We start from the raw sequence: 57671 nt of genomic DNA, 5'->3' as shown, positions 1-57671 counted from the left end.
ACGGGGGTCATCGTTCCACAGATAATTGGATTTAAGGTCACTGCGATCGCTGTTGTACCAATCATTTGCAGCAAGTGTCAGACGCTGGCGCAGCACGACACTCTCATTTTGTTGCTTGTCGTCTTTCCACTTTTGTAATAAATTCCACCCCAATACCAAAGCATCGTGAGCTGGTTCTATGTAGGGCTCCCCATTGATTTCTTTTCCACTGACAATCAATCGAGCATCGGTAAAACGTTGAATAATTTGCTCAACTCGCTTGTTATCTTCAGCATTGGGATACTCAAATTCGCGCAAAGGTACCCGTCTGCGAGCCAAAGCACCGCCATCGACAGTCACCATTCGCAACATGACCTTACGAATGGTGTAGTCGTAATTTAAGTCCATTTTTACTAAACTTTCATACTCTTGGGTAGCTCTACGGGTCAGGGAGCCTGCAACTCCTCCCAAATCCTGATAATCTTCTTCTGTCAAAGCTCGATTGTCGCCCCGACGGTTCAAATATTTTAAATAAAGTTCGCTCAGAGTAAAAGAAAGGAGCGGAAGTGCTCCTGGCATTTGTACAACTTCATTAATAAATTGCTCTACTAATTGTGGGGGTTCAAAATAAAGCACTTTTTCTGCTGCTGGTTTTTCGATCGTTTCTCGAAGCTCGTTTTGAGTCATGAGTGGGATCGTGAACCGAGCATCCATCCAACGTCCGGGAAAAGCAGAGGTTAAAAATTGTGGTTCAAAGTCCAAACGCAGCGTTATAACAATGTGAAACTGCGGTTGGGTCAGTGCTTGTTCGAGTTCTCTCAAAAAATGCGATCGCTCCTTATCGTTCTGACACATAGTGACCAATTCTTCCAATTGGTCGAGCACAAGCAGTAGTTTCTTTTGAGGATTGGTATTGCACCACGTATTTACAGCAGCAAGCAGTGACAATTGCCGATCTTTGGTGGTTGAAATCTGTTTTTGTACTTGAGAAAGTGCAGTTATTGGGCGACTACCGGGGCGAATTGGGTCGAGAATATGCCACGAATGAGTCGTAGATTGACGCAAACGAGGAAATAATCCGGCTTTCACAAGGCTGGATTTACCAGATCCTGAGGCTCCCAATACTACCGTTAATTGACGAGCGCCAACAACCTGGCTCAATTGTTGAGTCAATTGCTTTCTGCCAAAAAACAACTCACTGTGAGCTTCATCAAAAGATTCTAGCCCTCGGTAAGGATTATTTTTGAAATCTAATTTAGGAGCAGATGGTAAGTTCAATTTCTGACCGGGAACTAGAAAAATGTATTCCCCTTTGTCATGTTTTGCTAAGTGATATAAACCAGGAGTTTGGCGGCTGTGGAGTTTTTGAGTTGTTGTCTCCAATTTCTCCCGCAGATAAAAGTAGAGTTCTGTTGCTGTAATGACCCCATCGCCTGTGGGTCTACCATCCTGAACTGGTAAAGAAAGATCGGCATCACCTCGTAACGCTTGAAACAGTGCTGCTGCAAAAGGAGAGTGATGTTCTATCGTTCCACGAGAGGTAACAAAATCTAAAGCTTTCTGATCTTGAGCCGCAGATGCTAAGACTTGCCAAGCTCGGTCTTGAATGAAGCGATCGTAACGTTCTTGGTAGACAACTGGCAAACGCATGGCATTTCTGTGACTTGACCAACGAAACGCTCCCGCAAAGCAGCAATCGAGAATAACTAACAAATGTCTGCAAGGGAGAGCAAGCAGAGCATCGTGTAACTTCTGCATTTCCAGGTAGGTATTGATATTACCGGATCGAGCTCGAGCTGGTATAAGATAGCCAGCTGGACCTTCTTTATTTTCCAATGCATCCAAAGCAAGACCGTGTCCGGCAAAGTAAAATACAATTCTGTCATTCTCATTGAGAGCGATCGTTTCTTCAGGAAACACTATCTCCCGTGCGTGAAAAGCAGCAAGTAGTTTGTCGAGTCCTTCTAAAGAAGCATCTTGGTTTAAAAGCAACCGCACCCTATATTTGTAATCTTCTAGAATCCTAGCAAGTTCGCGAGCATCAGGGACAGCCGTTTCTAAAGGCGGTATACCATTTGAATAATCGTTAATCCCGATAATAACGGCAAAATTACGCTGAAACTCGTGCTTGGACATAATTAGAAGTTATGAAGAACTGCTTAAACTATTTATTTACCTGTATATTTAGATAGTGTTAGGTAAAGGTAACTTATGCATAAATATCACTCTGTTATATAAAAATTATGCAAAATTGTGTCTTTACACGAGTTTGATAATTAGGAGTTACGAACGTACAAATTAACCATCATAAAAATAAAAAAGATGCAACATTCTCTGGTGGTAAAGAGTCAAAATGTAGCGATCGCGTGCGTTGTTCGAGTTGCGCTATAACTTTCTTTGAACCACAAGTGTAAAGATTATTTGCGTCTTCGTTTCAAAATTCCATTTTGGTTCTCAATGGCGCATTAGAATCTCATTTGCATAAAAAAGCTTAACAAACTTCAACCATCGGAAACAGTATTTCATCCTTAGGTGCAATTTTATTTTTGCTTTATGTTTCGGTAGATTGAGAAACGTATCCTACTTGCGATCGTTACATTAGCTGTAGCGGTCACGCTAGTGTTCAGTTGAGAAGCTCTAGCACTCATATGGTCTGTCCTTACCCATCTAATTTCGTAGCTTAATAACTTAATTTATAGTGAACAATTTATCTTCTCCTACTTTAGAAGCACTGGAACCTCTTCCTGGCTCGGTACGAGCACCCAAAACCGATGCGAGCGCAAAAATTTCTAAACAAGCCATAAGAACCAGCCTGAAGGCATCCACCATAGATGGCATCTTAGCCAGTATTTTTACTAACATTACTAGTGGTGTTTTGCTGGTAAACTTTCTACTTGAATTAGGGGCAACACCAGTGGAAATTGGTTTGCTGTCTTCAATTCCCATGCTCGTCAACTTTTTACAACCATTAGGAGCATTTATTGCAGACCGTACCAAGAGCCGTCATTGGTATGTGCTAGCCATTTTTGGTCCATCCAGACTGTTATGGCTGACTCTATTGTTAGGGATCGCGTGGGTGGGTTCTTCCAACAACCATCAACATCAGTTGGTTACCTGGACATTAAGTATAATTTTTATCGCTAACGTTTTAGGAGCTTTAGGTTCTTCAGCCTGGTTTAGCTGGATGGCTGCTTTAGTTCCCCAACAATTAAGGGGCAGATATTTTGGTTTTCGCAATAGTACGGCAAGCCTAACAAACCTCTTGTGCGTACCACTGCTTGGATTTGGCATATCCAATTGGCCTGGTGGCACAATTCAAGGTTTTGGTGTGATGTTGTTGTGTGGAGTCGTCGTTGGAATAGCAAGTTTAGTGTGTCAGTTTTGGATGCAAGATGTCAATCCACAAGTCACTCATACTAGAACTTTGCCCGAGCAACAGAAAAACCAACCTAAAAAGGCAAGTATCTTTAAAGATATCAACTTTATCAAATTATTATTGTACTTGGGTTTGTGGACGTTTGCAGTCAACCTGAGCACACCGTTCTTTAATCTTTATATGATGAGAGATTTAGCTTTGGATTTAAGTACGGTTACGCTTTACACCAGTTTAGCAGCTGGCGCAAACTTAATCTTGTTGGTACTGTGGGGGAAGCTAGCTGACAGAATGGGGAATCGTCCGCTTCTACTATTAGTTGGTATTTTGATGGCAGTGACACCAATATTTTGGTTGTTTGCTGGTGCTGATTCAGTTTCTGTATGGATATTGTTACCAACAATCCATTTGCTAACTGGTGGTTCCATAGCAGCAATTGAGTTGTGCAGCAGCAATATTCAAATGTCAGTCGCTCCTTTAGATCGTCCTTCTCAGTATTTTGCCATTGCTGCAGCCGTTGCTGGTGTCAGTGGAGGTTTGGGTTCAACTGTTGGTGGCTTTATAGCTGGGCTAAATATTATTGGGGGTTTACCCGGACTGTTTGCTCTTTCAGCTGTTTTGCGATTAATTGCTCTACTACCTTTGCTTTTTGTTCAAGAACCACGCAGCCAGTCACTTATTGACATTCTGCGAAATGTCTTACCGAATAAGTCGCAACCTACATTGGTTTCAGAAGTCAAAATTTAAACAGCATTTTTCAGGTAAATGAAGTCCATCGGTAGGGGTGCGGCGGTCTTGCGCCCCTACAACAATCTGTACCTTACACTTGTTGCAATCTGCTGTAGATTGCTTGACCAAAAGTTTACGCACATACAACGAGTCATTAAATCTCAAGCCCTAATTTGAGAGATCCAAGTTAATCGCGAGCGGTGGAAAGTTAATTAACCGTCCATTCGATCCGACTGGAGAGCGCCTCATTGATGATGCAATTTTCATTTAAAGTAGAGATAGTTTGCAATACGGTTCAGTTAACAATATCTCATCCTTAAAGAGCCTACCTTAAAAAGGCTACGGTGGTGTACAGATCTCTAGAAAAAATATGAAACACCCGGATAACAGGGAAAGTGGATTCCAATTCCCCCCTTTTTAAGGGGGCTAGGGGGGATTGAGCCTTATCTGAACCATATTGAGATAGTTTGCATACAAGCTAAGGGTGGAATAATACTTAAAATTTTCGTATATTTTGTTATTGAAAAGATGAAGTTACTTTCAATTGAGTAGTTAAAAAATCAAGGATATCTCTTGATTTTTTTGTCAGTAAATTCAGGGAAACCTGAAAATTTCCATTCTTCATCCTTTATCTTTTATACTTTCTTAAGTTAATCAATTTTTAACTTTACCTATACAAAGTTCCATAACTATCCGGAATATGGTCAATCTGTCTTTATTTTTTTCTTCAGTATTTGTGCTGAAAAAAGAAACAACATGACTACAAGTACAAAATTCCGGATTTTAAACACAATAATGTAGATTTAATTGCTTGAGAATTTTTTCGTCATAAATACGATGGTTGTTTTAACTTTTATAAAGCAAAAGTAGAAATATGAATAAATTGTTTTTATAGTTTTGTCATCTTAGCCAATGAGTTATACAAAGAAAAATACTTTAAGAGCAGAAATTTTGGTAGTAGATGATACACCGTCTAATTTAGGATTACTATTTAAAATCCTGGGAAAAAATGGTTATAAAATTAGACCTGTAACAAGCGGTCAAGCAGCGCTTGAAGTAGCCTTAATCTCACCGCCAGACTTGATTTTGCTGGATATTCTTATGCCAGATATGAGTGGATATGAAGTTTGTCAAAAGTTGAAAATAGATCCACAAACTAGAGATATTCCAATTATTTTTCTCAGCGGCTTAAGTGAAGGCTTAGATAAAGCTAAAGCATTTCAGGTTGGAGCAGCAGATTATGTGACCAAACCATTTCAAGTTCAAGAAATTTTGGCACGAGTTAACAATCAAATTATGATTCTTTCTCAAAAACAGCAGTTAGAAAGAGAGATTTTACAGCGCCAACAAACAGAAGCAGCATTGCGATCTCAATACCAGCGCGAGCAAACTCTAAATCGAATGATTCAAGCAATCCGTAATTCTTTAGATTTACCTGCTATCTTTTCTACAACTGTGGCAGCTATCGGTACTTTAGTCGAAGCTCATTGGGTTGGGATCATGCAGTATTCGCCCAACCAAGAAACTTGGGAACTCGTAGAACAATATTTACCTCCAACATTTTCCCTAACTGCACAAAGACAAGAGTTTTTTCCTATAGAAAATTTTTTAGCCGCACAACTCGAACAGTTACAAACCTTTTGTTTGGATAAATTGAATCAAGCAAGTGATAGTTTAAATTTGATCCAACACTATTCCAAAATTTGCTTACCCATTCCTATTTATTTAAACGAGCGGATTTGGGGAAGCCTTTGTATTGTCAGACATCAATCATCTCCTTGGACGGAATCAGACTTACAACTTATTGGAGTTGTCACTGACCAATTGGCGATCGCAATTCAGCAATCACTGCTCTATCAACAACTACAACAAGCAAATAAAGAATTAGAACGCCTTGCTCATTTAGATGGATTAACTCATGTAGCCAATCGTCGCAAATTAGACCAAGCTCTAGAACAAGAATGGCGAAGGCTTCAAAGAGAACAGTTACCTTTATCGTTAATTCTCTGTGATATTGATAATTTTAAAGGCTATAACGATGCACTTGGTCATCTAGCCGGAGACAACTGTTTGCAAACCGTTGCCAGCACGATCGGTCGTTGTATAAAACGTCCTGCTGACTTAGTTGCTCGTTATGGTGGAGATGAATTTGCAATTCTTCTTCCCAACACCACTTTAGCAGGAGCAATGCAAGTAGCGGAACTTGTGCGTGCAGAAATACAACAACTTAAATTACCATCGCCTCAATCCCCGAATGAAGGTTATGTAACATTAAGTTTGGGAGTTAGTTGTTTGATACCAACACCAGATACTCTACCTGAGGAGTTAGTCACAATAGCCGATAGAGCACTTTATCAAGCTAAAAAGCAAGGGCGCGATCGCGCAATAAATTGCAGCCTCCCCATTTCATCTACGTAATTCAGAAGGCAGAAGTACGAGGGCAGAGGGCAGAAGGACCCCTGCCTCAAGACAGGGGATTGAAACAAGGACGCCGTTTTTCCTCGTGCTACGCATCTTGGAAAAACATCTTTTTTTTAGTGGGCGCTACTCCCACAACGCGCATTTTTATTTCAGAGGACAGGAGACAGAATCCCTTCAGCATAGCTGCCTCCAGCAAGGCTGCCTTTCTTTGTAATATCCAGTTAGTTTCTTTGTAGAGACGCTTTCATTCAGCGCGTCTCTACACACAATTAGAAAAATTAACTTTCTGTTAAAGGTTGAACTAAAGTTAAATCCATAGGGCGTTCGGTATCATCTTCACCCAAATACTCTCCGTTTTGAATTTCTAGAATAATCAGTGGAATAGATCCAGGGTTTTCCACCTTGTGAAGCGTTGCAGGAGGTACAAAAGTGGACTCATTACAATTGAGTAATATTTCTTGGTTATTACAAGTAACCTTTGCAATACCTGAAACAACAACCCAATGTTCGCTGCGATGGTAATGAATTTGTGGTTTGATACTGTGCTTGGGTTTAATTTCTACACGGCTAATTCGGTAATATTCTCCTTCTTCTATGACCTCAACTCTACCCCAGTATCTCATACCAGCATGGGAGGAAGACGGATTTACGGTTAATTGAGCAGTGTTTTCAGCCTGAGCCATAATAGTTAAGTCTCTCTACCAGACAACAATCACTATTGTGTAAGGAGCTTGCGTAAGCAGAAGCTTGCGTATCAAAAACTGTAACCACGCGATCGCTCCCTAATTTGTATCTTACGTACTCGTTGCAAAGTTTAGTGTTAATGTTGACGTTCAGCCGAATACGGAAAGGATGTCGTTGGCGATCGCGCGATCGGACCCCCACCTCGAGCCAATGGATCGGTCTGGGAATGCCTTGCTCAAAGAGCAAGCAACCTATTTAAAAATAATTATTATTTTCAAATATTTTTCTGAGTTTGATGTGGGAGAGGAGGATTAGATTGGTAGCGTACAGACAGAAAAAAGGAGAAATGTTACGTTTAATGCTAAAGTAACTTGTCAAAACTGGAGAAAACTGGTGACTTTTAAGCCCGAACAACAGAGTCAAGAACTCATCGAAATAATTGAACAGCAATTGCAAAAAATAGATAAATTTCTAAGTAGTTTTCAAGAAGAGTTCGATATTGAACAATTAACTGATAATTTAAAACTCAGTGAATGTCAAATTAATTATAATAAAGATTCATCAATTATCTATGAAAACTCTGATGATTCCAAGGAGATAGAGTCTTTGCGTGAAGAAGTAGAGTTTTTGCATGAATTGGTGGATAGTCTACAATTACTTCTACTTAATGTTGAGCAGCAGCTACAAGAGGTATCGTCAGAATTGGTGGAGACAAACCGTGAGTTAATGACTGCATTTAGTACACAGTTGTATGCACACTTAAAATTTGAAGATGCTAAGAAACTGGCGTCTACACTTTTAACAAGCAAAAAATCCGCCAGGGCTTCTCTAGCTGAGCTACTGACTGCTATCTATGGTTTAAAAGTTAACCCAGATGAGTTGAGCCAAACAGACAAATTAAGTACAAGAGTAAATTCTTTAAACTATGATGCTCTTCATAAGATGCTTGCTAGGTCAAAGGAACTGAAGGCGCAATCAAAACAACTTCGTGTAACTTATAAAGAGGTGGGAGCACGTTTTATCACCTTCAAAGCTCATTATAAAAAACTTAAAATACAATGGAATAATTTCATACCAATGAAGGGAAAAAATCCCATTGCATAATCCCAATCCCCGATTTCCAATGAAGGGAAATCATTCCACTATAGGAGCGTGGTCAAAAACCTCTCACAGTCAAACAATTTTCACCTGCAATTTAATGTGAGTTCGACGAAAAAAGCTTAGAAAGGTTGCTACATGGGAATTTGAAAAATAGGATGATTTGAAAAAGTGGCAAAAAACCCGCCTGACTTACTATTTCAACCCTTCTAGCACTAAAGTCTGTAATCAGTGATAGAACGTTGCCTGACTTGATAATCTCTTAAAGCTCCCGTAGAAATTAGAGTTCTCCTATTTCTTGTAAAAGAAGAAAGCTGTCTTTTTTGCACAGCCACATACAAAGTACTCTGACTCACACCCAAACGCCTTGCTGCCTCTGCGAGTGAAACACCTTGCTTCTGCATATAATCCTGATTTCCCGGTCATTTAAATGACGACAATTACCTAATTTAATTGGAATGGTTTCTTAAGAAAATTAAAAAAATATAATAGATTGACTGCTAAGTTACGCCCTATCAGCAGGGTCATTGATTTCTTGGAAATCCCCGATCCAAATCTTGTAGGACGGGCATGGATGCCCGCACCACAAAAGAAAATTGGATATTTTTTGATTTAGAAACCCCTTATGGCTCGTGGAGTTGCTCAAAAAAACTGCACGAACTTTTTCCCTCAAAAAATGCACAAAGTCAATACCCGAGTACATAAAGGCAGAAGTCCGCTTGTCAGAGAAGCCATTGTGGTGGCGAGGCAATCGCTCATGGAGGTTTCTTCCCATAAGCGATCGCCGTGCATGGTTCCACAGGCTACAGCAGCTGGCGTGGCGCAAGGCTCGAAAGTTTTGATTGTCAGCTTTTTGTTTATGACTAATGGTTGCTTTATTTACACCAACCTGTATTAGGCTCCGCCTCCGGTTTCAATCGAATTCCGCGAGACAGCGATCGCCTCGCCAACTGCATTCATATGCTTAGGAGGGAACGAAAAAGTACTGATTGAGGGACCCCCGATTAACCAACTGTATTCTTGAAGAAGTGGGGGATCTTGCAGCTCCTGATTAATAAAGGTGACAGACTACGAGTAGCAAATTAAACTTTTGTTAAGTCTAAAGCTCGTTCCGTATCATCCTCACCTAAATACTCCCCATTTTGAATCTCCAAGATAATGAGTGGAATAAACCCTGGATTTTCTACTCGATGCAACGTTGCAGAGGGAACAAAAGTAGATTCATTCCTGTTCAATAAGATTTCTTCATGACCACAGGTAACCTTGGCAATACCTGAAACAACAACCCAATGTTCGCATCGGTGATAGTGAATTTGTTGTTTGATACTGTGTTTGGGCTTGATTTCTATTCGATTGATCCGATAGTTCTTACCTTTTTCAATGACTTCCACTTTGCCCCAGTATCTCGTAATGCATTGTAAGGAACACGAATTGACTTTTATTTGAGGAAGATTCTCATTCCGAGTCATAACTAGTTTCTCAACTAGACTGCTATAACTATTTTTTCATCTAGCCAAAGAAAAAAGCGATTGCACTCAAACATTTGTAACCAAGTTCTTATTTTTGTATAAAAATCTCTCTACCCAAACTTCTCACCCCTGTTCCCGAACCCCTGATTTTCAAGCTAAACTTTCACAAAGTTAAAAATTTCATACATCTTTACCACTGTTTTTAGTCAGATCTAAAATCAAGCTTTCCATGTCAAAAAAATTACTAGAATTCAGAATCTGTTTTCTTGGTGAATCATTTGTTAACGGTACTGGCGATCCCGAACATCTTGGCTGGGCTGGTAGGATATGTGTTAATGCTAGTAAAAAAGGTCACGATATTACCTACTATAATTTAGGGGTGAGGCGCGAAACCAGTACAGAACTAAGAGAACGGTGGTTAAGAGAAGTTTCATATCGTTTACCGAGAGAATACAACGGTAGAGTTGTCTTTTCTTTCGGCGTTAATGATACGGGAATTGAAAACGGTAAACTGCGTGTTGAGGTGGCACAATCTATAGAAAATACCCGTACTATCTTAAGTGAAGCGAAAGAATTATACCCTGTTTTAATGATTGGACCTCCACCTATCGGTGATGAAGAACAAAATGGGAGAAATCAGAGAGTCGCAAATTTATCTAAGCAATTTGCTTTGGTTTGTCAAGAATTAGATGTACCATATTTAGATATTTTTCCTATTTTAGAAAAATCACACATCTGGATAGAAGAGGCAAAAGCTAATGATGGTGCTCATCCTAAAGCTGCGGGTTATGCAGAATTTGCAGCAATTGTGCAAAATTGGAGTGGTTGGTTAAATTGGATATCTTAACAGCGACTGGTTAAAGAAGCAAGCTCATGAAAGATTTTGTAAGCGAAGTTGTTAAATCTCCCATTGTCAAAAGACTAGAGAGTTTAGTGTCTGCATATTCTTTAGTTGGAGATTCCATTTTTTTTGATAAAGAGCAATTTCCTTGGGCTAATAAGCTAGAAACAAATTGGTTAGTAATTCGCAAGGAATTAGAGCAAGTTCTCCAACACACCCATGCGTTGCCAAACTTTCAAGACATTATGCCTCGCCAACAACGCATAAGCCCCGACGATCGCTGGAAGACGTATTATTTTTATGCCTTTGGCTTCACAGCAAAAAAGAATTGCGAACGGTGTCCCGAAACGTGGAAACTATTGCAGCAAATTCCCGGTTTGAAATCAGCATTTTTTTCGATTCTAGCTCCAGGGAAGCATATTCCCGAACACAGAGGCAAGCATAAAGGGTTAATTCGATATCATTTGGGATTGATAGTACCAGAACCAAAATCTGCCTGTCGAATTCGTATTAGCGATCGAATAGCTTACTGGGAAGAGGGAAAAAGCTTGTTATTTGATGATACATTTCCCCATGAAGTGTGGAACGATACAGAAGGATACCGGGTGGTATTATTTCTAGACATTGCCAGACCGCTACGGTTTCCCCTCTCTGCTGTCAATTGGCTTGTGAATCAAATATTGTCTCTATCACCTTTAGTTAGAGAAGCAAAATCCAATCACAATACTTGGGAAAAACAGTTTGAAACGGTAGTTAGTAGGTTGGGTTGAGGAACGAAACCCAACAATAAGGGTTCAATGTTGGATAGAGGTTTGTTGGGTAGAAGAACCAAACCTAACAATAAGGGTTCAATGTTGGATTCAGCAATACCAACCAAGAGGAGCGATTTGGTTGGCATTGCCCACCTTACACAATACATTTGGCGATTTAAAATTTACTTTATATGACCTATGAGCGATCGCTGTTCATGTTTTTTTTGCTTAAGAAACTGAGAAAAGTAATGACTAGCCCTACAACACCTGCTACGTAAAACACGACTGCACCACTGCTTTTCCATACTGGTCCTAAAAAAACGGGGGATAGAAATTGTCCTAATGAAGAAACGCCAGTACCGATCGCCAATATACCAGAACGCTGATTTACTGGGGATAAATCAGATAAGATGCTGTAAAGATTGGGCATAACGATGCCAAATCCCATTCCAAATAAAAGTGCAGTGAACAAAGCTAATTGAACGTGTTCTAGATGGGGAATTGCGATTAATGTCAGCGCCATCAACCCAAACCCCACTCCAATAGCTCGGGTAACTCCCAATTTCTTGGCTAGCAAACTAGCACCGACTGCGGATACGATCGCTGCACCGATAGCTCTAGAAGCGAGAATCGCACCATTGAGGACTGTATTAGCTCCAATGGCAACTTTGAAATAAAGAGGAGCATAAACAATCACGACATAGAACATAGCTGAAGCAAGTCCCAGTCCTAGAAAGAGCATGAGGACACTGGGCTTTAACAGACTTGTAGTGAGATTTTGGGTGTTAGTTAAGTCAAGAGTCTTTGCCTGTTGAAATTTTCTTTTTCGTAAAATTAAACTAGCTGCTAGCGCTACAGGTAGTGCCAAGACGTAAAGACAGAAAGCAAACCGCCAGTGGACAGAGCCTACCCATCCGCCTAAAAGAGGAAAGATGATGCTAGCAGTTGCGAGCGCACTAGTAGCGTAACCCATAACCCGCGATCGCGATTCTCCTTCATACATTCCTCCTAGCAGACCGATACTTGCAGCCGCAATGCCACCATTACTTACACCCAACAGAGCTCGCGTCCAAAGCAAAGAGTCAAAGCTTTGCATTAGACCTCCTGCGGTACCAAACAACCCGTAGCAAACCAGAGAGAAAATCAAGACTCTCAGTTTTCCGATCCGGTCTGCCAAAATACCCAGCACTGGACTGGAGAGGGCTGTCATCAAAGTATGTACGCTGACTAAAGTTCCAGCCCATCCCGGATCGATCCGCAGTTGTTCTACAATTTCTGGAAAAACAGGTGCTACAATACCACCCGTCATGCTAGTGAGACAGCCTGCGGCTAATAGTACTAATAGTGTGGGAGCCTGTTTGGAAAAGGAAATGTTAGTCATCTATGTCTGAGTTACTTAGGTACTAGTTAACATACTAGGATGCAGAAATAGACATATAAAAGACCAAAATAGCTCCCGTTAGCTTCAACTTTTTGGTTTCTGTTGCCACAGAGTATCCCCAGAACAGAATACAGAGACATTCCATAGCATACTATACGGGGGTTGTATGCGATGTACAATTAGTTTTAGAGAAATCGACTCATAAAACTAGTACAACGATCGCGTAAATCGGGCAACCATTAGTAACAGACCAAAAGCTGGCACAAAAGCTTTTACTCCTTCTACCTTCTGTCTCCGTACTTCTGCCTTCATGTACTAGTTTCAGCATAACAAAGCTTTGTAAGGTAAAATCAGCACCTGTGGATAGAGTGAGACAAAGTAATTCTTTCACAAAAAGCTCTGTAATTAACATGACTTTTACAAAACCTCAATGGCAAATTTCTTTTTTTCACTTTTAAGTACCGCAGCCAGACAATCAAAAGCCAATTTTGTAAGAAAAACTCGTCAGATCGGTGCAGTGCAGGAGAATTTTTTACGCAACCTGCTGCTAGCACATCAAGATACTGTACTAGGTCGGGAATACGGGCTCAGAGACATCAAAACTATCGATCGCTTTCGAGAGCAGGTTCCCATTCTACCTTATAGCAGTTATGAACCGTATACTACGCGTATAGCAAAAGGTGAAGCAAACATTCTCACAGCCGAACCCGTTGCTCACCTGATTCAAAGCAGTGGTTCGACTGGAAAAAAGAAACTCGTTCCCGTCACTCGGGAAACTAAGAAATCCTTGGAAAGGGCTTATTGGATTAGCATTGGCTTTTTAAGTGAGGCGCTGTCAGCAAGAGGGCTAAAGTTTGGCAAATTAATGGTAACCAAGTCAGTACAGCTGCAAGGACGTACCGCAGGCGGTATTGAGTATGGGACAGCGGGTGAAGTAAACCTTCGCATGAGTAAGTTGATTTGCAAGCAGCTATTTGCTAACCCTTATGAGACCTTAGAGGTAGCTGATAGCTTAGCCCGTCATTATGTTTGTTTGCTATTCGCCTTGCGAGACGAGTCCATGCGGGGGATGGCGGAAAGCTTTCCCATGCTTATATTGCGGAATTGCAGCTATTTAGAACGCTATGCGGAAGAGTTAATCCGAGATATAGAGACTGGAGCGATCGCAAGTTGGTTAAAAATTGACCCAGAACTGCGAGTAAAGTTAGAGAAGGGATGGTTAGCAAATCCCAAGCGAGCCGCACAATTAAGAGCAATCTGGAAATCCTCTGGACGAATAGTCCCCAAACTTGCTTGGCCCAATTTATCATTTATTATTGCTGCACGTGGAGGAACATCAAACTTTTATTTTGAAAGATTTCCCACCTATTTTGGAGATACACCACAATTTGGCGCGGGTTATTCTACTTCAGAAGCTATTTTTGGTATTTACCACGATACTAATGATGACAGCAGTATCTTAGCAATTGAGACTGGCTTTTTTGAATTTATACCAGAAGACCAGTGGGAAGCAGAGCATCCTAAAACCTTGCTAGCTAATGAGGTAAAAACTGGAGAGCGATATCGCATTCTAGTAACCAATTACAGTGGTTTTTACCGTTACGATATTGGTGACATTGTGGAAGTTCTTGGATTTTACGAACAAACACCCCTGATTGTCTTCCGCTACCGTCAAGGTGGACTGCTTTCTGCAATAAACGAGAAGACAACCGAATTTCACGTGACGCAAGTGATGCAAGCTTTGCAAAGAGATTTCAGCGTAGCTTTAGAAGATTTTTGTATCACCTTGTGCGAAAATGATTTTCCACCTTACTATTTAGTAAACATTGAACTTACCTCCAGTCATACACTCCACAACCCCCAAGCCTTCCTAGCCAGCTTTGACAGCAAGCTAAAAGAAATTCATATTTCCTACGAAGTCAACCGCCGGGATCAAGTACCACCTCCCCGACTCCGAATTTTAGCTCCAGGTAGTTTTGCTACCCTCCGCCAGCGTCAACTACAAAAAGGAATTCCAGATGGTCAACTGAAAGTACCTCATATTAGTGAAAACCGGGCTTTTCTTACTGGTTTACCAGTTCAACACGAGATTAGATTAGCAGAGGATTTAGATAGCAATCAATAATTAATTTTCAAGTGAGATATATAACAATCCTATTTGAGATCCAAACAAGGAAGACAAGGAGGTGATTGTAATTGCAATACTTGTCGATTAAGCCTAACAATGCGAAAACACGTAGGTTGGGGAGCCACTCGCGTGGGGAGAGAAGTTGCGGTGAGTCCAGCCCTGAAAGCAGGTTTACGGCACGAGGGGACTGGCGAACCCGTAAGGGCTTGGGGGTTTCCACGTCAGATGCTTCACTTGGGCAAAGACGACAGGTGCTCCAACGGAGGAAACCTCCGCAACGCACTGTCTCCCCAAGACCGGACTGACTCCCCAATAGCAAACTTCGGAGGGTTCCCCCCCTTGAGCGATGTGGCGTTTGAGGAACGAAACCCAACATTTACAGGTATCTGTTGGGGTTGTCCAACGTACAAAAGTTCGAGAGCCCTTGCAGTATTGTATTCTATTGTTTTTAAGTAATATAGGATTCGGAGCAAAATTATCTAAGTTGAATATTTAGAATTAGTGTCTACATAACCTTCTGATAGGTCACACCCCCAAACAGTTGCAGACGCTTCACCAATATTAAGGCTGACATGGATATTCACTTTATCCTTTGCCATAATTTGTCGCAACTGTTCGAGATTTTCCTCATTTGAACTATTAGGATAAACTTGAATATCATCAAAGCTAATCACAACTTTTTCCTGATTTATTTCGCGATCGCTTTCACATTTCCCCATAGCCATAGCCACTCTTCCCCAATTGGGATCGGCTCCATACACCGCAGTTTTGACTAAAGGCGAGTTTACAATTGCTTTGGCAACTCGTTTAGCTTGTGCGTAATCGATCGCTGAATCTACCGTCACTTCAATAACTTTAGTACCGCCTTCTGCATCTTGCGCCACCATTAAGGTTAACTCACGAGCCAGTTCATATAATGCATGGGAAAATTCATGTTCCCTCACTTCTCCAGCCAAACCATTGGCAAGAATGATAGCAGTATCGCTAGTAGAAGTATCAGTATCTACACTCAGACAATTAAAAGTTTTATCTATAGTGGGTCGAAAAATAGAACGCAGTACATCTGGAGAAATAGCTGCATCTGTAAAAAAGAAAGCAAGCAGCGTTGCCATATTGGGCTCAATCATGCCAACACCTTTGGCAATTCCGACTAGCTTTGCATGCCCAACTTGCCGTGTTACCAACTTAGGTGTCTTATCGGTGGTCATAATAGCGCGAGAAGCTAAATGAAAATCAGCAGGAGTTAATTTGTTTCCTATCCCTGATAATCCTGCTCGAATTTTTTCCATTGGGTATCGTCTCCCAATAACACCTGTAGAAGCTATCAAAATATTATTTGCTGGAACTTCGGTTTCCGCAGACACAAGTTTGATGACTTCTTCTGCATCCGTTTTGCCAACAACACCATTAGCAACGTTGGCATTTTTGGAGATAACAATAATTCCTTGTGCTTTTGAATCTTTTAAGTGTTCGCGGCTAATTGTCACGCTTGGACCAGCAAAAAGACTTTGAGTAAAGACTCCATCAGCAACACTTTCAACATCCGATTTAATAAATAAAAAATCCTCACTAGTATCTCTTATGCCCAAGTTAGTTACAAATGTACTAAATCCTTGAGGTACGGAAGATGCCGTTAATTGCATATTTTTCCTAAGTTAATAATTTATGAAATGTGAGAGAATGTTTTATATTGGTATACCCAATTCTCTCATAAAAGCAGTTAGTTACCTAGGGTTAGATCGCCAGCGTAAGATATGGGATTCTAAAGCGCGAACGCCCCAATCCAGTAAAACGCTAATGAATGCCAAGACTACCAGTATTGCCCAAGCTTTATCAACATTTAAAGTTCCCTGTGCTGCCATTAACAGATAGCCTAACCCCTGAGTTGAACCGATGTACTCAGCTACAAGCGCCCCTACTAAAGCCATCCCCAAACTCGTGCGAATTCCTGCAATAACCCAACTGAGAACTGAAGGCAGTATCACCATGTGCAACATCTGCCATCGATTGGCACCCATGACTTGGAAAGCAGCAACTAACTCGCGATCGATGCTTTGAAGCCCTTGATACGTTGTAAAAAAGATGGGGAAAAAAGCGGCTAAAGCTGCAAGCAAGACTTTGGAGAGCAATCCAATACCAAACCAAATAATGAAAAAGGGAGCTAAGGCAATACGAGGTAGAGAATTAAATACTTGGACATATGGAAGAGTTATCCGCGCTCCTTGCGGAGAGTAAGCTAATACAATTCCCAGACTAATACCACCAGTCATTGCCAGAGCGAGCCCGCTCATTGCTTCTTGAAAGGTGACAAAGATATGTTTAAAGATAGTACCGTTAGAAAATAATTGTCTCACTTCTTGGAGAATAGAGCTTGGCTTGCCGACTAGTGCTGGTTCAATAAACTTGGGTATGCCAAATGCTCCGGCTCCGATTTCCCAAACAAACACGATCGCAACTAGAGGCGTTAGCTGTAAAGCAAGTTGCTGTATACGTTGCGTCCAAGTGATTCTTTTTCGACTAGAACCCGGAAGGTTTGTCTTTTGATGAGTAGAGGAAAGAGGGGATTGTCTGGTACTAATGGTTCTATTGCGGATCGTTCTCATGTTATTTTCATTTATGTTTTAAAGAGTGCGAATCCTCGATCTTGCTGTTCTAATACCTGTGTGGTTAATTCTGACCACATCTCGCGCTGGATTTGTTGAAATTTTGGATCGGTACGAATTGCGATCGCAGAACGTTCCACGGGCAAATCAATCTGAAATTCCTTCACAATTCTGCCAGGGCGGGCGCTTAACAAAAACACTCGTTGCGAAAGCGCGATCGCTTCATCAAGATCGTGAGTGACCAGAACAAAAGTACGTCCCGTATCCCGCCACAATCGGAGGAATTCATCTTGTAACAGAGCACGCGTTTGAGCATCAAGACTGCTGAGAGGTTCGTCAAGTAACACTACATCAGGTTCATATATGAGCGTTCGGATTAGCAACACCCGTTGCTGCATCCCGCCCGATAGTTCTCTGGGAAAACTGTGCTCAAAACCGTTTAATCCATATTTTGCTAGCAATGTCAGGGCTTTTTTTCGTCCTTCAGTCCGAGGTACACCACGGATTTCTAGAGGAGCCGTGACATTATCCAGTACCGTGCGCCAGGGTAGTAAGGTTTGCTTTTGAAATAAGTAACCAATTTGTTTGATATGACTGGTATTGAAAGTCCCTTCTATATGCGTACCGGGACCAATTAACCCCGCGATCGCATTCAGTAACGTGCTTTTTCCGCAGCCACTAGGTCCAATGAGTGTCACAAATTCACCAGCATTGATAGTCAAGCTAATATCTTGCAATGCTTCAATCCGCTTATTCTGGCTCCAATAAGAAATGGAGAGACGTTGGGTATCGATGATAGGGGTTGACATATTTACACTATTCTCCTCAAGCACGACGACCCGAGTAAGTATCAAATACTCCTTGAGAATACGGAACTAATTTTTTAATAATTCCCGTATCTAAAAATACTTTTTGATCTGCAAGATATGCTGTCTGACTGATAGAGGCATTCTTAGGAACGGAGCGCTTGAGTTCGGTACGAAGCCCGGTAAGAATAGCATCTAAGTTGCTATTGTCAAAACGTTTTCCAACCACTTTAATAATTTGTTCGGGTGAGTTTTGATGCATATATGAGAAAGTACGGTTTACTGCTCCAATCAATCTCTTAACTGCATCAGGCTTTTGGGAAGTAATGCGTTCGTGGCTCAGCCAAGCACGAGTCATTGCTTCAGCAGCACCAAAATATTTCTTATGCACGCTGGGATCGAGAGCATTCAGCAGTTGAAAAACCGTTCCTTCCTTAAGTAGTCTGTGCAGGTCGGGAGCGCCAGCAATAGCTGCATCCACTTGACCGCTTTTGAGTAGGGTATAAGTAGAAGTGGTTGTACTTTGAACGTACTCTACATCCTTTTCTGTTAAACCGTTTTGACGCAAATATTTAACCGATACCGCCCAACTCCAAGTACCAATCTCACCGGCTGAAAACCGTTTTCCCTTAAGGTCAGAGACTGCCTTAATTTTAGAACGCAAATCGGAGCGCACGACTAAAGAAGTATCAACAAGATTGCGGCGATTGGCTACGACGTTAAGAGGAACTCCCTTCAGCCGAGAGAAATAAACATGCAAAGGTGCTTGAGCAGCGAAATCAATTTCCCCCGCAATCAGCGCGTCTCGCATTTTTGCTCCACTTTGAAACTGAATCACCTCTGCATTTAAGCCAGCAGCATCGAAAAAACCTAAATCTTCAGGAATCCAAACATCGATGGAGTTAATACCAGTTACTGCTCCCAGTTTGACTTTAATCGTTCCTTGGCTAGCGGCTGGCTGACTGATGCTATCCCAGATCGTTGCAGTTAAAGCTGTTGTTGCTCCCAGGGAAGCATATTTTAAAAAATTTCTGCGCGTGTTCATTAGCTGATTCAAGATTAGGTTGTTTTAGGTTAGTGAAACAGTGCTCGCTCCTTACCTTGAAAGAAGGCAGTTAAAACTATGGGTTCTTCCTAGTTGGATGAACCCATGTTTGCGCTTTTGCTCTATGGCTCGCTCATCAAAGTTTGATAACTCTGTTATCAACAATTTGCTCGAAGCTAGCGTCAGGCTCAATCAGTCCCCAATTCACCATCCAGTTGTAAGTGCGGCGAAAATCTGCTTCAGGGTAGGGTGCTGGGTCTGCATAGCGCAATCGATTGCGGCGGAAGTCCGACGGTTCGAGCTTGACAATATCCTCAGAGACATCGTCGATCAAGTACTGTACGTAGGGGAGCGGATCATCCTGTAAATCCTTCACTGCTCGACGAATTGCCTTATTGATTGCCTCAAAAGTTTCTTTATCCAGTTCGGGGCTGCCAATTTCCAAACCAACGTAGTGTGCTTCGGCAATAATCTTATAGCCCAGTTTTTCTGCTACCGTAATCCACGGCTCCATGACCGCAACTGCATCAACAAGACCGTCACGCAGAGCTACAAAGCGGTTAAAGTGCTTGTCTGCACCGCCGCCCTCGATATGAACCACTTTGATTTCTTCTTTAGAAAGGAAACCTTCAAGAATTTGAATGGCGATGTAGTGGGAGCCATGATGAAAGTTGACACCGATAGGGACGTTAGCTAGGTCTTGTGGGATGTTGTACGGTGAATCAGGTCGCACGACGATCGCCTGACTTGCAATAGCAGCACGCTTAGCTACTACCTGACCTCCACGAGAACTGTCGTAAGTGCGTCGCACCTGTCCCCACTCACAGGCTCGATAGAGGGTGCTCTCGCCCCGTTCAAATAACGATAAAGCACCAAAAGAACTGACCAAACGATGATCGTCGATTAAGGAGATCTCTGGCTTGCGATCGCCAGAGCCACGTTTGATAAACTCGATATCTATGCCTTCGTCGGCAAAGTAACCTTTATCGCGAGCCACGTAGTACGGTAGCGAGAACACCGTCCCGCTAATCTCATTCCTGACTTTCTTGAGTTTAAGAGTTGCGTTACTCATGGTTTATCCCCTTACCCAAAGGATGAGAAGTCTATAAGTATCGCTTATTCTCCGGTATTTACTAGTATTTAGTCAAGTTAATAAATATTTATTTACGGGTTGGAAAAAAATAGAAGAACACACAAAAATTAGATTTTGTCAATTTTTCTCAAATCGTGGAAGCTCAAGGATGGGTAGTTGATATCAGGTAGCTAGTTTATTTTCTGTAAGACTTTTGAGTATCTTAGCCCCCCTTTCGATCCTGCAGTAGTGTACACAAGTCTTCTCGAGTACATTGTTGCTGTTTCGATTGGGGGGTTGGGGGAATCTAACACGCGTGAAAACACGCCCAGTAGTTCTCAGGAATACTAGAAGCCTACACTCACCAAGCGCGGGAGTATAGGTAGTTCATTATGAGTTATGTGTCGCAATTAACGACTAAATAGTTGATAGTTCCTTTATTTGGTTTGCGGTACTGCAAGCGGCGGGATTGTTGGCAACAAACTTTTTAATTGCTACTTTGACCTCAGGTCCTTCGCCGTATACTCTAGAATCATAAATCAGACCATATTCAATGAAGGCTTGAGCTGCTGCAATCAAAGTAGAGATATTATCCTCGGTAGAGTCATCCATATCTTCTGTAACGCTTGTATTGATCTTCTGCTTGAGAGGGTCATCTTTTTGTTGTTCAATCATTTTAAGCAAATACTTATTTTTCCGTTCTGCTTTTTTTCCTATGAGAGAACGAGCTTTTCTATAATCTTCCTCGTTCTTTGGAACATGTTTGTATCGTTCATTCAAATCAAAATCCAGTCGGAGGTAACGTCCTGACTCAAAACCTCCAATAAGGTTTTGGCAGATGGTAGCATTTATTTCACCTGTCGGTTCCATAAATACATCTACAAGTCGTGCAACCCAACCCAATGAAGTCCATTTTTTGATTTGTTCATATTCATATGGGTTTCCACTTTTACCTGTTCCGATAGAAAGTACAGAAATATCCTCTAGTTTGAGATTCTCTAAGTTATATTTCTTCTTCTCCTCCATAGAGAGTTTAGGATGGCGGCTGAGCTTTAAAGCTTGACTGATTGCTGCCAAAGATGGATTATTAGCACAAACCCCACCATCAATGTGGGGGAACGACCAGTCACCAAATGTCTTTTTATCGTATGCTTTTAATTCACGTGGCGGGAAGAAAGTAGGCGCTGATGCGGAACTAATACAGATATCTTTGAGTGGAAGTTCATCATACCAGCGTAAGCCCAAATCGGGATGGAAATTGGTAAAAAAGGTAGTGTTGCGGTAACGCATATCATAGGCAAGAATCAGTAACAGAGGGTGGACAATTTGGCAAATCTTTGTATCACCCAAAGCATCTGGTTTTGAAAGCGCTCGATCCAGCCCATCGTGGGAATATTTGGGTGAGAATATATTTTTGATCTTTCGCCAAGTTTTTCCCAATTTTGTTTTCGAGTAAGGAAAGATTTGCGCGGCATTGTCTTGGTATAGTTTAAGAAGGTCTTCTGTGGTTAAGCCTTTCGCCAGTCCTGCAGCAATAATCGAACCAGTGGAAGTCCCAGCAATCATGTCAAAGTACTGGTGTAACTCTAAGCCGTAAGTATCTCTAATATTACGTTCCACCTCTTGTAGCATCTGTACCGAAGCTATACCACGGATTCCACCACCATCTAAGCTCAGAATTTTGAAGGTCATAGTCCAACAACCATTAAAACTTGCAGTTCTATAGTTCCCAGTAACTGGTAACAAATTAACGTGCTTAAAAGAAAATAATAAAGATTGAAAATACTCCCCCTAAGTATGGTGATTCTCCACGCTTTTTCGTTTTTAAGAGAGATTGATACGAGCGGGGAATCATTTATGCGTATTCATCATCTTAATTGCGGTTGTATGTGTCCGATTGGCGGAGCGCTTTTTGATGGTTTTAGTCGCGGGCTCACAGCCAGTCTTGTTTGTCACTGCTTGCTTGTCGAAACGGATCGGGGACTTGTTCTTATCGATACTGGCTTCGGTCAGCGCGATATTCAAGCACCATTATCAAGACTCAGCCCGTTCTTCATGAATTTGAACCGCATTCAGTTTAAAGAAAAATACACGGCGATCGCAGCTATTGAGCAACTTGGCTTTCACGCCCGCGATGTGCGCCACATAGTGCTGACTCACCTTGATTTCGACCATGCGGGTGGGTTGGAAGATTTTCCAGAAGCTACGGTGCATGTGATGCTTCCCGAGATTGAAGCAGCGCGAGAACGCCGAGGCTTTATTGCATCGCAGCGCTATTGTCCCGGTCAGTGGGATGAAGTCAAACAATGGAGGTATTATTCGGCAAAAGGGGAACCTTGGTTTGGTTTTGATGCAGTACGCGACCTTGATGGGCTACCACCAGAGATTCTTCTCATTCCCCTAGCAGGTCACACGCAAGGTCATGCTGGTATTGCTATCAAAACATCCGAAGGTTGGCTTTTACATGCAGGAGATGCCTACTTTTATCGAGATGAAATGAGAAACCCCAAACCACAATGCACGCCCGGTTTGCGTGCTTATCAATGGTTAATGGAGGTAGACCGTAAGGCTCGACTTGACAATCAAAAACGGTTGCGAGCATTATCTCTCGATCGCAGTAGTAACGTGCGTCTCTTTTGCAGTCACGATGCTATTGAGTTAAAAGCTTTTACCGAGCGAACTAATTCGCAATTGCAGGAAAATTATTCGCGCTGAACAGCTTAATGTTGTACGAACATTTTTATATTCAGGAATGGATTGACACTCCCATGGCTATCAAAACATTGCTAAGCTTGTTTTGATGATATCAAGCCATGGGATTCTTGTTTCACAGAGATTGCAATGAATTTCCCCTCGGTAATGACGCAAGTTGAGAACCCAGTTTTCTATCTTCAACTCTGTAATACTGTATCATTCACCACAATCCACCAAAATTTCTCATTCGCATAAAATGAGTAACGCTACTGCATTGGAGCCTGTAGTCTAGTTTTTGTCAGGATAAATTCTCTAAGAAGTACTTACAGCCATTTTTAAAGAACGCACTGGTGGGGGCGCAAATCATTGCACCCTCACAAACCGTGTGATTTAGTTAGGTGAAAATGCTGTTAAAAAGTATTTCTGCTAATGACTTAAAACCTTTCAAATCACTAGCAATACAGGAGTGTCCGTGTATGTTTGAGTTTGATGGTACAGAGCACATACTAAATACAGGTTTAGGTCTGACTGCTAGCACGCAAACTTATGAGAATTTCGCAGGTCTGTCTGGCTCTAATGATGTAAACCGATTGAGTTTTGGTAGTTGTTACAGCTCTAATTTAATGCTCGACAGTTTCTCAATAGATGAATATACACCATTGATTGAAAGCTCCAATTCTAATGTTTTAGTTAACAGAGGTGAAGATATCACAGGCTCTAAATTTAATAGTGTAGAGCCTAGATATACTCAAATGACTTGGGATACTCGTTTATCGCCTCAACCTAGCAATGAGTTTGGTTTGACAAGTTATTTTACTCAACTTAATAATGATTTTGGTAACAGTAATAGCTCTACTCAAACCACTGATTGGTTTAGTCAAAATTTGAGCGATCCACAATTGATAACAAAAGCAAGAGCGCTAGCTGCTGACAATCAATTCAGTCGCAACGATATGATAGAAATTTTCCGCAATGCTAAAGATGATAATGTCATTAATGCTATTGAATTGAAAGACTTACGGGTACTTGTAAGCAATGCCGATCGCTTTAATATGCCAGACTATGTTCGTGTTCTGTCTGATAAGGTTGTCAATACTAACGTTGCTAACACAAAATATCAAGGTCAAAATCTTGACAATTTATTTGCTGGTAGCACGGGTAACCAAATGGAAAAGCTTATCGGTAAGTGGTTTTTGGGTAGCGATCGCCCAACAATTCCTGTAAATTACACTTACCAACAAGCGAGTGGTTTTTTATTCCAAAATGGCGTGAGTTATCAGGATGTGAACCAAGGTGGGCTTGCTAACTGCTACTTTATGGCTGGTTTAGCAGAAGTTGCTTTACATTCACCTAGTAAAATTCAGAGTATGTTTACAGACAATGGTGACAGTACATACACCGTGCGCTTTTATAAAAATGGAGTTGCTGACTATGTAACGGTAGATAAGTTTTTACCAATAACTTCATCGGGGACTTTTGCTTATGCTCAACAAACCAAGTCTAATGGTGGTTACTATAATGATTCATCTAATGAATTATGGGTGGCTCTAGCAGAAAAAGCTTATGCTCAAATCAACGAGTCTGGATGGATCGAGCAAAGTAATACTAATTCCTATCTAGGTATTGAGTATGGCGCAGATAACAAAGTAGTGACTCACGTTACGGGACGTAATACAAGTTCTAGTTCTTTAGACTTCAACTCTATGGTTAATGCTTACAAAACGGGTAACCTTATGGGTGTAAGTTCTTATGTTTCTGGAGTTGCATCTAATATTGTTCCCAATCACGTGTATGTTGTCACAAATTACGACTCTTTGACTCAAAAGTTTACCCTCTACAACCCTTGGGGAATGAATGGAGGTTACTATGAAGGTAAATTTAAGCCTGGTACTGTACAACTTTCTTTTAATGAGTTAAAAGCTAGTTTTGCAAGTTGGAGTTACACAACTTAAGAGCAAGCTTCTGTTATGAAGGGTGCATCCCGTTTTTGCAAATTCCGTCAGAATAGAATTCTGGGGCTATACAAACCAAGCCCGCGCAGGCGGGCTTTGTATGTATAGTCGCGATTTCAATCGCCCGATGTTTTTCTTGGAGAATCCGGAGGGGTTTCCCGCGCCCTGACGACTGGCGAGGAGGGCGAACCCGGAGGGACTTAGTGTCTATAGTCGCGATTTCAATCGCAAACGTGTTTTATCCAAATTGGGATGCTCCTTATGAAAGTCTCGCTCTTCCAAATATCATGCATGTTTGTCATAGCATATTTTAACCAGTTTTTTGTCAATTTACTTCTCACATCTCCCATATATAATTCATCCTTTGTTATGGCTGCTGAAAAACCCAAACAATCTCAGAGCGTACAAATTACACAAGTGAATCTATTGGCTAGGGAAGAAAAAAGACTACCAGTTGGACAACAGCCAACCCCCAACCGCGACATTGGATTTGCTTCTGTTTTTCTCCGGTTAGAAAATCCTCAAGAAGCTAATTATCAAATTACTATTCAAAAAATTAAAATTGTCAATGTGAGTAATGGGCAATCTCAAAACTTTAGCTATTCCCCACAAAAAATTACAATGCGTCCGTTAGAAAATTCCGAGCAAGCATTCCATTTAAAAAATAAAACAGGATATGTAGGTACAGATAAAGTCAAAGCAGTTGTTATCTACCAAATTGGAGAGCAAGTCAATACTATGACTTCTGCTCCGGTAAAAGTAGAGCGATAGCGCTCGGCGATTGAGTCATGCGATCGCTCTCTTCATTTATGAAATTTATATTTTTACGGGGTGAGGATGTTTGTTCCACAAGACAATCAGGCTGTAGATCTTTTGCTAAAAAACTACTGCAAGGATTTGTTATTCGCACGAGAACTCTAGACTAAAACTCTTTTGCACCTCTAGGATAGACTCATCCTCAAATTTTACAATTTTAAGTATGCCCCTCTGTCACTTCCTCATTGGTGTTCCAGGGAGCGGGAAATCAACCTTAGCGGTTGAACTCGCAAATAACGATGGTTACATTATTGTCTCCACTGATGGAATTCGTTCTCAACTCTACGGCGATCCTGTTACACAAGGTGTATGGAGTGAAGTTGAAACAGAGGCGATCGCGCAAATCTCTGCAGCCCTACAATCTCAAAAAGGTGTCATTTATGATGCAACAAACTGCAAACGCAGTTTCCGGATGGATTTTTTGCAAAAGGTTTCAATGATAGAGCCTCTACAAAATCCTACCTGGGTAGCATGGTATCTAGACACACCTCTCAATATATGCATCGACCGGAATCAACAGCGCGATCGCGTTGTCCCTCAAGAGATTATTGAAAGTATGTTCAAATCCCTGCATAACTTTCCACCCCTAGCTGCAGAAGGTTTTGCAGTTGTTGAGAAAATTGATACGACGAAATTTCCACCCAATACTCGAACTTTTCAAAAATATCTTCAACAGCGTCTCCAACTGCAGCGCCGTATTATTAACCAAAAGAACCGAACGCAACACGCTAACATCGTTTTCCATCGCTACAGCAAGTTACTGGATTTTGACCGTTTAATGCATCTTATTTCCCTAATTGTTGAGTATCCCGGTATTGGTAATTTGCGTGCAACCAATCCCAGCGTGCTGGAGTCTATTTTTGGTTGCGTACCGGATTTCAACAGCGATATTGCTGAAATAGCTGCGCTCTTGGCAAAAAAGCGCAGTCAAATTTATGCTTGTGAAGATGCGATCGCAGCCGATCTACAGTGGCTCGGAGAGCATGGAGTTATTACCTATAATGAACCCTTAACAGTAGAAAGTTCTCCTGACGGCTTACCGATAACATCCACTCATCCCTACTCCGATACCGAACCCTTCAAGCGATTGATTGGAATTATTCAGTTTATACTCCACAATCCCTTCCTTCGCGATACAAGTGGTGGAAGTTTGTCAACCTTAGCAAAGGCGCTTGTGCAAGCCGGAATCATTTACGGAGATGGTTTGGCAACTCTCCGCAAAGATATAGAGAAAATTCTCAAACCCTATAAAATCTTACCTGATTTTCCTCTGCGAAATGGTTATTTTTCCGGTACGGGAATTCTTTCCAAACAAGAATTAATGCGGGTTTTTGAAATGCTTCAATCACAAGCTAAAAGTCTTGATGACCCAGTGCTATTAGATTTCTACGAGCAATTCAAGCAACGAATGATACAGACTAAATTGCTGAATTTCAGTGAAAATGTCTATCCAGTCCGGTCTATTGCTCACCATTCTATTATTAACAACCAGTATTTACACAATGATGCATTGGCAAACAAGCAGTTGCAGTCACAATTAGAGGATGCGATCGCAAGGGGTCAATTGCTTGAATTAAATCGTTTCATAGATGGCGGGCGCTATGCGGGAGATGAAAAAAGCTTTTTCTTAGTCTATCCCTTGCAAATTGTTTTTCACAACCTTGCTTGGTACTTGGGTTATGAGTGTGTTGGTGGAAAAGAACCCGGATTACTCAGATTTGAGAGGTTGGATCGTCTGTTTTTGGGTCAGCCACAGAACCAAGCGCGATCGCGACAAGAACAAGAAGAATCTTTACAGCGATTGCAAACCTTATTAAAAGCCAGTGCGGGATTATTTTTAGGTTACAGTGTTGCTGACCAACGCCAGTTTCTCAAGCAAGATAAAAAGAAGCGTTCCCTAGTTTGCGTGACAGTAGAACTTTGGTTCAATGACGCAATATATAAGTTTGTTGTTGAGGGAACAAAGCGGTTTGCACAAATAAAAATGACCTGTCCGGAGTCCAAGGGGAGATTAAATCTTCCCCCATCAATATTTTGTTTTCAAGAGAAAACAGGAGATAAACGATTTCCCAATCGTTTTCAAGTCATATTACCAAAATGGTCTTTGGATGATTTCGATCTCTGGCGGTGGATTGTAGGTTTTGGGGGAAACGTAAAAGTTATAGAACCACCAGAATTAGTTAATAAAGTAAGAGAAATTGGTACGCAAATTACTGAAGTTTATGATTGTACGTAGCAATCTTTACGCAGAAGCTAATTGCGATCGCTTCTGCAATACTGAGTATTACAAGCTAATGAAGTCTGGTTACCTAGTGTTACATAGATAAAAAGAATCAAGATTTTGGAGAATACCAAATATCGAGGCTCTACAATGTCTAAACTCCAATTGTTTCCTCACTTCTTCGTGCTTCAACGATTGGTTGATGGTTCCCTCAATCAAAGCCAAAACTTAATTACATCAATGCGACGATGGGTTTTAATTAATTGGTTATATGGGGAAGAAAGTGACGATTTGAACTGCATTCAAACAAGCGGTTTCACATTTCATCAATGGAGTCAAGATTTTTTTAATCAAGACTTATTAAAATTACAATCTTCATTTCAATCGGGACATCCATTAGGAAATTTATTAGAGAAAAATGATGAAATATTAAGACTACATCATCAACTATGTCCTTGTTATAAAACAACTGTAGATTGGTTGCGATTTTATAATTTTAATGTTGATGATTGGTTGACAAATTTACAGAAACATATTTATATATCTGAAGCAACAATTACTAAAGTTATTCGCGATCGCTTATTTGCCAAAGTTAGAAAAACACTGCAAGCGGACATAAACTGTCTGATAGCCAAACAGTGTCTTAAATGCGGAAATTCTTTACTTCACAAACATAATATTATCTATAGAGTTGAAAAATTACCTGAATGGCTATCAACAAAGGTATCGGATAAGACAGAAGAATCGAGTACCGTTGTTCCGGGGTTAAGTTCTAGCGAACTCGCGGACTTAGCTCAAGCATTGGATATGTTAACTTTTCTCGACCCCAAATTAGCACCTATCGCTGATAAGATTTCTACAGAAGTTTATGGAACTCGACGTGTATTTTTACATATTGACTATATTTTACCAGAAGACGTTCAAGTTCATGTCGATAATTTACAAGAACAACTACAAGAGAATTGGTGTAAGCCAGAGAGTAAACCAATACTACTTCATTATGCAAGCGCTCGGTTAGGTGCTAAAAAGTGTTTGGTGTATCCCGTATGTATTTATTATATACAAAGAGCAAAATATCTTTGTGCTTATGGAGTGAATCCACGTGGCGAGTTGAATTGGTATAATTATCGTTTGGAAAGAATTAAATCATTATTGTTTGTTGATTGGCAGGATAGAATTATTCCTTCACAATTATTAGAGAAATATTTAAAAAATCAACTTCCTCAGCCAGAAGATGTTGAAGTAGAAATGAGCAAGACTTGGGGTTTTGATGTTAATAATGCTTCTCGCTTAATGCTCCTTCGATTTAATGCCGATTACCACCAACGTTACATCCAAAATACCGTTCGTCACGATACATTTACTAAAATAAAATCGCCAGACAAGGTTGCAGAAGTTATTTGCAAGTATGCAAACAGTAATGGGGAAGCAAAATTCTTACATGGAATCTTGAAGAAATATCCTAACGATGCATATTACACAGTCATGTATCGCGATCGCGATTATAACGTGATGATGCGTTTACTGGCTTGGGGTGCAAATGTCGAGGTGCTATTACCAATGGAATTACGGGAACGAATCGCTCAGAGTGTTCGCGAGACTCATAAGTTTTATCAAGATGAGGAAAGTAGAGTGAGTTGCACATTGAAATAAACTCATCTTCTCACCACAGGCAAAGCAACGCACTCTCTCAGCTTTCTCAATCAACCATCACGCCACTTGCTTCAATGAGGGAACCCCCGTTGAAGCAAGTTGCTCCAAAATCTACAATCCAAAATGGTCTCACTTAATATAAATTCCTCGTCTCAAAGCTTCCATCCGTTTGTGAATTGGTGGATGAGTATGTTTGAGCCAGTGGAAAGTCCCTGTTTCTTCTTTCATTGGGACTCGCACCCACAGAGTTGACATTTGTTCTCTGTCTTTTTTCGGTGGTTGAAAGGGAAGCCTATCTAGGGTTGCTAAGGCTGACACCATTGCATCAACGCTAGTGAGTCTTGCTGCAACTGCATCGGCATGATACTCTCTCCACCGACTGTGCCAAAAAGTTAAGAGTGTCACCAAAAATTGGGTCATGGATGGTAATAACATCAATACAATCCAAATGATGACACCTGTAAAAAACCCCGTTGCTTCTTGCCAACTTCCAAACAAGCCATAAATTAAACCAGCACCTAACATTAACAATGCCACAAATCTTCCCAAGTACCACACCACAAGCAGCATCGGTGCAAAGAGCACCATCATGACTCCACTCCAAGATGCTGATAGTAAGGTTTTTGCCATGGTATCTAAGTTAGCAATATGACCGATTTCATGAGCCATCACTGCTGCAACTTGTTCTCGATTCAAGTGCTTCATTAAACCTGTTGTTGCAACGACCATTGAGTAGGAACGGGTTGCGCCTACTGCATAGGCGTTGGCGTTATCATCGCACAGTTCAATTCCGACTACAGGAGGCTTGGGTATTTTTTCTGCGATCGCAAGATCTCGAATAGTGCTACACAACCATTGTTCCTCTTTTGAATATAGTCCTTTCTCATCAAGTAGAAATGGATTAATCACCCGTATATTTCTTTGATTGATATACGTGGGGACTGCGGAGAAATATCTGTAAGTTGTAGTTACAACCCAGTAAAGACTTGGTAAACCAATACAAATTAAGAAAAACAAACCAAGGACAAAACAGAACGCACCTTGTTGAAAAAGAAGGATTCCATAGTAACTCGCACATAAGCCATAAATGAAAACACTGAAACAAAATACAGTCATAATTGCAATGACTGCTAAATTCCCACGAGCATTTTTAAATTTCATGGCTTGACTCCATTGAGATAAATGACTAGCCTTGAAAATTCAAGATGCTGTAATTTACCATTCCATTGGAAACTCGCCTTTCCGAGGACGCACTAAACTAAAACCTGGTTCGTCAAATTCAAAATCACATTTGTTCCAATGGAAAGAATCATCAGCGAGTTCCTCGCTTTGCACAATTTTCAACGTGCTTGGGAAAAGGTAGCAGAAAAACGCGGATGTGCGGGTATGGATGGGGAAACTATCGATGGTTTCGCTCGCAATCAAGCAATGAATATTTATCAATTACGCGATGCTGTCGCTAATGGTAGCTACGAACCCCAACCTTGCAAACAAGTTGTTATACCCAAACGAAATGGAAACGTGCGAGAATTAAAAATACCCACTGTGCGCGATCGCATTGTTCAACAGGCATTATTAAATGTACTTGCTCCAATTGCGGAGGTCAAGTTTTCGCCTGTGAGTTTTGCTTATCGTCCTAATTTATCTTATCTCAATGCGGTTGAAAAAGTAGCCGATTTGCGAGATGATGGTTATAGTTGGGTTTTTGATGCGGATATTACTAAGTTTTTTGATAATATAGAGCATTCTAGGTTATTACAACAAGTTCGCTTGTATCTCGACCATCCAGGGATTTTATGTTTGATAAAATCGTGGATATCGGTTGGTGTTTTAACTAATGAAGGGTTAGTTTTACCCCAAAAAGGAATTCCACAAGGTGCTGTGATTTCACCTTTATTAGCGAATATTTATTTACATGAGTTTGACGAAGCGATCGCAGCAAGTCAACTGCAACTCGTGCGCTATGCTGATGATTTTCTCGTTTTGGCTCGTACTCAAACAGAAATTTTACAAGCCCAAAGAGAGGTTATGAGTTTATTAGATTCCATGGGCTTGACACTTAATGAAGAGAAAACTCAAATTACAACTTTTGAGCGAGGTTTTTGTTTTCTCGGTCATGGTTTCTTAGATAATGCTATTTTTCCAGTCGATACAAATCGACCAAAATTGAAATACGAAGACGCACAACCGTCACGGCAAAATAAACGTAAAAAAAAACTGCCACTATCCTATCACCGGAACATCAGATAATAGAAATAGAAACAGAGCCGGAAACAGAAGAGTTTTTAGAACAACAGTTTCCAGAACAGCAACGCAATGTTGCATTTCTACATCAACCCTTTCTGTCAGAGACAGACACCGAAGTCGTTTTAGAAGATAACAGCGATCGATACAGTCCTTTACAAAAGAATATATGGAATAGAGACATGGCTGCAATTTATTTGATTGAACAAGGAACGAGTATTTATAAAGACTACCAACGTTTTGTGATCCATGTCAGCGAAAAGCCAAAACTCGAAATTCCAATTCGAGAAGTCGAACAAATTATGATTTTTGGCAATATTCAACTCTCCACTCCCGTAATTAACGCCTGCTTGCAAGAAAAAATATCTGTATTATTTCTAAATCAATCGGGTCAATATCACGGACATTTAGCAAGTGAGGAGTCAACAAATCTCGACAATCATTTAGTGCAAATGGAAAAACGAAACAGTGATGAATTTCAACTTCAGGTATCAAAAGCAATTGTTTGCGGAAAATTAGTCAATTCCAAGCAGCTATTAATGCGATTTAACCGAAAGCGGAAAATTGCAGGAGTTGATAAGGCGATCTATGGGATTGGTCAAGATATTGCTGCTCTAAATTTAGTTGATGATTTAGATTCTCTACGCGGTTATGAAGGAGTTACTGCTGCTCGGTATTTTCCTGCCTTTGGCGAGTTAATTACCAATCCCAATTTTGGATTTTCTGTTCGCAATCGTCAACCGCCTACCGATCCAATCAACTCTTTATTAAGTTTTGGATATACTCTTTTGTTTAATAATGTCCTAAGTTTTATTATTGCTGAAGGGCTTTCTCCTTATATTGGTAACTTTCACTATGGAGAAAGGCAAAAGCCTTATTTAGCTTTCGATTTGATGGAGGAATTTCGGTCTGTTATTGTCGATAGTTTAATTTTGAAAATCATCAATAACTATGAATTTAAAATTCAAGACTTCGATATCTTATCGAGTACGGGAGGAGTGTATTTAAATCAATCTTCTAGACGAATTTTTCTAAAACAGTTTGAAGTTCGTATGAATGAGGAAACATCTCATCCAGATTTGCAATCTCAAGTTACCTATCGTCATGCAATTCAATTACAAGTCAGACGCTATAAGCGTCATTTACTATTAGGAATTCCCTATGAAGCGTTTTTAAGACCTGCTTAATTATTGCATGGATAACAAATAATCCTGATACTAATTCTATATGAGGTTGCGCTTAACGCTCTCATATTGGAAATAAAGTTGGATTTATGAGGTATGAGTATAGGCTAAGCTAATACAGTATTTGCAGGCAAATGAAGTATATGGGTAGGGGCGCAATTCCTTGCGCCCTTACAACAATCTGTACCTTATTAAGTTGCAATTTGCTGGAAATTTTGCAAATTATTTTGAATAGCGATCGATTGGGAGTTTTTATACTAAATTCGGTTTTCTAACCCCTTTTTAGCCTAGCGATGTTCGTAATCGCGGCTATACAAACGAAGTCCCTTCGGGTTCGCCAGTCGCCTACGGCGGGAAACCCGCCTACAGCGCTGGACTCACCGCCTACGCGGACTAAATGATAAAGGGGATACAAGACGAGAATTCAGTATTAGTCAAATAGATTATACTTTTATTAATTTATACTTGCTAAGTATTTCAATGCTAGTTGTTGTTGTTTATGATATTCCTAATGATAAGAGACGAACTAAATTATCCAATTTTTTAGAAGGGTATGGACGAAGAGTTCAATTTTCTGTATTTGAATGTTTTTTAAGTTTGGACGAAATGCGACAACTATATGAAAAGGTTAAAAAATTAGTCAAGCCAGTGGAAGATAATGTCCGATTTTATTGGATATCTCAAGAAGCTGTTGAGAGAGTGTTGACTATTGGAGGTGAATCACCTCAACCACCGCCAAACTACTACGTTATCTAGGTTTGAGGCAAATTGAAGAGGAAGTTTTACTAGTTCATCTACACACTCCGGCAAATCGCCCAAACCCTATATTTTTCGTTGAAGTGTGTCGATTGCTTGCTATGTAAGGGTTTGAAGTATGTGTTTTACTAAATTTTCGACAGGATTTACAATGTTTTTGAGAGGTGTGTCGATTTGCAGTCTGAAATCCTTACTGGGTAAGGGCTGCTAGACGAACTCCCCACCGATTGGGTTAATTCGGAATAATTGGAAACAAGAAGATCCGCCGACAGAAAGCCAGTACCTCCGTTACTACCCCACCGATTGGGTTAATTCGGAATAATTGGAAACAACTCATTGCGTCAGGATATGGGTTGTTCATTTTTTTCCCCACCGATTGGGTTAATTCGGAATAATTGGAAACTTCCCGCAGGAATCTGGTCTACACCACCTCCAAACCCCACCGATTGGGTTAATTCGGAATAATTGGAAACATCAAAGATGATCCGCTTAAGCCTACCTACCCTTACCCCCACCGATTGGGTTAATTCGGAATAATTGGAAACCTTTTGGGCGGCTTCGACCAAGCCATGAAAAGCAAAACCCCACCGATTGGGTTAATTCGGAATAATTGGAAACAAGGAGCCTCGCGGGGCGTTTAGCTCTTACCCCCCACCGATTGGGTTAATTCGGAATAATTGGAAACCTTTGCTTTCTATTGATTCATTCATGTTGATTGCATACCCCCACCGATTGGGTTAATTCGGAATAATTGGAAACCTTCACAGCCGGCTTGGTGTCGGTCACCTCAATAAGTTCCCCACCGATTGGGTTAATTCGGAATAATTGGAAACACCTCATACTCCTTTTCTTGCAATTCCCGAATAATTTCCCCACCGATTGGGTTAATTCGGAATAATTGGAAACTTGAATGTAGTGTCAGACATTTTTTTTGTTTTATAAACTCCCCACCGATTGGGTTAATTCGGAATAATTGGAAACGTCAAGGAGGGCGCCTGCTAGACGCAATGGCTAATTGGCCCCACCGATTGGGTTAATTCGGAATAATTGGAAACGCGATGTCGGTAATGTTTATCCAAGACTTGTACGCCCCACCGATTGGGTTAATTCGGAATAATTGGAAACTTGCGTTCTCTGAAATGTTGACGATTACTTTTCCCCCCCCACCGATTGGGTTAATTCGGAATAATTGGAAACGAACTGAGAAGCTGCGGCAGCGGGGCTGTGCCGCAGCACCCCACCGATTGGGTTAATTCGGAATAATTGGAAACACTTCGAGCTTGGGCCGCTCGGTTGCAGACCCGAAGCTGTCCCCACCGATTGGGTTAATTCGGAATAATTGGAAACGTTTGGAGTCAACTTTCGACTCCGCTAGCCAGAAAAACCCCACCGATTGGGTTAATTCGGAATAATTGGAAACGTGTATGCCCAAGCGTGAGTTTGGTTTATTTGACCCCACCGATTGGGTTAATTCGGAATAATTGGAAACGTGAAGGAACTAGCTTGCGGCACTCAGACCGCAAGTGACCCCACCGATTGGGTTAATTCGGAATAATTGGAAACTGGACCTATATGGTCTACATAACCTCCTTTCCCGTCGGAAAATCCCCACCGATTGGGTTAATTCGGAATAATTGGAAACAGCGGAGCACCAGGTAACGATCTCTCCGCTATTGCCCCACCGATTGGGTTAATTCGGAATAATTGGAAACCCGGCGGCTCTGGCGTATGCCAGATTTCCGTTACCCCACCGATTGGGTTAATTCGGAATAATTGGAAACTTGTTGGGTAGACAGTGCCACGGTGGCTTTTCTCCAGCCCCACCGATTGGGTTAATTCGGAATAATTGGAAACGGCTTTATCTATAAGCTTCGTAGTGGCCTTGCCTGTAAAAGCCCCACCGATTGGGTTAATTCGGAATAATTGGAAACTCAAATCCGCCGTTCTCAACCCCGATCCCTGGAGCAGCCCCACCGATTGGGTTAATTCGGAATAATTGGAAACTGTATCTGTGGCTACTGCTTTCTGATCGTCCGGCCCCACCGATTGGGTTAATTCGGAATAATTGGAAACCTTTTAAGATTCCTAAGACTTGGATGTCAGATAAGCCCCACCGATTGGGTTAATTCGGAATAATTGGAAACTAACTGAGATACCCAACCCTTAACCGTTGGGTTGCCCCACCGATTGGGTTAATTCGGAATAATTGGAAACTTTACTTTTTATCTTTATCTTTATCCTTGCCTTGCTCCCCCACCGATTGGGTTAATTCGGAATAATTGGAAACCTGAGCAGGCAGTAAGGAAGCGAGCAGCACCACGAGACCCCACCGATTGGGTTAATTCGGAATAATTGGAAACTCTCGTTGACGCTGGATCTACCCAAGGCTTAGGCTTTGTGCCCCACCGATTGGGTTAATTCGGAATAATTGGAAACAACTCGATCTGAAGGTGAATTTTCTTTTCAGATTCACCCCACCGATTGGGTTAATTCGGAATTATAGCTATTTCCTCCATGCTGTACTAGCAGTCTTTAAACTCGGATCTGCTCTAAAGTTCTTACCTGGATCTGGTACAGTGACTTCCTACGCTTTAATGAGCGCAACAGTTTATGCAGCTTTGATCGCAGCAGGCTATATTTATATGAAAGCACTTGCAGCATTACTTGAAAATAGAGGTGCGGGACAAGTTAAAAAAGAGGATCTCAAAGCAGCAGTTGTTCAAGTTATGAACGATAAAGAAGCTGTTCAGTCAATTTTTAACACTGCAAAAGAAAGTTATACGAAAGCAGATTCCGATTTAAGTAGTTTGGCTCAGGAATTAGGTGACCTGAAACAGAAAATGCAGCAAAACGCAGTCACATCAGAACAAATAGATGCTGTAGGAGAGATTGCAGCAGCAGAAATGGCTGCGCTGCAAAACGATCCGCCCAAGACATTTAAACGACTCAAGAACTCTGGCGAATGGGCATTAGAGAACGCAGATCAATTTGAGCTAAACCTTGCAGCAGGGGCTCTCAGGATAGCGCTCGGTCAATAGCCTTACGGTGGGAAAACTTACATTTTCGTCATTCGCATCAAGCACTGCTGCAATTCCAGTCATTTCTGTAACACTTGAGATGACGAGCAATAGGCTGAAGATTAACGAGTAAAAGGAAAACCAGTTCTTTGTTACTTTTCATCTTTACTTATTGTTACATAGATAAAAAGAATCAGTATTTTTCAGCAATTTCAAGTTGCTCATTATACGATTCTTCTGTATCTAAATATTCCATCTTGAGTTATTACCCCTTAAAGTCAGAGTATGACTGATGAAGCAATCTATACGGCAATTACCTTTGCACCCGTGCAAGGATTTATCGAAAAATCGCGGAAGTTGAGGGACTTGTATGGTGCATCGTTGATTTTGTCCTATCTCAGTCAGCAGATAGTTTTAGCAGCTCATAGCCAAGATGACGTGAAAGTAATTTCTCCAGCAAACATCAATGTCCAAAAAGGAATGCCGAACCGCATCCTAATTAAAGGTCATTTTACCGAAGAGATGGCACGGGAGGTATTATTAACGGCTTGGCAAAATATTCTCTCAGTCTGTCGTACCTGGATTGAGAAAGAATTACCTAATTATGAATATGAATGGGAACGTGAATGGTCACATTGGGGAAAGCATACTTGGGAAATATTTTGGGGGATAGGAAATTCGATCGCATCTGCAATGGAGGATTTGGAAACCCGCAAACTTTCTCGTGCTTGGACTGCAATTAATTGGATTGGTGAAAGTTCCAGTTTAACGGGTACAGATGGAATTGCATTTCCGGGATTGGGGGGGAAAAATCGCAATCCAATCACAAAAAATTTGACCTACCGCTCTGAGTTTGATGATATCCGAAAGTTTTATAAATCACTAGCAGACATAACTGAAAATCAGGAAAATTCCCAAGAAGATGAACCAGAAGCAAAGGAATTAGAAGAAGATAATTCCCAGGAAGAAGTTCAACCAGAAGGTAAATTTGTTGCACTGAACGAACAATTGAGTATTCCTGAATTAGTTAAACGTCTTGTGACATGCGAGGATGTGAGAAGAAATATAGGAATAGCAATTGGTGAAAAAAATTCTTATTTTGGAAGATTACCCAAAGGATTTAAAGAGATTCGTCGCAAGCCAACTGAAACTCAACCCGGACAATGGACAGGCTGGTTTATGGGAGATGGGGATGAAGTTGGGAAAAAATTGAAAAAAATCGCTAATAGTGAAAACGCAGAAGAAGAAATCAAGGTATTTACTAGAAAATTACGTAATTGGGGTAAAGATTTTTACAGTTGTTTACCAAAACAAAAACTAGGAAGAGTCATTTATGCGGGTGGTGATGATTTTTTAGGTGTAATTTATAGTAAAAAACCCGAAGAACCCAATTCTGGCTTGGCTGCATTGGAATGGTTAATGACATTGAATGATAAATGGCACGAACACGAAGGAAAAATTAATGTTAGTGTAGGTTTTGTCTGGGTTGCAGGGAGTGTTCCCCAGCGAGATGTATTACAACATTGTCGTCAAGCACAACAGAAAGCCAAAAAATTAAACCGCGATCGCGTGACAATCCGAATCGTATTTAACAGCGGACAGTATGTGGATTGGACTTGTCCTTGGAAGTATTTGCATATCCTCAAAAGTTATCGCGATCTCAATGGTAACACTTATCAAAAGTGGGAATGTAAAGGTCGAGATACCAACTATGAACCAAATTGGACGCATATCTTTAGCGATTTAGCCCAACTGAAAGCACGCCATGCTTTTGGATTAACAGAAAACCGTCATCGAAAGAACATTGATAGTCATACTGCTATTCAAAGCAAAATTCTTGATAATCGTCGAAATTTTCTAAAATTTTTTGACATTTATTTTCCTGGTTTTGGGGAAATCTTAATAGCCCATGAAACATTACTTGTAGGTGCAAGTGATGATGTAAGTTCGGCTCAAAAAGCTTCATTGATGATTAATTGGATAGAAGATTTAATTACAATTGGTTGGCATTTATGTTCAAATACCTCATCATTATTAAACCACTAGGTTTTCTATATGGTAGTGCAGGTGCATTTCTTTCACCAGAAAATTTAGTTGGTCATTCTGGGGAAAAATTTCCACCGAGTGCAGCAGCACTTTCCGGGTTATTTTTTAGTGCTAAACTAACAGGAAAGAATTTAACAGAGCGAGAGAAAAATCAAATTCATAAAGAACTCAGCGAACATTTACATACTGCAGGAGCATTTTGGGCTAAATCTAAATACGAACAAGATTTTTATGTACCAATTCCTTGGCATAGAATTATTGGTGGAGAGAAGGAAAAATATACAGACGAGTGGGTTTTAGATCGAAATGAAAATTGGCAGCGCAAAAGACAATATCAAGATTGTGAAGATAAATTAGAAGTAGCTTTTACATGGCAAACTATTACTTCCTGGGGTAAGAAAAAACTGGAATGTGCAACTCATCCTTGGGATTATGTATCTTTTCTCCATCCTCACATGAAAGATAGCGAGCGACATTCAAAATCTCAAGATGGTTTGTTTTTAGAACGTGCCGTACAAATGCCTGAAAATACTTGTTTAGTTTATTTATCAAGTCATGAACTAGATAGTGGATGGTACCGCTTTGGTGGAGAAAATCATATTGTTGAAATTGAATGCCAAGAAATAAAAAAGAAAGAAGTATGTGAACTTTTCAAGCAACCAATAAAACAAGCATTTGCTTTAATTACTCCTGCTATATGGGGTTCAACGCGCTTTTCTTTTCGTTTTCCCCAACATTCAGATTTGTCATCTTATTTTCCAGAAGCTAAAACTAAGTTATTAACTGATAAAGCCATACCTTATCGATACAGTACAGCTGGAAGATTGGGAAGAGGGCGTTATGCAGTTCCAGCCGGAAGCGTATATGTGTTACCAAAACCTCTGAATTTGTCTTGGAGTCAATTTAAGGATGATTGGTTTCCAAATGAGGGATACAGCTTAAAAAAAATTGGTTGTGGTTTATGTTTACCTGTAGAAATTACGGGTTTACCAAAATATCAAGAGGCTTAATTAAAAGCTAAATAGGAGAGATAAATAATGTATCAAAAAGCTTGTGGAATTATTGAGACTCTAGCACCAGTTCACGTGGGTGCAACCGCTGGAGAAGAAAACGGTAACTTAAACCTTATCTTCCGCGACCAATTTACCCAAACTGGCATTATTAATGGTAGCTCAATTCGCGGTCGTTTGCGAGCCGATATGCGTCAATATCGTGGTTATTTAGAAAAGCGAAGAGAAACAATTCCTCCAGAACTAGATGAAGATTTTTGGTATGGGAAAAAAGCTGAACAGGGACAACCAGATAGTACTAGTGAAGCTGTTATTAAATTAGAACACGCTTCCATTGTTTGGTTGCCTGTTTTTTGTCCGGGACAACCCATTATATGGGTAAGTTGTCCTAGTTTACTCAAAAGGTATAACCGGATAGCTAGATTGAATAAAAAAGATAGCGAGATTCCTAAAGAATATACAGCTTCTCAAGAATTATGGAACAAAGCGTTAGAGTCGAAAGATAATAAATTAAAAGGTAAAAAGTTTCTCTTTTTTAACCTCGGTTTTTTAGAAATTAAAAAATCAGAAAATTTATCAGATTGGTTCCCTTTGGATAAAAATTTACCTGCAGTTGTCGTGGATGATAATGATATAGCTATGATTCACGATATGGCTTTATATCGCCAGAGTCGAGTTGCATTAGAAGACGATATGAAGAGGGCAAAAAAAGGACAGTTTTTTAATACAGAAGCCTTACCAGAAGGCACTATTTTAGCTTTTCCAATTGCTATTAAATTCCATGATAAAGATTGGGATTGGAAACCAATTCAGGGTGCATTAAGTGGAGAAATTTATCTGGGTGGACTCGAATCTATAGGTTTAGGTCATTGTCATTTAACAATTCTACATATTAAAGAGAAAAAATCATGACTTGGAATTCTTACCAATTAGACGAAAAAGCACAAAATATTGTGCTTAAATACCGCGATAAAGAAGTTTTAAATGAATCTCACAAAATGCGTGTCACAGCTGCTTATGGCTTAGAAAGGTTTTGGGGAGAGCATTTACGATTAATGAGTAAGGATAAAAATACTGAGGATTACATCAAAGGAGAATTTTGGTTAGAAACTTGGAAAGAATTAGTAGAAATTATGAAGAAAGCAGGAATTGAAGTACCAAATGAAAAAATAGATCGTGATGGCAAAAACTTTAAAACCGAAGATATTAAAAAAATGACAGCTAAATTTTGGGATAGGGAAAAATTTCCGATAGAACATCAGAGAATAACTTTAGCTGTTTTAACTCAATTTTGTGACAGTTTAGTTTGGTGGACGCAGCGATATAAGAAAGTGCAAGAGAAGTCATAGAAAATTCTATAAAAAAATTAAAAAGGAAAATAACTTATGAATGATGAAAATGTACCAATGATGTTCCGCGCTCAAGTTGGAGGACGTTGCCAAATTCAGCGAGTTGTTGACAAACGCAAAAATACAACTAAAGATAAGCGTCAGGATGTTGAGATATGGGTTGATGAGTGGAAGGATGTTTTTCCTAAAGATTTACTTCCTCAAGAAGAATCTCAAAAGCATCAAGCTGTATCTAATTCACAGCAGGACAACAATCAAGCTGTAGCACGTCCAAAACCAAACGCAAAACCCCCAGAAAGTACAACCTTCAAATTTCCAGAATTTGGCTCTAATGTAAAAACATGGACATATTCAATTAAATGGAGATTAGTTTCCAATAGCGGACAAGATGAGGGTGTCATACGTCCGATTATTGGTGCTAAAGGATTTCCCTATTTCTCGGGTGCAAGTATGAAAGGTGCTTTTATTCGTGCTTGCAAGCAATTTTATGGGAAAGAACAGGGGAAAAAAGAAGCAGAAAAATATTGCGGTAAAAAGCTAGCAGATGGTAGTAGCGAACCTGGGATTTTGCGCTTTCATGGTGCTTATCCAGTCAATATGAACTGGACAAAAAGCTTAGTAGATATTATCCACAGTCAAGAAATAAAACAAGTCATTAAAGACGATAGGAATAAACCAACTAATGCAAATTCCATGATATCCCTCTATAAAACTACATTAAGATTTGGTATTTCCAGTACCATAGAGCTAGATGAATCAGAGTGGAACATACTTAAAATAATTTGGGAAAGAGCATTAGCTTGTGGGCTTGGTTCTAGAGTCAGTGCTAGTTACGGTTATTTTAGATCTCTAGAAATTAATCAGAGTCATCATCCCAATCAATTATTACAAGTTAAGCTAAAAGGACAAGGAGCAATATCAAAATTAGTTAATCGTACCCCAGAATTTCGTCCTAATATGTTCAAAGCTGCTTTGCGCGGTCACACCTTACGTTTATTAGGAGGATTAACTGACGAAGGAACAGCAAAGCAAATTACTCAAAAATTATGGGGTGGATTTGCTGACAAAAATCTAGATAAAGATTCAACAGGTTCAATTGTCGGATTATTAGGAATAGATTTTGATTTTGAGCCTTCACAAATTATTTCCCAAAATAATCCCGGACATTATGAACTGTCAGAAGGTATTTTAAATATTTTTTGTATGCATCCTGAGATAGAGAGTGCAGAGAAAGAAAAATTATTAAGAACTGCTGACACTTTGATAAAATTTTCCATGTTATTTGGTGGTTTTGGTAAATCATGGCGCAGAGTTTGTCACAAAGAATTTTACAGAGAATATTTTAATAATCATAGTGATAAAGTGATTGGCTGTCACTGGCAATTTCTTGATAAGTTAGCATATTATCCTGTTAATCAACTCGAAGATATTATTGGATATATTAAAGATATACGAGAGATAATTTGTAGTTGGATACCGCAACATAAGAGAGTAAATCGTGATGTAACAACGGTCCTTAAGACACCCATGAGTACACCCATAAAAACAACTACAAGTCCATCAATAAATTTATCCAATCAAAGTCAAAGTCCTCATCTCAAACCTCCACCAAAACGTCCAGACAATCTTCCAAAAAATCAGCCTCATAATCAAGTAGATCAAAATAGTGACATAGTACACTGGCGTGAAGCTTGGTATTCGCCAAAAGTGCAAGTATGGGCACGTTTTGCTGAAAATGGTGAAAGTAAAGCTATTCTCTGGTTTCATGATGCTTATAGAGGAGAGGATACGATTAAAAAATCACTTTTAGCGGGAAGTATGGGAAATACAGGACGTATTTGGCATCGAATGTATCCACGTTTTGTTATTAATGACAATAAGGAGATTGTGAGGGGAGATGGTTACGTGGAGTTACTTACTATTTTCTCCGATGAATCTTCAGAAACAACAAAATTTTTGAATTTTCTTAAAGATAATAGTGGATTTACAAAGATTTGGTAAAAGGAGGATTAAAATGTCAATTTGGATTATTACTACAGGGAATAGTGATGTGCAATTAAAGATAAATTACAATTGGGAAAATCTCTTTTATGAAGAAGTGAGGTATGACGAGGAAAAAGATATAAAAAAATGTGATAAATTTGCAGCTATTCAGCAAGATAAAGCTTCCGAACTTTATCTCGTTCCTGCTAGGGTACTAGGCATAGTTTATGAAAATTATTTACAAAACAATTATAGTGACTTAGCATTTCCATTGTTAGATACTTTTTCTCAATATTTTTCGGCAAATCCAAATGAGAAACCATCTATTATTATCGTATTGTTGACCGACCAAAGAAATATCTTTCTTAATGAATCCGGTGAATTGAATGAAAAAGTAACGAATAATGAATTATCTCCTTTTTGGCAAGATACTTGTACTTTAAAATCTGTATTTAAGGAATATTTTAGACAAAATAAAATTTTTTCACCCGTTGAACCAGAATTTTTGACTTTAAACCCAATGTCAGAACAAGGGTTAGATAATTGGGATAAAACTTTGAAGGTAGTTCAAGAACAATTTGAAAATCTTAAAAAAGAATTAAATAAATTTCCTCAGTATAATCCCAATGACACTATATATGTTAGTCATCAAGCAGGAACTCCAGCAATATCTTCGGCGGTACAATTTGCTAGCTTAAGCAATTTTAAAAATGTGAAGTTTTTATCTAGTAATATATTTTTTAACGATGAGGGTGAGCAAACTTCTGACCCTCAATTAGTTGAGATTTCTAATTATTGGATGGGAATACAAATTCAAAAGGCAAAACAATTAACAATCGAAGGTCTACCTGGTGTAGCTTTGTCTATGTTACAGGAGATTGGTTATGTAGACAATAAAAATGTTAAACCACGTTTGGAAAACATGGTTAGTGTATTTAATATTCGTGAAAGTTTGGCAAAAGGACATGAGTTTAATGTAGAACCAGCAATACAGCGTGTTGTTGATGCATTAAATTTAGTTGAGATTTTTTTTAAGGAAAAGAACTACCTTCAAGGTATTGCTTTATTAGCTGCGGCTCATGAGACTTTCTTAAAAGCTGCGATTGCAAAGGAAATTAACAATCAAAAAATAATTCTTAATATTAGTCATAATAAAAAGATATTTATAAGTCAACAATTAGTTAAGTGGCAGCAACCAGGATTAGTTTTTATTAGAAATAATCGGGACTCATATCTAGATAAAAAACTTAAATCAGTTTTAGGTATACCCGATTGGGATAGAACCGAGCAAACACTTATTGATATCAAAATTGAGATATTAACTCAACTGTCATTTCCAATTGCTAATTTTGAAAAGAAATTTCAAAAAAAACAATTCGATTTGATGAATAGTAATTCTGGATTATTTAAATGGCTTCATCAACTTAGACCAGAATTTAACTCTTGGGATTTACTCAAATGGATGTGCATCGAAAAAGATAATAAAAAACAATATGATTACGATATCCGTAACCAACTAATGCATAATTTGTTAGGATTTAACGAACAAGAAGTGATTCAATACTTATTAGGAAACTCAACTACATCAACTTACACAGATGTTCTGACAGCATATCAGCAAGCTGTAAAAGAAAAATTTCTTAATCAAATAGACTGCTTGGGCCTCAAATATAATGAGAGGAACTTGTATGATGAATTAGAAGCGATCGCAAACGATATCACTTGAGCACCGCAGTTGCGCGAACCAGGAGGTGTATTTATCGAACGCTTGTTATATAACCTGCCAATACTTATCAGTCATAGCTTTGGAGCATTTTAGTTAAGATGGGGGTTCGCGGAAACTCTAAAACCCTTGCTATACTTAGCTTTACAGAGATTTTTATGATGGGAGGTGCTGACAAGCGATCGCTCAAACGGTACTTTTTTATGTGGTCCGCGAAAATAGGAGTCAAAAGTCTTGTTCTGCAAGCTCTCTAGACTCCCGCCGTCTCCACTAACAATGTGGAGGCGCATAATTGGAAACTTAGCCAAAACACAAGAGTATGGAAGACAAATGGATTGTCTCCACTAACAATGTGGAGGCGCATAATTGGAAACTTTTAATATAAGAAGCCGAGCACTCTACACCGTGAGGTCTCCACTAACAATGTGGAGGCGCATAATTGGAAACATTTTTAAGTCAAGAGAAGGGAAAAGAATGACTGGAGTCTCCACTAACAATGTGGAGGCGCATAATTGGAAACCCAATAAAACCAATGTCTTTTTCTGCACCATCACGTCTCCACTAACAATGTGGAGGCGCATAATTGGAAACTCACGGAGAAACAAATTCTTACCTACCAGTCATTGGTCTCCACTAACAATGTGGAGGCGCATAATTGGAAACGACCCAGGCTACAAATATTACAAAGTAGCTGGTCTCCACTAACAATGTGGAGGCGCATAATTGGAAACTCCCTGAGACGAGCGCGGTTCTGCATTTTCAGATAGTCTCCACTAACAATGTGGAGGCGCATAATTGGAAACAATTCCCCACCACAGTGGGCGCAACCGAGGTAAGCAGTGTCTCCACTAACAATGTGGAGGCGCATAATTGGAAACTTTTCTAATTTGGCTTAGAACGTAAATAGCCTTGTGGCGTCTCCACTAACAATGTGGAGGCGCATAATTGGAAACTTCTAGCTTTTTCCCAACTCGCGATCGCTGCCTCTGTCTCCACTAACAATGTGGAGGCGCATAATTGGAAACACGAGGTAACTTATGTTAGTAAGCAAGCGATTTGGAGAATTAAAAGCAAAGTCTCCACTAACAATGTGGAGGCGCATAATTGGAAACTCTATAAGGATTGCCATCTTGAGAAGCGATGGGTCTCCACTAACAATGTGGAGGCGCATAATTGGAAACCCAACAAAACCCGCCGAATCCTAGACACGACCTACGTCTCCACTAACAATGTGGAGGCGCATAATTGGAAACATTACTCCCACAAAACTATAGCTAATATCAATTAAGTCTCCACTAACAATGTGGAGGCGCATAATTGGAAACTTGACAGCAAAGAAGAAGCGATCGAAAAAGCAAAGAGGTCTCCACTAACAATGTGGAGGCGCATAATTGGAAACATAAAGTAACTCATTATAATGATCTTCAAAACCTTCGTCTCCACTAACAATGTGGAGGCGCATAATTGGAAACCTCAGAACAATTGCCTGTCCTCCTCTGCCTTTTGTCTCCACTAACAATGTGGAGGCGCATAATTGGAAACAGAAAAGTTTTGATTCGGTAGAAGAAGCTCAATCATGGGGTCTCCACTAACAATGTGGAGGCGCATAATTGGAAACGGATGTACTTGAGCAGATAGGTATGCTTGAAGAATGTCTCCACTAACAATGTGGAGGCGCATAATTGGAAACACCAGTTGTTGTATCAATTGCCCAACAACGCAATAAGTCTCCACTAACAATGTGGAGGCGCATAATTGGAAACTTGCTGTAACACACTTACTGTATTGGCTAAAGTGTCTCAACTAACAATGTGGAGGCGTATAATTGGAAACTGTATTGGTTTGATTTTGGTCTAGCTTTTGGTGTCTCAACTAACAATGTGGAGGCGTATAATTGAAAAACAATAAAGTTGCTATAAGTATTTGTAGTAGGGTATTTCGATCTAGTTAAGAAGTCATCTTGACGATTACCCGACGAATTTGGTCAAATTGGAATAAATAAAGTTTTTTTGGTAAGAGTTTCCTAGCAAACAGGTATTTTACAAATAAAATAGGATACTATAGAGTTGACAAGCTCCAAGAGTATTAATTATGAAAACCGAACGCGAACGCGAACAGTTAATCAAAGATATCAACGAACTAATAAATCAAGCTTATGATAGTACTCTAGATGAAATTTACACTCTCTTGATAAAAATAGAAGAAGAAGAAGAGGAAGAAGATTTAAAAGCATACGAGCTTGCTAAAAAAGAAGCAGAAAATGAAGGTTCAGTGTCATGGGAAGAAGCTAAAAAAGAACTGAAAACCGAAAGAAAAAAGGAAGTTGCGTGAATTATAAAGTTGAAATATTAAAAGGAGCGTTAAAACAAATTAAAAAATTACCACTAGAACTTCAAGAACGAATACAAGTTAAAATTGATAATTTAGCTATAGAACCCCGTCCCAGTGGAGTGAAAAAGCTTAAAGGTAAAGAAAATACTTATAGAATAAGAGTATGCGAGTATCGTATTATATACGATATATTTGAGAATGTTTTACTAGTAAATGTTGTAAAAATTGGACATCGTAGTAAGATTTATAAAGATGAAAGTTAACAAATATGACAAGATTATAGCGATCGCTTATAGTTGTTACTGACCAGTAACTGTACTTTTCAAAATTCCGAGTATTTTCCCCACCTGACTGATAAAATATTCATTAAAGTCTATTTCTATAGTATTGCCTTTCAATCGCAAAAATCTCCAGTTTGTACCAGTTGTCACTACACCATAAATTACACTAATTGGGTTTTCTTTAATTTCATTAAAAATTTGAGCACCTATCATTTCTGCCATACATTGTGCCAAACCCGATTGAATATTATCATTTTTCGCTTCTACTAAAGTTACAACTGGTGCTTCAATAATTATTTGTTCTGAAGAAAGACTAATTAAAAAATCACAAAATCCATTTAAACCTTTTGTAACATCTACAGTCAAGTCTTTACCAGAAAATATACTAATTTGTAATGCCATTTGTCTTTTCATCTCTACCAAAATAGGCATGACAATTAGTTCGGAACGTGCTTTTTTAGTATCGATCGCTAATGCTAGAGGTAAATATTCTTTAAGAGATTGAGCCAGAAAATCGCTATAAGTTATCTCTGGTATATCAGCAAAAATTCCAAATTGCTCGGAGATAACAATCCCAAAGTTACTTTTTATTTGTTGGATAGTAAATTGACTGTATGGCATAGCTTGCTAGTTGTGCCTAGTTTCAACCTCTTGTAAAACTATTTTATTCGGAAACTCGCCTTTCCAAGCATAGGCTTTAATAAAGCATAGACAAATCAAACCCAAGCCGAAAGCAGTTAGGGAAAACCTATGCTAACAACTCGTCGTGTCCTGATTTTTGCAGATAGCGATAATACTTACTTAGCAGCACAAAGCTTTAATAGGAAAATTGACTGGCAAAAAATTTGTCACTACCTCGCAGATCCTAAAGAAGGTAGAGAATTGATAGAAATGGTAATTTACGTAGGATTACCTCCAGCCAGAGAAAGATTTGAAGAACAGCGAAAAACCAAAGAAAAGTTTGTTTACTGGGCTAGAAATAATGGTTTTTTAGTCGTTACCAAAGAAGGAAAAGTGAAAGGAGAAGACTATGAAAGTAATATTGATATCGTTATGGCAATGGACGCAATTGAATTAGCTTTAGAAGTGAAGCCGGATATCGTTGTATTAGTGACAGGCGATTCTGATTTTGCTTATTTAGCAGAAAAATTGAGAAGAAGAGGAATGCGCGTTGAAGTTGCATCAGTAGAACAATCGTTAGGTAGCGAATTAAAAAATGCGGCTAATAGCATTGTGGATTTAATTGAAGTCTTTGATTCATTCAATCCTCAAAATAGCAGCCAAACTTTTCACAGAATTGGTAACACCAGCATATTTGATTAAATTTCAGCAACCACGTAGGTTGGGTTTCGTTCCTCAACCCAACATAAATCAATGCCAATGACAAACGACAAATGACCAGTGAATATCATGCCAACAGTTAATGGAAAACTAATTACTCAAGGACACGATTGCTTAGAAACTCTGGATACGCTCAAGCAGAAAACGACAAATACTATACAAAATGTTCAAACATTAGAGGCACAAATGATGAATCTAAGCCAGCAACAAGAGCAGAAATATGCACAAGAACTCAACACCATTAAAAATCATCTCAATCAATTAGATAAAAGATGTATTCTTCTTGAAGAATCAATTTCCAGACAGTTTGTCCAGTTTATCATTGTCAGCATTTGTAGTAGTATCTTTGGCTTATTTTGTTTGTGGTACTGGTTTGGCACTCCTCATAAACCAAAATCTCAAACACAAGTGGGTATTTTATATATTACAAAAAACTTCAAGTTATCCATTTCTTGATTAAAACTATCAGCAATACAGCATTCACAAAAAAAGGAGACAATATGAGAGCAGTCATCAATGGAAAACTAGTCGATTTACCACAAGGAACTACAGTAGAACAACTGAGAAAAAAACTTCCAGAAATTGGTAACGACGATGTTATGGAAGAAGGTTTTGGTGGAACTAGACCCTTGAAGAATAATGAAGCTCTGAAAGAAGGCTCAAAAGTATGGACTGTACCCAAAATTGTTAAAGGGTAGGCGTAAGCCCCATATAAGTCAACGTTAGTCAACTATAATTTTGTGTAGGTAAGTTATGACAATTACAATTAGTCAAGATAAATTTGAGTTTCGCCCAACTTCAAGATTGCTCGAAGAACTCAAACTTTTGGAAAAAGCAGCAAAAAATATTGTTGTTGGTACTAAAACAGTTGAGAATGTCAAATACACGGCTATTTTAGTTAAAGGAATGCCTTTATCTTCCCAGAAGTTTACAGTTTCTAATACCGACGTTTTGTTCTTATTGCCTCCAGAATATCCTGAATTACCTCCTATCGGTTGTTATCTTAATTATCCTTGGAATACAACCGGAGAAGGAGATCATCACTTTACAAGACAAAGCTATTATGGAGCGCCTTTCTTAAGTGATGAAGGATGGTACTGGTATTGTGTGGGACTCGGAGGAGGCTTCAATCGAGAAGTATGGTTGAATTCCTGGAAGCCAACTCAGCAAGTTGATAGAGGACATAACCTCGCGACACTCTTTGTAACTGCACGTCATGCAATTAATAGCGATGAATGAGGAATTATGAATTATGAAAGGAAAATGAAAAAGAATAAATTGTACTGAGGGTCAAATTTTATGACACATCAAAATCTCCTGGTAGAGTATTCTTTGCATATACCGCCGAAAATGTGGCAAGAGTTTCGTCAAAATATGTTGGATTATCGGAATTCAAATGAAGAAGTGATTGGTTTCTTTTTTTGTAAACCCCATCAAGTGTCAAAAAGAAAAATTCGCTATATTCCTAAAGCTTGGGTTGTTCCTTCTCCCGATTGCTATGAGATGCAGTCTGTTAGTGGATTAGTTTTAACACAACAATTTCATTTCTACTTGTTGAAACAGTATCTCAAAGAAGGTTTGCATGTCGTTCATATTCATACTCATGTTGGGGAGATAATTCCTGAATTTTCTTCTGTTGATAATTATTATGAAGCGGATTATGCTCGATTTCTGGCTAAGAATTTCCCTAAAAAGCCTCGGCTAATTTCAGGTGTCTTCAATCAATCACTAGAACAAAGTAAATTTCGTATCTGGGACAGAAAAGGAAAAAAATCCTATGATATAAAATTTTCTACTAATTACTTGGAGAGCACAAATTCTCTGGAAGACAACTTTCAAGAGCATAATATTGCATCAACAATTCAGAATTATGGTGCAATCGATATGACAAAGCTTATATCCAACGATCGCAATCTCATGTTCTCCAGGCAAAAAGTATTTGGCGAAACCTGTCAAAAACAACTTGGCGAACTAAAAGTAAGTCTTATCGGATGTGGTGGAATAGGTTCAATCTTTGCCGAACTATTAGGGCGGTTAGGTGTAAGGAATTGGATATTAATAGACAGCGATCGCATAGAAGCAGTCAACCTCAATCGAATGCCAGGAGCTACTCAAAAAATGGTCGAACAGCGATGGAAAAAAGTTGATTGCGTAAAACACTTAATCAAAAAAATCTATCAAACAGGCTCCTGTGTAACCACAATACCAACAGCAATAGACAATGAAGTTGCTAGATCGGCTATAGCCACATCCGATTTAATCGTAGTTGCAACAGATAATCATCTTTCTCGCAAAATAGCCCAAGAACTTGCATTAGAATATATGCATCCTCTTATTTGCCTTGGCACTCACATCGATCTGAATCAATGCGATCGCAAACCGCGAATGTTTTGTCGCGTCACCATTCCTCCTTTAGGAGGCGGTTGGTGCTTGATGTGTGGCAATATTATCAACCTGCAAAAAGCTGCTGTAGAATCCGCACCAGTACAAATCAATCAAATGGTTGCAAGCGCAGGTTATTTAGAAGGAGTTAACGATCCAGCCGTATTTTGGTTGAATAGTATTTGTGCTAGTACCGCAGTCGGTGTAATTCATGGCACAGTCAGTGGTTTTTTGAATGTAAATGCTGGAATTGATTGGGTTTATGAGTTTCCTAACTGTGTTTGGCATCAGACCAATACAGAGTATTTAGAAACACCTGATTGTTATTTTTGTTCTAACTTTGATGCTTTTACAGCAAAAAGTGAAGAATTTTCTAGCGAAAGCAATGTTGAAAATATGGACTATTGGCTTTGAACTCTTTTCGCTTTGAAAAGTGAAGATTCCAAACAGTTGTTACTATGCGGGTCAAGTCTTGAAATTTTTTCATTGCGACTGCCTTCTGTACTTAACTGCTAAAGCCAATCGCCAAGTTAAAATAAATGGGTACAATTGCAACAAAGTCAAGGCTATGGCAATTAGACATAGGAGGAACTCAAATGACACCTAACACTTCTTTAGAAGAACGACTTGCAGCAATAGAAGCAGCGATCGCTGAGTTGCAGAAGCAAGTTCCGACTGCTCAACAGACAAATTGGCTGCAACAAATTACGGGGTCTTTCAAAGATGAACCAGCCTTTGACGAAGTGCTTGCTTACGGACGAGCGATTCGCCAAGGGAATGAGTCTCTTCTTGAAGCGCAAGATGAGCTATGAAATATTTATTGGATACAGATCATCTGAGCATTCTTCAGCGTCAAGTAGGGAAGGATTACAGTAACCTTTCGACACGCATGACTCACTACCCATTGTCAGATTTTGCTGTATCAACTGTGACGTTTCACGAACAGACGCTAGGTAGTCACGCTTATATCAATCGTGCTCGTAACTTAGATGATGTTGTGAAAGGATATGAAATGATGACACGACTCGTTAGCGACTTCAAAGTTTTGCCCCTTGTCTCGTTCGATGTGGGTGCAGCAGCGACATTCGATCGATTACAGTCACAACGGATTCAACTGGCAAAGATGGATGCGCGGATTGCGGCGATCGCGCTATTTCGTGGATTGATCTTGTTAACTCGTAACCATCGAGACTTTAGTAAAGTGACAGGGTTATTAACTGAAGATTGGACACTTTAAAGCATCACGTGAGCTTGGACATCCTCATATCGTGACTCACTTTAACTTCAGTAGGAAACAATAACATTTGAGTATCTTTTTTTGGCATATAGAATCGATGGTTTATAGTATTTCACACTTTACAGCCATTTTCAGGTCAATAGACCACACTAGTAGGGACGCAATGCCTTGCGCCCTTACATATAGTCAATACCTTTGCCAAAACGCCCTCACTCTAGAGCGCCGGTACAGTAATCAATATGAAGACAAAAAACCCGGTTTCTCTGACTCGAAAAGCTCGATATTTCGTAAGCTCAAATTGAAGAAATCGGGTTTTTGGGAATACTGTACCGACGCTCTAGAAAAGTGGACGGCAGGCGCTACAACGGGGGGAACCCAGAGCAGTCGCCTCAACGGGGGGAACCCTCCGAAGTTTGCTATTGGGGGTTTCCCCCAATAGCAACTTCTCTCCGCACGGCGCTACTCACCGCAACGCGCTGCCTCGCGACTGCCTTCCGTACTTAATTGATAAAGCCAATCGCCAAGTTAAAATAAATGGGTACAATTGCAATAAAGTCAAGGCTATGGCAATTCGACAACCTCGTTACAGTAAAGAAGAGTTTGCTCGCCGTGGCAATGAGATTTATGAGTCTCAAGTACGTCAACAAGTCGAGGAAGGCAATCATGGCAAGATTGTGGCTATCGATATCGAAACCGGGGCCTTTGAAATTGCGGATAATACGATCGCGGCTACCGATCGGCTTTATGAGCGGTATCCAGATGCTCAGCCATGGGTAATCCGGATTGGACATCGTGCTGTTTACCGCTTTGGATCTCGGAGTTTAAGAAAAACAGTATGATGCGCGGTTTCGTTAATCAGAGTTGTGAAGCCGTGATTCGGGTTGCACTTGGTCGTGCCGATGCCCCAAAGCAGATGATAGAGGCAGTGATTGACACAGGTTTCACAGGCTTTCTGTCTCTTCCGCTCGCAACAATCGAGTCTCTTGGCTTACCTTGGATATTTCGGGATGTTGCAACTTTGGGCGATGGTAGCGAAGCAATCTTTGAAATGTATCGTGCGATCGTTATTTGGGATAGTCAGCCTCAAGTTGTGGATGTAGCAGCCTCGGAAACCGATCCACTTGTGGGAATGAGTCTGCTGTATGGGTTTAAACTTGAGATTGAAACTGTTGAGGGTGGCAGCGTGACGATCAAAGCGTTGAGAGATACTCTAAACGGTTAAAACCTCTACATTATCTCAACCTTGGTTAATTCTTGAACACAGGCGAAGTACAGATTTATCAGCCAGCATCAGCGTTCATCTGCGGTTTAATAACTTTTGTATGTATCAATACCTTTGCCAAAACGCCCCCACATTAGAAATGTGGACGGCAGTTGCTTCAACGGGGGGAACCCCCGCACGGCGCTGCTCTGGGCAACGCGCCGCCTCTGCTGTACAAACAAAGCCCACGCAGGTGGGCTTTGGGTTTTAGCCCACGCAGGTGGGCTTTGTTTATGTAGCCACAGACTTCCAGTCTGTAGGGCTTTTGAAAAATTGGCAAAGGTATTGATGTATTAAACCTCTTTGAATAAAGATGTAAGGGCGCAATACCTTGCACCCCTACCAAAACTTTCAAGTACTGAAATTACTGTAGAAATTGAGAAAGTTGCTCTAACTTATTCCAAGCCTGACCGCTTTGAAGAATATCTTTAGCGATCGCAACGCCGTTAGTCAAAGTCTCAAAATAATCGCCAGTATCGGGTACAGCTTCACCAACATACAGAGCTAAAGCTGTATTGAGAGCAACGATATCTTGCTGTGCTTGCGACCCTTTCCCTTGAAGGACAGCTTTGAGAATTTCTGCATTTTCTCGGACATCTCCACCCTTGAGTTCGCTAATTGGGGCTGGAGTAAGACCCAAGTCTCGCGGATCGAGTTCTAGCAAGTGCATTTGTTTGTCAGAGACAATAGCTAAATCGGTTTTATCTCCCAACCCAGCTTCATCTAATTTTTCCCGACCGTACAACGCCACAGCCCGACGAGTACCCAATTGATACAAAACTTTAGCAAAAGTTTCTACCAAAGCGGGTTTATTCACACCAATGACTTGTCCTGTCGGTCGCAAGGGGTTAATCAGCGGACCGAGGAGGTTAAAAATTGTGCGGACTTTTAAAGTTTTTCGCAAAGGTGCGATCGCTTTAAGGGCGGGATGCCAATCTGGTGCAAAGAGAAAAGTAATGCCAACTGCGTCAACAGCTTCTTGAGTTCTCTTGCTGCTGGCTTTGAGATTTAAACCCAAAGCTTCTAACACGTCAGCCGATCCAGTCTTCCCCGATGCGGAACGATTCCCGTGCTTGGCAACTTTGACTCCTGCGGCTGCAACTGTAAAAGCAACAGCTGTTGAAATATTAAACGTTGATGCTCCATCTCCACCAGTCCCACAGGTATCAACAAGTGGTGAATTACCGACAACGCTGTCTCGCAGTGTTGCTTTGATAGATTGGGTATATAAAACCTTAACCATACCCAACAATTCATCAGCAGATACACCCTTTGCCTGAATTGCTGCTAGAATTGCACCCGAGAGTGCGGGAGAAATACCGTCTGTCAGCCAACCGTACATCAAATCAGAAGCTTGAGAAACTGACAGGGATTGACCATCTAGTAATTGCTGTAATAAAGCAGACCAATTAGGGGGTTCGTAGTTGGAAGAATTTTTTGCAACTTGAGCGGGTGCCGTTACCATAATCTTTGCTCCTCGTTATTCTAGAATTAAGCAGGGTTGAAAAACTTGGCGACTGTCTGTACATCCTTATCGCCGCGTCCGGAACAGCTGATGACAATTCGGGGACTACCTGTTAATTGCGGACACAGAGTTTCTAGAAATGCGATCGCATGAGATGTTTCTAGTGCTGGAATAATCCCTTCTAATTGAGACAGACGTTGGAACGCAGCTAAAGCTTGAGAGTCCGTAACACTGTAATATTCAGCACGTCCTATATCTTTCAAATAACTGTGTTCTGGTCCCACACCGGGATAATCCAAACCAGCACTAATAGAATGTGCTTCTACAATTTGACCATCTTCGTCTTGCAGGACAAAACTCATTGCACCATGCAAAACACCAATGCGACCTTTTGTTAAAGTTGCTGCGTGTTTTTCAGTATCAACACCCTCACCTGCTGCTTCAACGCCAATTATGCGTACAGATTGTTCCTTCAAAAATTCATGGAACAGCCCGATAGCATTAGAACCACCACCGACACAAGCCAAAACAATATCTGGAAGACCTCCCCATTTTTCCTCACATTGAACGCGAGTTTCTTTACCAATAATTGCTTGAAATTCTCTGACAATCATGGGGTAAGGATGCGGTCCAGCAACAGAACCTAAGATGTAATGAGTGGTTTCTACATTTGTGACCCAATCCCGAATCGCTTCGCTTGTTGCATCTTTTAAGGTTCCAGTACCTGCTGCTACGCCTCGTACTTCTGCTCCCATCAACTTCATACGGAAGACATTCAGCGCTTGTCTTTCCATATCGTGAATTCCCATGTAAATTACGCACTGCAAACCAAAACGAGCGCAGACTGTAGCAGTCGCAACACCATGCTGACCTGCTCCTGTTTCTGCAACAATGCGCTTTTTACCCATCCGCTTTGCTAAAAGCACTTGCGCTAAAGCATTGTTAATTTTATGTGCTCCTGTATGGTTTAAGTCTTCACGTTTGAGATAAATTTGCGGTCCTGTTCCATCAGATTTTTGATAGTGTTGTGTAAGCCGTTCTGCAAAGTAAAGAGGTGTCGCACGTCCAACGTAGTCGCGTAGAAGCGGTTGAAGTTCTTCTTGAAAGAGGGGGTCGTTTTGATATTTTTTAAAAGCAATTTCTAACTCGCTGAGAGCAGACATCAATGTTTCCGGTACGTATTTACCGCCAAATCGACCAAATCTTCCCAGTGCATCGGGTTGTTGAGTGAAGAAAGAAGCAATATTATCGATATCTTGTTCTTTTGCTAACATTGAAGTCTCCTGAAATTTGATTGTGGATGTGTTGGTTTTATCTAAAGAGAATTCTCTCTTCCCCCAAAAAATGTGCCAAAAAATGTGAATCAAAAACCGCAGAGAGCGCACGGGGAGAAGATGGCTCAAAATAGTTATTGATTAAGCTCTTACAACTGATATTGATGCTTTCAGTTCTTGACAGAAGTTTTTAATAGCTTCCAGTCCTTGTTGTGGTGTTCCTTCTGCTAAACGTTGTACAAAAGCACTTCCTACAATCACTGCATCTGCACCCCAGTCAATGGCTTGGCGAGCTTGTTCTGTTCCTGAAATCCCGAAACCGACTCCGATGGGTTTGTTGGTAACATTTCGTATTTCTTGTAATACGTCTTTCACTTTTCCTTGCAGTTGAGAGCGTACTCCTGTAACACCTGTGACACTGACTAAATAAATAAATCCTTGCGATTGACTGCTAATGGCTTCTATGCGTTCTTTGGAACTGGTTGGGGTAACGAGTAATGTAGTTTCAATTCCAACTTCACTGGCAGAATTTAGCAGTTCGCTGGCTTCTTCTAGAGGTAAATCGGGTACGACTAATCCTTTGATTCCTGCAGCAGAAATTTGTTTGAGAAATGGTTGAATACCTAAATTTAAAATGGGATTGTAGTAAGTGAATAAAATGAGGGGCGATCGCAAATTAGGAGTGAGCCCTTGAGCCATTTCTAAAACTTGAGCCAATCGAGTTTCTTGTTTTAAAGCACGGGTTGCAGCAGCTTGAATCACTGGTCCATCTGCTAGCGGATCTGAATAAGGAACTCCTAATTCAATTATGTCAGCACCGTTTGAGTCTAAAATTTGTAGGGCTTGTGCTGTGGTTTCTAGATTGGGGTCACCAGCGGTGAGAAAAGGAATGAGAGCACACTGGTTATTTTTGCGTAAAGATTCAAAACGTTGAGAAATAGAAGTCATGGTGAATTATGAATGATGAATGATGAATTATGAAGGAAGAAGAGGGGAGGAAGGTGAATGATGAATTATGAATGATGAATTATGAAGGAAGAAGAGGGGAGGAAGGTGAATGATGAATTATG

51 protein-coding genes and 2 CRISPR repeat arrays (1 of these 53 cut by a window edge) are annotated in these 57671 nt (G+C 40.1%); of the genes, 34 read left to right on the top strand and 17 right to left on the bottom strand.

The window, feature by feature from the left end; all coding sequences use genetic code 11:
• Nucleotides 1-2115 carry the beginning of an nSTAND1 domain-containing NTPase gene (locus AB0756_RS33320; RefSeq protein WP_050045336.1) on the bottom strand. 2490 nt of this gene lie to the left of the window's left edge, so the window shows 2115 of its 4605 coding nt (coding positions 1-2115); its start codon is at nt 2113-2115; the stop codon falls past the left edge of the window.
• Nucleotides 2116-2677: 562 nt separating this feature from the next.
• Between AB0756_RS33320 and AB0756_RS33315 the strand changes: the two genes are divergently transcribed.
• Nucleotides 2678-4099, top strand: coding sequence for an MFS transporter (locus AB0756_RS33315; protein WP_038078160.1), 1422 nt, complete (start codon nt 2678-2680; stop codon nt 4097-4099).
• Between the two features lie 894 nt (nt 4100-4993).
• Nucleotides 4994-6499 carry a GGDEF domain-containing response regulator gene (locus AB0756_RS33310; RefSeq protein WP_038078163.1) on the top strand — a complete coding sequence of 502 codons (1506 nt, stop codon included), beginning with the start codon at nt 4994-4996 and terminating at the stop codon, nt 6497-6499.
• 281 nt (nt 6500-6780) lie between these two features.
• On the opposite strand, the gene AB0756_RS33305 is transcribed toward AB0756_RS33310, so the two are convergent.
• The gene (locus tag AB0756_RS33305; RefSeq protein ID WP_050045338.1) at nt 6781-7185 is read right to left on the bottom strand and encodes a phosphomannose isomerase type II C-terminal cupin domain; all 405 of its coding nucleotides are present in this window, start codon (nt 7183-7185) and stop codon (nt 6781-6783) included.
• Between the two features lie 394 nt (nt 7186-7579).
• Here AB0756_RS33305 and AB0756_RS33300 point away from each other — a divergent pair, with 394 nt between their 5' ends.
• On the top strand, nt 7580-8290 hold the full coding sequence (locus AB0756_RS33300; RefSeq protein WP_038078165.1) for a hypothetical protein: 711 nt from the start codon (nt 7580-7582) through the stop codon (nt 8288-8290).
• A gap of 209 nt (nt 8291-8499) precedes the next feature.
• Here AB0756_RS33300 and AB0756_RS33295 read toward each other — a convergent pair whose 3' ends face one another.
• Nucleotides 8500-8688, bottom strand: coding sequence for a helix-turn-helix domain-containing protein (locus tag AB0756_RS33295; protein ID WP_050045339.1), 189 nt, complete (start codon nt 8686-8688; stop codon nt 8500-8502).
• 221 nt (nt 8689-8909) lie between these two features.
• Here AB0756_RS33295 and AB0756_RS33290 point away from each other — a divergent pair, with 221 nt between their 5' ends.
• A complete protein-coding gene (locus AB0756_RS33290; protein WP_038078166.1) occupies nt 8910-9182 on the top strand; it encodes a hypothetical protein in 273 nt (90 codons plus the stop codon).
• Between the two features lie 184 nt (nt 9183-9366).
• Here the strand turns inward: AB0756_RS33290 and AB0756_RS33285 are convergent, their stop codons facing one another.
• Nucleotides 9367-9753, bottom strand: coding sequence for a cupin domain-containing protein (locus AB0756_RS33285; protein WP_050045340.1), 387 nt, complete (start codon nt 9751-9753; stop codon nt 9367-9369).
• 229 nt (nt 9754-9982) lie between these two features.
• Between AB0756_RS33285 and AB0756_RS33280 the strand changes: the two genes are divergently transcribed.
• Together AB0756_RS33280 and AB0756_RS33275 are read left to right on the top strand one after the other, a co-directional pair.
• Nucleotides 9983-10600 (top strand): GDSL-type esterase/lipase family protein, encoded by a 618-nt coding sequence (locus AB0756_RS33280; protein ID WP_038078169.1) that lies wholly within the window; start codon nt 9983-9985, stop codon nt 10598-10600.
• A gap of 26 nt (nt 10601-10626) precedes the next feature.
• Nucleotides 10627-11364, top strand: coding sequence for an aspartyl/asparaginyl beta-hydroxylase domain-containing protein (locus AB0756_RS33275; RefSeq protein ID WP_038078170.1), 738 nt, complete (start codon nt 10627-10629; stop codon nt 11362-11364).
• 178 nt (nt 11365-11542) lie between these two features.
• On the opposite strand, the gene AB0756_RS33270 is transcribed toward AB0756_RS33275, so the two are convergent.
• A complete protein-coding gene (locus tag AB0756_RS33270) occupies nt 11543-12727 on the bottom strand; it encodes an MFS transporter (protein ID WP_038078174.1) in 1185 nt (394 codons plus the stop codon).
• A gap of 199 nt (nt 12728-12926) precedes the next feature.
• Entirely contained in the window at nt 12927-13139 is a 213-nt protein-coding gene (locus tag AB0756_RS33265; protein ID WP_050045341.1) for a hypothetical protein, read from the bottom strand.
• Between the two features lie 18 nt (nt 13140-13157).
• Between AB0756_RS33265 and AB0756_RS33260 the strand changes: the two genes are divergently transcribed.
• Nucleotides 13158-14852, top strand: a complete 1695-nt coding sequence (locus AB0756_RS33260; RefSeq protein ID WP_050045342.1) for a GH3 auxin-responsive promoter family protein — start codon at nt 13158-13160, stop codon at nt 14850-14852.
• Between the two features lie 99 nt (nt 14853-14951).
• Nucleotides 14952-15311 carry a hypothetical protein gene (locus AB0756_RS33255; protein ID WP_038119357.1) on the top strand — a complete coding sequence of 120 codons (360 nt, stop codon included), beginning with the start codon at nt 14952-14954 and terminating at the stop codon, nt 15309-15311.
• A gap of 23 nt (nt 15312-15334) precedes the next feature.
• On the opposite strand, the gene argJ is transcribed toward AB0756_RS33255, so the two are convergent.
• The 6 genes from argJ to AB0756_RS33225 all read right to left on the bottom strand — a co-directional run bounded on the left by argJ (nt 15335) and on the right by AB0756_RS33225 (nt 22073).
• A complete protein-coding gene (gene argJ / locus AB0756_RS33250; RefSeq protein WP_050045343.1) occupies nt 15335-16498 on the bottom strand; it encodes a bifunctional glutamate N-acetyltransferase/amino-acid acetyltransferase ArgJ in 1164 nt (387 codons plus the stop codon).
• An 81-nt stretch (nt 16499-16579) separates the two neighbouring features.
• Nucleotides 16580-17458, bottom strand: a complete 879-nt coding sequence (locus AB0756_RS33245; RefSeq protein WP_050045344.1) for an ABC transporter permease — start codon at nt 17456-17458, stop codon at nt 16580-16582.
• An 11-nt stretch (nt 17459-17469) separates the two neighbouring features.
• Nucleotides 17470-18267, bottom strand: a complete 798-nt coding sequence (locus tag AB0756_RS33240; RefSeq protein ID WP_038092839.1) for an ABC transporter ATP-binding protein — start codon at nt 18265-18267, stop codon at nt 17470-17472.
• 16 nt (nt 18268-18283) lie between these two features.
• Complete coding sequence (locus tag AB0756_RS33235; protein ID WP_038092842.1) at nt 18284-19309, bottom strand: ABC transporter substrate-binding protein; 1026 nt, start codon at nt 19307-19309, stop codon at nt 18284-18286.
• A 136-nt stretch (nt 19310-19445) separates the two neighbouring features.
• The gene (locus tag AB0756_RS33230; RefSeq protein ID WP_038092844.1) at nt 19446-20381 is read right to left on the bottom strand and encodes an ABC transporter substrate-binding protein; all 936 of its coding nucleotides are present in this window, start codon (nt 20379-20381) and stop codon (nt 19446-19448) included.
• Nucleotides 20382-20798: 417 nt separating this feature from the next.
• Nucleotides 20799-22073, bottom strand: a complete 1275-nt coding sequence (locus AB0756_RS33225) for a patatin-like phospholipase family protein (RefSeq protein WP_050045345.1) — start codon at nt 22071-22073, stop codon at nt 20799-20801.
• A gap of 165 nt (nt 22074-22238) precedes the next feature.
• Between AB0756_RS33225 and AB0756_RS33220 the strand changes: the two genes are divergently transcribed.
• From AB0756_RS33220 to AB0756_RS33200, 5 genes are all read left to right on the top strand, one after another.
• The gene (locus AB0756_RS33220; protein ID WP_038092874.1) at nt 22239-23096 is read left to right on the top strand and encodes an MBL fold metallo-hydrolase; all 858 of its coding nucleotides are present in this window, start codon (nt 22239-22241) and stop codon (nt 23094-23096) included.
• Nucleotides 23097-23479: 383 nt separating this feature from the next.
• On the top strand, nt 23480-25027 hold the full coding sequence (locus AB0756_RS33215; protein WP_408019905.1) for a C2 family cysteine protease: 1548 nt from the start codon (nt 23480-23482) through the stop codon (nt 25025-25027).
• 369 nt (nt 25028-25396) lie between these two features.
• The gene (locus tag AB0756_RS33210) at nt 25397-25798 is read left to right on the top strand and encodes a hypothetical protein (protein ID WP_237265916.1); all 402 of its coding nucleotides are present in this window, start codon (nt 25397-25399) and stop codon (nt 25796-25798) included.
• A gap of 208 nt (nt 25799-26006) precedes the next feature.
• Nucleotides 26007-28079, top strand: coding sequence for a WYL domain-containing protein (locus tag AB0756_RS33205; protein ID WP_038092855.1), 2073 nt, complete (start codon nt 26007-26009; stop codon nt 28077-28079).
• Nucleotides 28080-28214: 135 nt separating this feature from the next.
• Nucleotides 28215-29717 carry a TIGR03985 family CRISPR-associated protein gene (locus tag AB0756_RS33200; RefSeq protein ID WP_038092858.1) on the top strand — a complete coding sequence of 501 codons (1503 nt, stop codon included), beginning with the start codon at nt 28215-28217 and terminating at the stop codon, nt 29715-29717.
• A 129-nt stretch (nt 29718-29846) separates the two neighbouring features.
• Here the strand turns inward: AB0756_RS33200 and AB0756_RS33195 are convergent, their stop codons facing one another.
• A complete protein-coding gene (locus AB0756_RS33195) occupies nt 29847-30878 on the bottom strand; it encodes a M48 family metalloprotease (protein ID WP_038092862.1) in 1032 nt (343 codons plus the stop codon).
• Nucleotides 30879-31016: 138 nt separating this feature from the next.
• Here AB0756_RS33195 and AB0756_RS33190 point away from each other — a divergent pair, with 138 nt between their 5' ends.
• The 12 genes from AB0756_RS33190 to AB0756_RS33135 all read left to right on the top strand — a co-directional run bounded on the left by AB0756_RS33190 (nt 31017) and on the right by AB0756_RS33135 (nt 47623).
• On the top strand, nt 31017-31967 hold the full coding sequence (locus AB0756_RS33190) for a reverse transcriptase domain-containing protein (RefSeq protein ID WP_167844723.1): 951 nt from the start codon (nt 31017-31019) through the stop codon (nt 31965-31967).
• A gap of 176 nt (nt 31968-32143) precedes the next feature.
• Nucleotides 32144-33148 (top strand): CRISPR-associated endonuclease Cas1, encoded by a 1005-nt coding sequence (cas1, locus tag AB0756_RS33185; RefSeq protein WP_167844722.1) that lies wholly within the window; start codon nt 32144-32146, stop codon nt 33146-33148.
• Nucleotides 33149-33625: 477 nt separating this feature from the next.
• Nucleotides 33626-33901, top strand: coding sequence for a CRISPR-associated endonuclease Cas2 (gene cas2 / locus AB0756_RS33180; protein ID WP_038092877.1), 276 nt, complete (start codon nt 33626-33628; stop codon nt 33899-33901).
• Between the two features lie 218 nt (nt 33902-34119).
• A CRISPR array of direct repeats spans nt 34120-36409; the repeat unit is 36 nt; unit sequence CCCCACCGATTGGGTTAATTCGGAATAATTGGAAAC.
• A gap of 68 nt (nt 36410-36477) precedes the next feature.
• Nucleotides 36478-36939, top strand: a complete 462-nt coding sequence (locus AB0756_RS33175; RefSeq protein WP_167844721.1) for a hypothetical protein — start codon at nt 36478-36480, stop codon at nt 36937-36939.
• A gap of 264 nt (nt 36940-37203) precedes the next feature.
• Entirely contained in the window at nt 37204-38964 is a 1761-nt protein-coding gene (locus tag AB0756_RS33170) for a Cas10/Cmr2 second palm domain-containing protein (RefSeq protein WP_050045349.1), read from the top strand.
• Nucleotides 38931-39974, top strand: a complete 1044-nt coding sequence (locus AB0756_RS33165) for a CRISPR-associated protein (Cas_Cmr3) (RefSeq protein WP_038093392.1) — start codon at nt 38931-38933, stop codon at nt 39972-39974. The genes AB0756_RS33170 and AB0756_RS33165 overlap by 34 nt, the downstream gene beginning before the upstream one ends.
• 27 nt (nt 39975-40001) lie before the next feature.
• A complete protein-coding gene (locus AB0756_RS33160) occupies nt 40002-40886 on the top strand; it encodes an RAMP superfamily CRISPR-associated protein (RefSeq protein ID WP_038093394.1) in 885 nt (294 codons plus the stop codon).
• Nucleotides 40883-41323: a hypothetical protein gene (locus tag AB0756_RS33155; RefSeq protein ID WP_038093397.1), complete on the top strand. Its 441-nt coding sequence runs from the start codon at nt 40883-40885 to the stop codon at nt 41321-41323. Before AB0756_RS33160 ends, AB0756_RS33155 begins: the two co-directional genes overlap by 4 nt.
• Before the next feature lie 36 nt (nt 41324-41359).
• Nucleotides 41360-43324 (top strand): RAMP superfamily CRISPR-associated protein, encoded by a 1965-nt coding sequence (locus AB0756_RS33150; RefSeq protein WP_038093400.1) that lies wholly within the window; start codon nt 41360-41362, stop codon nt 43322-43324.
• Between the two features lie 13 nt (nt 43325-43337).
• Nucleotides 43338-45032: a hypothetical protein gene (locus AB0756_RS33145; protein WP_038093403.1), complete on the top strand. Its 1695-nt coding sequence runs from the start codon at nt 43338-43340 to the stop codon at nt 45030-45032.
• Between the two features lie 260 nt (nt 45033-45292).
• Nucleotides 45293-46931: direct repeats of the CRISPR family, unit length 37 nt; unit sequence GTCTCCACTAACAATGTGGAGGCGCATAATTGGAAAC.
• A 189-nt stretch (nt 46932-47120) separates the two neighbouring features.
• Nucleotides 47121-47360, top strand: a complete 240-nt coding sequence (locus AB0756_RS33140; RefSeq protein WP_038079020.1) for a hypothetical protein — start codon at nt 47121-47123, stop codon at nt 47358-47360.
• Nucleotides 47357-47623, top strand: a complete 267-nt coding sequence (locus AB0756_RS33135) for a type II toxin-antitoxin system RelE family toxin (protein WP_038079023.1) — start codon at nt 47357-47359, stop codon at nt 47621-47623. Before AB0756_RS33140 ends, AB0756_RS33135 begins: the two co-directional genes overlap by 4 nt.
• Nucleotides 47624-47659: 36 nt before the next feature.
• On the opposite strand, the gene AB0756_RS33130 is transcribed toward AB0756_RS33135, so the two are convergent.
• Nucleotides 47660-48262 (bottom strand): hypothetical protein, encoded by a 603-nt coding sequence (locus tag AB0756_RS33130; protein WP_038079026.1) that lies wholly within the window; start codon nt 48260-48262, stop codon nt 47660-47662.
• Nucleotides 48263-48391: 129 nt separating this feature from the next.
• On the opposite strand from AB0756_RS33130, the gene AB0756_RS33125 reads away from it, so the two are divergent.
• The 9 genes from AB0756_RS33125 (at nt 48392) to AB0756_RS33085 (ending at nt 53823) form a co-directional block, all read left to right on the top strand.
• On the top strand, nt 48392-48964 hold the full coding sequence (locus AB0756_RS33125) for a LabA-like NYN domain-containing protein (protein ID WP_038079029.1): 573 nt from the start codon (nt 48392-48394) through the stop codon (nt 48962-48964).
• Between the two features lie 87 nt (nt 48965-49051).
• On the top strand, nt 49052-49438 hold the full coding sequence (locus tag AB0756_RS33120; protein WP_038079032.1) for a hypothetical protein: 387 nt from the start codon (nt 49052-49054) through the stop codon (nt 49436-49438).
• A 44-nt stretch (nt 49439-49482) separates the two neighbouring features.
• Entirely contained in the window at nt 49483-49680 is a 198-nt protein-coding gene (locus AB0756_RS33115) for a hypothetical protein (RefSeq protein WP_017750141.1), read from the top strand.
• A 55-nt stretch (nt 49681-49735) separates the two neighbouring features.
• Nucleotides 49736-50221: an E2/UBC family protein gene (locus AB0756_RS33110; protein WP_038079035.1), complete on the top strand. Its 486-nt coding sequence runs from the start codon at nt 49736-49738 to the stop codon at nt 50219-50221.
• 60 nt (nt 50222-50281) lie between these two features.
• A complete protein-coding gene (locus tag AB0756_RS33105) occupies nt 50282-51778 on the top strand; it encodes a ThiF family adenylyltransferase (RefSeq protein ID WP_038079038.1) in 1497 nt (498 codons plus the stop codon).
• Nucleotides 51779-51960: 182 nt separating this feature from the next.
• Nucleotides 51961-52176: a hypothetical protein gene (locus tag AB0756_RS33100; protein WP_038079084.1), complete on the top strand. Its 216-nt coding sequence runs from the start codon at nt 51961-51963 to the stop codon at nt 52174-52176.
• Entirely contained in the window at nt 52173-52601 is a 429-nt protein-coding gene (locus tag AB0756_RS33095; RefSeq protein ID WP_038079042.1) for a type II toxin-antitoxin system VapC family toxin, read from the top strand. Before AB0756_RS33100 ends, AB0756_RS33095 begins: the two co-directional genes overlap by 4 nt.
• Before the next feature lie 563 nt (nt 52602-53164).
• Entirely contained in the window at nt 53165-53440 is a 276-nt protein-coding gene (locus tag AB0756_RS33090) for a hypothetical protein (protein WP_038079049.1), read from the top strand.
• The gene (locus tag AB0756_RS33085; RefSeq protein WP_038079052.1) at nt 53437-53823 is read left to right on the top strand and encodes an aspartyl protease; all 387 of its coding nucleotides are present in this window, start codon (nt 53437-53439) and stop codon (nt 53821-53823) included. Before AB0756_RS33090 ends, AB0756_RS33085 begins: the two co-directional genes overlap by 4 nt.
• A 403-nt stretch (nt 53824-54226) precedes the next feature.
• Here AB0756_RS33085 and trpD read toward each other — a convergent pair whose 3' ends face one another.
• From trpD to trpA, 3 genes are all read right to left on the bottom strand, one after another.
• Nucleotides 54227-55327, bottom strand: coding sequence for an anthranilate phosphoribosyltransferase (trpD, locus tag AB0756_RS33080; RefSeq protein ID WP_038079055.1), 1101 nt, complete (start codon nt 55325-55327; stop codon nt 54227-54229).
• A 26-nt stretch (nt 55328-55353) separates the two neighbouring features.
• Nucleotides 55354-56601, bottom strand: a complete 1248-nt coding sequence (gene trpB / locus AB0756_RS33075; protein WP_050045351.1) for a tryptophan synthase subunit beta — start codon at nt 56599-56601, stop codon at nt 55354-55356.
• 141 nt (nt 56602-56742) lie between these two features.
• Nucleotides 56743-57549, bottom strand: a complete 807-nt coding sequence (gene trpA / locus AB0756_RS33070; RefSeq protein WP_038079057.1) for a tryptophan synthase subunit alpha — start codon at nt 57547-57549, stop codon at nt 56743-56745.
• Nucleotides 57550-57671: the final 122 nt, after the last annotated feature.

The organism is Tolypothrix campylonemoides VB511288_2 (assembly GCF_045999855.1).
GTDB classification, from domain to species: Bacteria; Cyanobacteriota; Cyanobacteriia; order Cyanobacteriales; family Nostocaceae; genus Scytonema; species Scytonema bouteillei_A.
The sequence above is the reverse complement of the archived record's forward strand: the minus strand, read 5'-3'. Positions and strand labels throughout refer to the sequence as shown.

Bases quoted from the DNA above. Each gene is read 5' to 3' on its own strand.
- AB0756_RS33310 (WP_038078163.1), top strand. From the start codon at position 4,994: ATGAGTTATACAAAGAAAAATACTTTAAGAGCAGAAATTTTGGTAGTA.
- AB0756_RS33305 (WP_050045338.1), bottom strand. From the start codon at position 7,185: ATGGCTCAGGCTGAAAACACTGCTCAATTAACCGTAAATCCGTCTTCC.
- AB0756_RS33295 (WP_050045339.1), bottom strand. From the start codon at position 8,688: ATGCAGAAGCAAGGTGTTTCACTCGCAGAGGCAGCAAGGCGTTTGGGT.
- AB0756_RS33290 (WP_038078166.1), top strand. From the start codon at position 8,910: ATGGCTCGTGGAGTTGCTCAAAAAAACTGCACGAACTTTTTCCCTCAA.
- AB0756_RS33285 (WP_050045340.1), bottom strand. From the start codon at position 9,753: ATGACTCGGAATGAGAATCTTCCTCAAATAAAAGTCAATTCGTGTTCC.
- AB0756_RS33280 (WP_038078169.1), top strand. From the start codon at position 9,983: ATGTCAAAAAAATTACTAGAATTCAGAATCTGTTTTCTTGGTGAATCA.
- AB0756_RS33275 (WP_038078170.1), top strand. From the start codon at position 10,627: ATGAAAGATTTTGTAAGCGAAGTTGTTAAATCTCCCATTGTCAAAAGA.
- AB0756_RS33270 (WP_038078174.1), bottom strand. From the start codon at position 12,727: ATGACTAACATTTCCTTTTCCAAACAGGCTCCCACACTATTAGTACTA.
- AB0756_RS33265 (WP_050045341.1), bottom strand. From the start codon at position 13,139: ATGTTAATTACAGAGCTTTTTGTGAAAGAATTACTTTGTCTCACTCTA.
- AB0756_RS33260 (WP_050045342.1), top strand. From the start codon at position 13,158: ATGGCAAATTTCTTTTTTTCACTTTTAAGTACCGCAGCCAGACAATCA.
- AB0756_RS33255 (WP_038119357.1), top strand. From the start codon at position 14,952: ATGCGAAAACACGTAGGTTGGGGAGCCACTCGCGTGGGGAGAGAAGTT.
- argJ (WP_050045343.1), bottom strand. From the start codon at position 16,498: ATGCAATTAACGGCATCTTCCGTACCTCAAGGATTTAGTACATTTGTA.
- AB0756_RS33245 (WP_050045344.1), bottom strand. From the start codon at position 17,458: ATGAGAACGATCCGCAATAGAACCATTAGTACCAGACAATCCCCTCTT.
- AB0756_RS33240 (WP_038092839.1), bottom strand. From the start codon at position 18,267: ATGTCAACCCCTATCATCGATACCCAACGTCTCTCCATTTCTTATTGG.
- AB0756_RS33235 (WP_038092842.1), bottom strand. From the start codon at position 19,309: ATGAACACGCGCAGAAATTTTTTAAAATATGCTTCCCTGGGAGCAACA.
- AB0756_RS33230 (WP_038092844.1), bottom strand. From the start codon at position 20,381: ATGAGTAACGCAACTCTTAAACTCAAGAAAGTCAGGAATGAGATTAGC.
- AB0756_RS33225 (WP_050045345.1), bottom strand. From the start codon at position 22,073: ATGACCTTCAAAATTCTGAGCTTAGATGGTGGTGGAATCCGTGGTATA.
- AB0756_RS33220 (WP_038092874.1), top strand. From the start codon at position 22,239: ATGCGTATTCATCATCTTAATTGCGGTTGTATGTGTCCGATTGGCGGA.
- AB0756_RS33215 (WP_408019905.1), top strand. From the start codon at position 23,480: ATGCTGTTAAAAAGTATTTCTGCTAATGACTTAAAACCTTTCAAATCA.
- AB0756_RS33210 (WP_237265916.1), top strand. From the start codon at position 25,397: ATGGCTGCTGAAAAACCCAAACAATCTCAGAGCGTACAAATTACACAA.
- AB0756_RS33205 (WP_038092855.1), top strand. From the start codon at position 26,007: ATGCCCCTCTGTCACTTCCTCATTGGTGTTCCAGGGAGCGGGAAATCA.
- AB0756_RS33200 (WP_038092858.1), top strand. From the start codon at position 28,215: ATGTCTAAACTCCAATTGTTTCCTCACTTCTTCGTGCTTCAACGATTG.
- AB0756_RS33195 (WP_038092862.1), bottom strand. From the start codon at position 30,878: ATGAAATTTAAAAATGCTCGTGGGAATTTAGCAGTCATTGCAATTATG.
- AB0756_RS33190 (WP_167844723.1), top strand. From the start codon at position 31,017: ATGGAAAGAATCATCAGCGAGTTCCTCGCTTTGCACAATTTTCAACGT.
- cas1 (WP_167844722.1), top strand. From the start codon at position 32,144: ATGGCTGCAATTTATTTGATTGAACAAGGAACGAGTATTTATAAAGAC.
- cas2 (WP_038092877.1), top strand. From the start codon at position 33,626: ATGCTAGTTGTTGTTGTTTATGATATTCCTAATGATAAGAGACGAACT.
- AB0756_RS33170 (WP_050045349.1), top strand. From the start codon at position 37,204: ATGACTGATGAAGCAATCTATACGGCAATTACCTTTGCACCCGTGCAA.
- AB0756_RS33165 (WP_038093392.1), top strand. From the start codon at position 38,931: ATGTTCAAATACCTCATCATTATTAAACCACTAGGTTTTCTATATGGT.
- AB0756_RS33160 (WP_038093394.1), top strand. From the start codon at position 40,002: ATGTATCAAAAAGCTTGTGGAATTATTGAGACTCTAGCACCAGTTCAC.
- AB0756_RS33155 (WP_038093397.1), top strand. From the start codon at position 40,883: ATGACTTGGAATTCTTACCAATTAGACGAAAAAGCACAAAATATTGTG.
- AB0756_RS33150 (WP_038093400.1), top strand. From the start codon at position 41,360: ATGAATGATGAAAATGTACCAATGATGTTCCGCGCTCAAGTTGGAGGA.
- AB0756_RS33145 (WP_038093403.1), top strand. From the start codon at position 43,338: ATGTCAATTTGGATTATTACTACAGGGAATAGTGATGTGCAATTAAAG.
- AB0756_RS33140 (WP_038079020.1), top strand. From the start codon at position 47,121: ATGAAAACCGAACGCGAACGCGAACAGTTAATCAAAGATATCAACGAA.
- AB0756_RS33130 (WP_038079026.1), bottom strand. From the start codon at position 48,262: ATGCCATACAGTCAATTTACTATCCAACAAATAAAAAGTAACTTTGGG.
- AB0756_RS33125 (WP_038079029.1), top strand. From the start codon at position 48,392: ATGCTAACAACTCGTCGTGTCCTGATTTTTGCAGATAGCGATAATACT.
- AB0756_RS33120 (WP_038079032.1), top strand. From the start codon at position 49,052: ATGCCAACAGTTAATGGAAAACTAATTACTCAAGGACACGATTGCTTA.
- AB0756_RS33115 (WP_017750141.1), top strand. From the start codon at position 49,483: ATGAGAGCAGTCATCAATGGAAAACTAGTCGATTTACCACAAGGAACT.
- AB0756_RS33110 (WP_038079035.1), top strand. From the start codon at position 49,736: ATGACAATTACAATTAGTCAAGATAAATTTGAGTTTCGCCCAACTTCA.
- AB0756_RS33105 (WP_038079038.1), top strand. From the start codon at position 50,282: ATGACACATCAAAATCTCCTGGTAGAGTATTCTTTGCATATACCGCCG.
- AB0756_RS33100 (WP_038079084.1), top strand. From the start codon at position 51,961: ATGACACCTAACACTTCTTTAGAAGAACGACTTGCAGCAATAGAAGCA.
- AB0756_RS33095 (WP_038079042.1), top strand. From the start codon at position 52,173: ATGAAATATTTATTGGATACAGATCATCTGAGCATTCTTCAGCGTCAA.
- AB0756_RS33090 (WP_038079049.1), top strand. From the start codon at position 53,165: ATGGCAATTCGACAACCTCGTTACAGTAAAGAAGAGTTTGCTCGCCGT.
- AB0756_RS33085 (WP_038079052.1), top strand. From the start codon at position 53,437: ATGATGCGCGGTTTCGTTAATCAGAGTTGTGAAGCCGTGATTCGGGTT.
- trpD (WP_038079055.1), bottom strand. From the start codon at position 55,327: ATGGTAACGGCACCCGCTCAAGTTGCAAAAAATTCTTCCAACTACGAA.
- trpB (WP_050045351.1), bottom strand. From the start codon at position 56,601: ATGTTAGCAAAAGAACAAGATATCGATAATATTGCTTCTTTCTTCACT.
- trpA (WP_038079057.1), bottom strand. From the start codon at position 57,549: ATGACTTCTATTTCTCAACGTTTTGAATCTTTACGCAAAAATAACCAG.